Source organism: Jiangella anatolica, assembly GCF_003236295.1.
Classification (GTDB): Bacteria; Actinomycetota; Actinomycetes; order Jiangellales; family Jiangellaceae; genus Jiangella; species Jiangella anatolica.
The window spans coordinates 57,672-109,791 of the sequence record NZ_POTW01000012.1; the positions used below are offsets into that span (position 1 = coordinate 57,672).

The following is a 52,120-nucleotide window of genomic DNA, read 5'->3' on the forward strand; positions in this document are numbered from 1 at the left end:
CGTGCTGGACGCCGTCGGCGGGCATCCGCGGTTCCTCGGCGCCGACATCGCCAACGAGCCGAACGTGCTGGTCGACGTCGCCGGCAACGCGGGCACCACGACCGCCCAGGGCGACGCCTGGGTGACGCAGCTGCTCGCGCTGTGCGAGGAGCGGGCGCCGGGGAAGCTGCACGTCGCCGGGTTCGACCACCAGCCGTGGCTGGCGGACTCACCGTTCAGCCGCGAGGTGCTGGCGACCACCGGCGCCGCCACCGCGATCCACGCGTGGACGTACTTCACCGGCGCGCTGGAGCGGTACGGCGCGGCGGGCACCGGCACCACGCACCTCGCCGAGTACATGATCGAGCTGGCCAAGGCCTACCACGCCGATCCGCGCCGCCCGGTGTGGCTGCAGGAGTACGGGGCCTCGGCGGACTGGTTGCCGGAGCCGGCGCTGCCGGCCCACGCCGCCGCGTTCACCGAGGCGGCGCTGTCGTGCGCGAACCTCTGGGGCGTCACCTGGTGGGCCTCGCACGACATCGACCGCCGGTTCCGCGGCTTCGCCGAGCTCGAGTACGGTCTCGGGCTGCTGACCACCGCCAACAGCGTCAAGCCGGCGGGCGCGCGGCTGCGCGAGCTGATCGCGGACCATCGGGCGGCGCCCGTGGCCGCGCCGGCCCGCCCGGTCGCGCTGGTCCTCGGTCGCGGCCGCCGGCCCGGCCTGGACTTCGCCGATCGCTTCTTCCAGCTGGTCGACGACGGCGTGCGGCCGGCGATCGTGCGCGCGGAGCGACGCCATGACGAGGGTTACCTCGCCGAGCGCGGCATCACGCAGCTCGTCGAGGAGGCGCCGGCCCGCCCGGTTCACCCGGCGCCTTAGCGGCCGGGCGAGGCGAAATGTGTGGCAATGATCAGCAGCATGACTATGGGGCCTCTTCTGCTGCTTCCGTGGGGTGGCCGGGCCGGGCAGCGCGACGCCCGTGGCGGCAACGGTGTGAGGCCACTGCAGCGACGGTGTGAGATCGCTGTGGCCCCCACGACAGCGATGCCGCAGTGTTCTTGCAGTGATCCCACATCGTTGCCGGGCGTCGCGCTCTTGCGCGACGTGCTCACCGGCGAGTGCGAAGGGCGGGCGACGGCGAGACGGGCGCCAGTGTGGTGAACAGCGTCGGTGATAGGCGATCTGGCTCGGCGCCGGTCCTGATCACCGGGTGGCGCCGGCGGTGGGGCTGGGCACCCTCGCGCGTCCGATCGGCGCGACGGCAGGGGTGCCGGTCACGGGGTCGGGGTACACGACGCAGGGCAGGCCGAAGACCTCCTCGACGAGGTCGGCGGTGACGACGGCGGCGGGCTCGCCCTGCGCGACGATGTGCCCGTCCTTCATGGCGACGAGGTGGGTGGCGTAGCGGCTGGCCTGGTTGAGGTCGTGCAGGACGGCGACGATGGTGGTGCCGGTCCGGTGCAGGTCGGTGAACAGCTCCATGAGGTCGATCTGGTGCGCGATGTCGAGGAAGGTCGTCGGCTCGTCGAGCAGCAGGATCGACGCCTGCTGGGCCAGCGCCATCGCCACCCAGACGCGCTGGCGCTGGCCGCCGGAGAGCGCGTCGACGCGGCGGCCGGACAGGTCGGTGATCTCGGTCGCGGCCATGGCGGCGGCGACGGCGGCCTCGTCCTCGGGGCTCCAGCGGCGCAGGACGCCCTGGTGCGGGTAGCGGCCCCGGGCCACGAGGTCGGCGACGGTGATGGCGTCGGGCGCGATCGAGCTCTGCGGCAGCAGGCCGAGCTCGCGGGCGATCTCCTTCGGCCGGTACGACGCGATCGCGCGGCCGTCGAGCAGCACGTGGCCGTCCGTCGCCGGCAGCAGCCGGGTGAGCGCCCGCAGCAGGGTCGACTTGCCGCACGCGTTCGGGCCGACGATCACGGTGAAGGACCCGTCGAGGACGTCGATCGAGAGGCCGTCCAGGATCGTCGCGTTGTCGTAGCCGGCGCTGATCGCGTCGGCGCGCAGGCGTGCGGGGGAGGGGGTCATGCGGTTCTCCGTGCTTCGCGGACGAGGAGCCAGACGAGGTAGCAGCCGCCGATGACGACCGTCACGACGCCGACGGGGAAGGGGACGGGGAGGGCGTGCTGCGCGACGGTGTCCGACACGGTCAGCAGCAGGGCGCCGACGAGGCCGGCGGCGGCGAGCGAGATGCCGGCGCCGCCGGTCAGCCGCCGCGCGATCTGGGGCGCCGCGAGCGAGACGAACGCGATGGGCCCGGCCGCGGCGGTCACGACGGCGGTCAGCGCGACGGCACAGACGAGCAGCGCCAGCCGCGATCGCTCGACCGCGACGCCGAGCGCGTGGGAGGCGTCGTCGCCGAGCTCCAGCTGATGCAGTGGCCGCGACAGCACGACGAGGAGGATCAGCGCCGCGGCGATGACGGCCGCCGCCGGGAGCAGTTGCGGCCACCCGACCGGCGTCAACGAGCCGGCGCCCCACGCGGTGGCGGTCATGGCCACCTCGACCCGGGCTCGCAGCAGCAGGTAGGTGGACAGCGCCGAGAGCATGGCGCCCAGGCCGATGCCGACGATGATCAGCCGGAAGCCTTGGACGCCCCGGCGGTAGGCCAGCAGGTACACGGCGATCGCCGTCGCCAGGCCGCCGATCAGGGACCCCATCGCCGTCGCCGTGAACCCGCCGCCCAGCAGGACGATCACGACCAGGCCGCCGGCGTACGAGCCACTGGAGATGCCGACCACGTCCGGGCTCGCGAGCGGGTTGGCCGTCAGCGTCTGCAGCACCGCGCCGGACACGCCGAGCGCGAGCCCGAACAGCACCGCCGCCGTCGTCCTCGGCAGCCGCCACTCGCGCACGACGGTGCCGGCGAACCCGTCGTCGGCGCCGAACAGCGCGGTGACCACCTCGGCGGGGGAGAGCGGCAGGTCGCCGAGGCTGAGCGCGACGATCGCGGCGGCGGCGAGTGCGGCCGTCAGCGCGAGGCAGGCCACGAGCGTGCGCAGGTGCAGGCGCGCGGACAGGCCGCCGCGGCGCACGACGACGTGCGCGGCGCCGAAGTCGACGCTCACAGCGCGCTCGCCCTGGCCCGGCGTGCGAGCGCGATCAGCACGGGGGCGCCGACGAACGCCGTCACGATCCCGACCGGCAGCTCGCCGGGCGCAAGCACGAGCCGGCCCACGACGTCGGACGCCAGCACCAGGGTCGGGGCCAGCAGCATCGAGAGCAGCAGGATCCGCCGCTGGTCGGGCCCGATCAGCCAGCGGGCCACGTGCGGCACCATCAGCCCGACGAACGCGATCGGGCCGGCGATCGCGGTCGCGCCGCCTGCGAGCACGGTGATGGCCACGACGCTCAGCAGCCGGGTGCGCGCGACGTTCACGCCGAGCGCGGTCGCGGCGTCCTCCCCGAGGCCGACGGAGTTGAGCGCGCGGGCGAGCGCGAGTGCCAGCAGGGCGCTCGCGGCGAGGAACGGGACGACGGGCAGCACGACGTCCCAGCCGCGTTCGACGAACGTGCCCGCCTTCCAGCCCTGCAGCCGGTGGAACGAGTCCGGGTTGAGCAGCATGAGCGCGGTCGTGATGCCGGTGAGGACGGCGGCGACGGCGATGCCGGCGAGGGTCAGCCGGATCGGGTCGGCGACGCCGCGCACGGACCCGATGCCGGCGACCGCCGCCGTCACCACCAGCGCGCCGGCCACCGCGAACGCGAGGTCCTGCAGCGGCGTCACCGTGCCGAACACGACGACGCCGACGGTGACGAACACCGCCGCGCCGGCGTCGACGCCCAGCAGTCCCGGGTCGCCGAGGGGATTGCGCGTCAACGCCTGGATGACGGCGCCGGCGAGGCCGAGCGCGACGCCCACGACGATCCCGGTGACGGTGCGCGGAAGCCGCAGGTCCAGCACGATCCGCACGTTCTCGCCGCCGGCGCCGGGATCGGTGAACGCGTCGACGACCTCGGCGAGCGGGATCGGCTTGGACCCCAGCACGATGCTGGCGAGGCAGACGCACAGCAGCGCGCCGGCGGCGAGCGCGATCCCGATCGCCCGGCGACGTGCCGCCGGCCCGCCCGGGCGCTGACGGCCGGGGCGGCGCCCCGCGGCAGGCGCGGGCGAGGCGTCGGCCACTGCCGTCATGGTCAGCCCTCGACGCTCTGCGGCGCCTCGCCGGCCACCGCGTCCTCCAGCCGCGGCACGAGCTCGTCGATCACGTACTTCTGGCTCAGCGGCGTCATGAAGTAGATCGCGCCGGCCAGGGTCGCGTCGGTGTAGACGGCGCGGTTGCCCTTCACCGCGTCGAGGTCGGCCAGCGTGCCGAACTCCAGCAGCGGCCCGATCGCGTCGGCCGACTCCGTCGCGAACACGATGACGTCGGTGTTCAGCATGCCGACGTTCTCCGCCGACACCAGGGCTTGGGAGCCCTCGTCCTCACCCCCGTCGGGGACGAGCGCCTCCAGCCCGGGCGTCATCGTGAAGCCGAGCTCGGTGAGGAAGTCGGTGTTCAACCCGTCCGGGTAGACGTACAGATTCCCCTCCGACGACCCGCCCTGGGAGAACGTGGCGGTGAGACCCTCGAACTCCGGGTGCGCCGCCCGTGCCTCGGCATAGGCCTCCTCGACGCCGGCGATCAGCTCCTCGCCCGCGTCGGAGCGCCCGAGCGCGGCGGCGACCTGCCGGGTCTGGTCCTGCCAGCTGGAGAACCACTGCGTCGACCCGTCGACGCTGGCGATCGTCGGCGCGATCTCGGACAGCCGGTCGTACTCCTCCTGGAGCAGCCCGGCGTTCGTCCCGATGATGAGGTCCGGCTCCAGCGAGGCGATCTTCTCGTACTCGAACCCGTCGGCCGTGCTCAGCACCGTGGGCTCCGCGTCGCCGAGCAGCTCGCTCGCCCAGGGCCAGGTCGCGTAGGGCTGCTCGCCGTACCACTCGGTGGTCGCGATCGGCGTCACGCCCAGCTCCAGCACGATGTCCTGCTCGGTCAGGCCGACGACGACCACCCGCTGCGGCTCGGCCGGCACCGTCGTCTCGCCGAACTTGTGCGTCACCGTCACGGGGAACGAGTCCGTCGCCTCCGACCGCGCGGTGTTCTCCGCCGGCGCCGACGTGGGCTCCGACGACGAGCCGCAGGCGCCGAGCACGGCCGCGGCGAGCACCGCGGCGGCGATGGCCGCGCGGCGCCTGCGAAGGACGGGGGACTTTCGCATGCTGAACCTCTCCGGAGGGCGATGGCCCTCGTCAGAGGGCGTGGGCAAAGGTGAGGCTAGCCTTATTTGTTGGGATATGCGATGCTGCGGACCGGACGGCGATAGCGCTGAGAGGACGACCTCATGGCCGGTGGACGACACAATCGCGCGGTAGCGGCCGAACAGCGGGCGGCGGCTGTCGTCGAGCGGACATCGGACAATCTCGAGGTCGAGGCGCTGGTGCTCGACGCGGGGACGGGCTACGCCTTGCACTACCACTCGAAGGACCAGCTCGCCTGGATGGGCTCCGGCGCGATGTCGTTGTCGATCGGCGGATCGACGTGGCACCTGCGGCGCGAGCACTTCGCCTGGATCCCCGCCGGCATGCTGCACGAGATGGCGATCCTGGCGCCGCGTGAGCTCATCAACGTCTACACCGACACCCGGCTCCGGCCCGCCGGCGCGCGGTGGTCGCGCCCGTGCGCCCTGGTGGTGGACCGGCTCGCGCCCGCCCTGCTGTGGCACCTGGCCGAGGAGCCGCGCAGCCTGTCCCGTCGCGACCTGTGCCACCGCCTGCTCGTCGACGTGCTCGAGAGCGCCGAGACCCGCGACGACGTCATCGCGCTGCCCACGCACGACCGCGCCCGGGCGGTCGCGAAGGCGATCCTCGCCGACCCGGCCGATCCCCGCGACCTCGCCGCCTTCGCCGCCGAGCTCGGCGTCAGCGAGAAGACCCTCTCGCGCGCGTTCGTCGCGCAGACCGGGTCCACGTTCCGGCGCTGGCGGGTCGCGGTGCGGCTCAACGCCGCCGCCGGGATGCTCGTCGACGGACAGCCGGTCGCCGCCGTGGCCGACGCGGTCGGCTACGCGGCCACCAGCGCGTTCATCGCCGCCTTCGCCGAGCGGTTCGGGTGCACCCCCGGCCGGTACGCACAGGTCGCGGCTGGTCAGCCCCCGGAGGTGAGGGCAGACGTGTAGTGCCAGCCCTCCCGCCAGTCGAACGGCGCGTCGACCAGGTCCTCGAGCGAGGCGCCGGACAGCAGGCAGTCCAGCGCCCACTTGGTGGCCGAGTGGCCGATCACGAGCACCCACTCGCCGTCCCGCTCGGCGGCCAGGTCGTGCAGGAAGCTCCTGGTGGCGTCGACGACCTGGCGATAGCTCTGGCCGCCGGGGAAGGGCCGGTCGATGTGGTGCGCTCGCCGGCTCGCCAGGACCGCGACGGGACGGCCGTTGAGCTCGCCGTAGTCGCACTCGCGCAGCCGCGGGTCGTGGTGGATGGCGACCGGCGTGCCGGCGAACGCGATCCGGGCGGTCTCCACCGCCCGGTGCAGGTCCGAGGTGAACACGGCCGACAGGCCGGCGTTCCGGCGGCGAGCGCCGAGCTCGGCGGCGAGGCGGCGTCCCCGCGCGGAGAGCCGGCCCGGCCGCCAGCCGGTCGCGACGCCGTTCTCGTTGTCCTCGGTGAGCGAGTGGGTCTCGAAGACGATCTCGACTGCCATGCCGGTGCTAGCTCGTGGCCCGGTCGAGGTGGCGCAGCTTGTCGGGGTTGGCGATGGAGTGGATCGTCTGGACCTGGCCCTCGGCGATGCCCAGGCCCATCACTCCGAGCAGCTGCTGCTGGGCGTCGGTCACCATGATGCCGGGCTGGCCGTTGACCTCGGTGAGGTGGAGGTGCGCGCCGCGGTGGGTGACCTTCGCCATCCCGGCCAGCACGATCTTCGCGACGCGCTCCCGGCCGTTGACCGGCCGGGTCAGCGCCTGCACCTTGCCGCCGCCGTCGCCATGCAGGGCCACGTCCTGGGCCAGCAGTTCCTCCAACGCCCGCGCGTCGCCCTCCTGGGCGGCGGCAAGGAAACGCTGGGCCAGCTCCTGCCGCTGCCGCCGGCTGGCGTAGTAGCGCGGCCGGCGCTCCTGCACCTGCCGGCGGGCCCGTGCGACGAGGTGCCGTGCGCTGTCGACGTCGGTGCCGACGATCTCGGCGACCAGCGGGTACGGATACTCGAACACCTCGCGCAGCAGGAACGCGGCCCGCTGCTGCGGCGTCAGGCTCTCCAGCAGGACGAGGAACGCCAGCGACAGCGAGTCGGCGGTCTCGGCCCGGTCGGCCGGTGACGGGTCGGCGACCAGCGGCTCGGGCAGCCATTCGCCGACGTATCGCTCCCGCCGGGCCCGCGCGGAGCGGAGCTGGTCGATGGCGATCCGGGTCACCAGCGTCGCGACGTACGCGCGCGGCGAGACGACCGGCTCGCCCCGCTGGTCGGCCTGGTGCAGGCGCAGGAACGCCTCCTGCACCACGTCCTCGGCCTCACTGACGCTGCCCAGCATCCGGTAGGCGATCGCGAAGGCCCGCGGCCGCAGCTCGGCGTAGAGCTCCGACGTCGACACCTCAGGTGGTCTCCAGGTCGCGGCGGCGGAAGGCGACCAGCCCCGCCGCCGCGAGCGCGGCGGCGATCAGCAGGAGGGTCACCGTCGCCGGCCAGGAGACGTCGTCCAGGGGCGGCTGGCCGGCGTGTTCGACGGGCGACAGGTTGCGGGCCCACCCCGGCAGATCCATGATCTCGCCGAAGAACCCGACGAACAGGCTGTAGCCGAGCACGGCCCAGGTCACGCCGATCGCCCTGGGCAGCACGCCGAACAACAGCGCCGCGAGCCCGAGCATGACCAGGATGCCCGGTGCGTGGGCCAGGTGCGCCGCGGTGAGGTCCCAGACGTAGGAGCCGTCGCTCTCCGCGACGGCCGCGGCGATCCCGGTCGCGAGGCCGACGATCAGCAGCATCGCGACCAGACCGAGCGCGAGCACCGTCAGGTAGCCGCCGAACCAGGCCCAGCGGCTGGTCGCGGTGGCCAGCACCGGCTCGGCCCGGCCCTTGGTCTCCTCGGTGCGCGCCGACTGGACGCCGAGGACGACCATGATGCCGGCCAGGACGGCGGTGAACATCGTGATCACGCCGAGGTAGCCGTCGAGCAGCGTGTCGACGGAGCCGCCGAACATGTCGATGCGGTCCTCGCTCATGTTCGCCGGGTCGGCCACCTGCTCGCCGAGCCCGCCGAAGAGGAAGCCGGACGCCGTCAGCGCCACCGTCCACCCGATCAGGCCGGTCCGCTGCAGCCGGAACGCGGCCGTGAGCGGCGAGCGCAGCCAGGGCGCGGCGTCCGTCCGGCCGGCGCGGGCGGCGACCAGTCCGGCCCCGACGTCGCGGCGGCCCGACAGTGCGTAGCCGGCCGTCGCGGTCACCGCGGCGAGCCCGAGCGACAGCAGCAGCGGCCACCACCGTCCGTCGACGTACGGACGGGTCTGGTTCGACCACGCCAGCGGCGAGAACCACGACAGCGGGCTGCCGTAGTCCTCGATCATGTCGCCGGCCGCCCGGACCGCCCAGGCCGCGCCGAGTACCGTGCCCGCCATCGCGGTGGCCGCCCGCGAGTACTCGGTGACCTGGACGGTGAGCGCTGTCACGCCGGCGAAGACCAGCCCCACCGCGCCGACGCTCGCGCCGAACAGCAGCCCGTCGGCGCCGCCGTAGCCGTTGGCGGCCATGACGCCGCCGAGCAGCAGCGCCAGGGCGACGTTCGCGCCCGCCGCGACGACCAGCGCCGCGGTGAGGTGCGCGTTCCGCCCCACGACGGCGGAGCGGACGAGCTCGGCCCGGCCGTTCTGCTCCTCCGCGCGGGTGTGCCGGGCGACGAGCAGCAGGCTCATCAGGGCGGCGAGCACGAAGAAGAACAGCCCGTAGACGCCGACGACGTACCGTTCCGTGGTGATGTCGTCGCGGCCGTAGCCGGGGCCGAAGATGGCGCCGGTCGCGCCCTCCATGATCCGGAGCAGGTCCTGCCGCTGCTCCTCGGTCTTGGTGAGCTCGGCGACGCCGTTGAGGAACATGGACAGCAGCAGGGCCATGCCCAGCAGCCAGGCCGGCAGCTTGATCCGGTCGCGGCGCAGGATGAACCGGACCAGCGCGCCGGTGCCGGCCAGCGCGTCGCCCGGTCGGGTGGCCGAGGCGCCGGCACCGGACGCCGGCGCCTCGGCAGTCAAGGTGGTGGTCATCGCACGTCCCCGGCCGGCTCGCCGGCGGCTGCGAGCTCGTCGCCGTAGTGGCGCAGCATCAGCTCCTCCAACGTCGGCGGATGGCTGGTCAACGCGCGGACCCCGAACTGCGACAGTGCCCGGACCGCCTCCTCGAGGTGCTCGCCGTCGACCGCGAACCGCACCGGGCCGTCGCCGGCCTCCAGGTCGTGGATCCCAGGAAGCCGCTCCATGCCCGTGACCGGCTGCCTGGTCAGCGCCTCGATGGTGGTGCGGGTGAGCTGACGCATCTCGGCCAGCGTCCCGGTCTGCACGATCTCGCCCTGCCGGATGATGCTGATCCGGTCGGCGAGCTTCTCCACCTGGGCCAGGATGTGGCTGGACAGCAGTACCGTCCGGCCCTGAGCCTTGAGCTGGTCGATCACGTCCTGGAAGACCACTTCCATCAACGGGTCCAGCCCCGCGGTCGGCTCGTCGAGCAGCAGCAGCTCGGCGTCGGAGGCGAGCGCCGCCACGATCGCGACCTTCTGCCGGTTCCCCTTCGAGTAGGTGCGACCCTTCTTCGTCGGGTCGAGGTCGAACCGCTCGATCAGCTCGTCGCGGCGGGCCTTGTCCAGCCCGCCCCGCAGCCGGCCGAGCAGGTCGATCGCCTCGCCGCCGGTGAGGTTCGGCCACAACTCGACGTCGCCCGGCACGTACGCGATCCGCCGGTGCAGGGCGACCGCCTCGCGCCACGGATCGGCGCCGAGCACCTCCGCCCGGCCGGAGTCGGCTCGCAGCAGGCCGAGCAGCACCCTGATGGTGGTGGACTTGCCGGCGCCGTTCGGCCCGAGGAACCCGTGCACCTCGCCGGTCTTCACGCTGAGCTGGAGACCGTTCAGAGCGCGGACCCGCCCGAAGGCCTTGACCAGCTCGGACGTCACGATGGCGGTGGTCATGGGGTCGCCTTCCCAGTTGTGTTCACCACCATCAAGACGAGACAGCGCGACGCCCCATGACATGGTGTGACGCAGGTCACATTCTGAGCCCGGTGCCGCTCGCTCGGCGGCCGGCCGGTGACTTTCGGACGTAGTTTTCTTCCGTATTGACAGCTTGGTCGGTAAGTCAATAACGTCAGTGCCGGCACCTACGGCGAGGGCCCAGCCGCAGGGCAACCAGGTGCCGACGGTCATCGGGGTGCCGACTTCCCAACTCCGGATAGAAAGCCGCCCACCTGCCCTGACCTCGGCTTGTTCACCTACTCAAGCAGGAGGTAATCCATGTCTGCGAGAACCACCATCGGACGGCGAATAGCCGGCCGGCTCGCCCGGTTCGGGATGGCGTTGGCGCTCGCCGCCGGACTCTTCGCGGGTGTCAACCTCGGCGCGGCGCAACCCGCGTCCGCCCTGCAGCAGTGTCCCATTCCCGGCCAGCAGCCGCCCGTGGCTGGGATCGAGTACTGGATCGAGCAGTACTACGACCGGGGGGTGACGGTCTGCTGGGGCATGGACACGGCCAGTGGCCTGCCCGAGCTGGCGGCCGTCATGCAGATCGTCGACCTCGCCGACGGCGCCAGAGTGTTGCTACGTGCCGATCCGGAATGCCCGTGCGGAATTGGGAGCGCCGATCAGACCTTCCGCAAGCACACAGCGGAGGAATGGTGGAACACGTGGGGCTACTTCAGCGCGACCAACGCCAGCTTCTTCACAGACGCGACAAATCCGACGACAAAACTCAGCCTTCCTGAAGTCACTAGTGGCAAGATTCATTCCTATGGCACCGCCCTCAACGGCGGGCCCGACGCGACGTTCCCGAAGGTAAGCTTGAGGATTGGGGGTCTGGATCAAGCGTTCCAGAGTGTGAGGTTGACTAACGTCCCGGCGGCTTACACGACGGCGAACATCGATTCACATTTCGGATGCGGCAACACGTCGGGCACCAATTGCTCCACTATCTTCGGGCTCGTGGGCTTCGCTCCGGATGCCAACGTCACGGGTCCTGGCCCCAAGCGGCGGACGATGCTCGGCACCAACGCCGGGTCGGGCGTGCAGGCGTCGAGGGTTTACATCCTCGCCACCGTGCAGTCCTACGAGCTCTCCGAGGCGCGGGCGATCATGGACTACTTCGGGTCGCAGATGGAGATGCAGCTTGACGGTGGTGGGAGCACGCAGTCGATCTCGAACTACCACCAGATCGACTCCTACATCTTCCGCCCGGTTCCTAACGCGCTCTTCGTCTCCTCCGGTCCCTGAGGGCCCCGCCGCAGGGTCACCAGGTGCCGGCGGTCATCGGGGCCGACTCTCAACTCCGGATAGAAAGCCGCCGGCACCTGGCCTCGGCTTGTTCTTTCACTCAAGTGGGAGGTAACAATGTCAGCGAGAAGCACGATCGGCCGGCGATTAGCCGGCCGGATCACCCGGATCGGGATGGCCTTCGCGCTCGCCGCCGGCCTCATCACGGCCGTCAGTTTCGGCGCGGCGCAACCCGCGTCCGCCCTGCAGTCGTGTCCCGCTCCCACCCAGCCGCCCGTCGCGGGGATCGAGTACTGGATCCAGCAGTACTCCGGCAATGGGGTGACGGTCTGCTGGGGCATGGACAATGCCGGTGGCATCGCCCAGCTGGCCGCCGTCATGCAAATCGTCGACCTCGCCGACGGCGCCCAGGTGCGGCTCAGATCGGACTACGTCTGTCCGCCAGGAGGGTGCCCAGGCGTGTTTGCACCCGACACGCAGTTCGAGAAGCACACGGCGGAGGAGTGGCACGATCTCTGGGGCGGCGGGTCCGGCGGCCCCGGCACCCTCTTCAGCACGACCAACGCGGGCTTCTTCAAAGACGATAGGAACCCGACGACGGCGCTCACCTTCCCCCAGCTCACGACGGGATCGGTCACCTCCTACGGATACGCCTTCTATGGCGGGCCCGACTTCACGAACGCGAAGGCGAGCCTGACTCTGGGGCCCCCCGGCCTCGGCCAGGCGGTGAAGATGCGCAACTTCGGGCCGGAGTACGCGATTCTCAACGTGAACCAGCACTGGGGGTGCAACACTTCGGGGCACGGCTGCACTGCCGGCTATGACGGGACCGTTGGCTTTCACCCCGCCGTCAACCTCACCGGCAATCCCGATGACGTCGCGCGGCGGACGATGGTTGGCGTCAACGCTTCGGTGAACGTGAACGCGTCCCGGGTCTACATCCTCACGACGGTGCGGTCCTACAAGCTCGCCGACGCCCGGCAGATGCTGAAGTACTTCGGCTCGCAGTCCGAGGTGCAGCTCGACGGCGGCGGCAGCACGTCGTCGATCTCCGAGTACCACCAGATCGACAGCACCATCTTCCGCCCGGTCCCCCAGGTGCTCATGGTCTACTCCGCCCCCTGACCACCCATCACCGCGGCACCGGTTCCATCGATCACTCGGCTTCAGTGGCAGCGCGGTCGCGATCGGCAGGCCGGCCGGAGGAACCGGTGCACCTCGCGGGTCGTCACGGCGCAACGCCCATGACATGGTTCGACGCAGGTCACATCTGTGCTTGGCCTGCGTCAGAAGACGATCTCCGTCGCCCGAATCTCACCGGGATAGATCAATCTTTCCAAATTATGGAAGGGGAGTCGAATGAGGCTCACAAGAACGACTGTCGTCCTGACCGTATTGGCAACACTGGCGGGAATATTGGGACTCGCCACTCCAAGCTCCGCAGTCGCCTCTCCTCAGTCAACCCTGCGGACCCTTTGTGATGCATGGATAGGAAGTGAGCGGGGCGTCGGGGCGGTTTGCCTCTACGGCGGTTCCCTCAGGTATAGGGTAAGGGGAATATGTGAGGAGAACTCGGGAGCAACATACCCGGTCTCCGGCCCATGGATGACAGGTGGACTGACGTCAGTGGCCTATTGCGCTGAGGGTTCCTGGGCAGTGGAGGCCTATGTCCAACTTGACGGATAGCACGATGTATCGACGACATCCCGGATCGCCGTTATGGGCGATCGCTGGCGGAGGTGCGACGCGCAGGGTTAAGTAGCAGCGGCTCGATCAGATTCGAGCCAACCGCCGAAGGCCGCCGAGGCCAAGCACGGCCTTGGCGGCGGGCAGCTACCCCTGACCCGTGGTTGCAGCTGGCGCGTTTCCCGATCCAGGGCGTCGCCTGCGCAAGGCGCGGCCGGGGCGATGCCCGCGGATCCGGCGGATGCCACCCGTTCCGGGCCGGCATCTGCCGGTTTGACGGGCGTCTGCCGGCGCCCGTCCTCGCCCCGGCGAAGAGCACGTCACCCGCCGAAGGGCAGTATCCGGGGCCGGCCGAACCCCGGTACGGCCCCGTGGCGGGTGCGGTGCACGCCCGGTGGGCGCAGGGCCCTGCCGGGTGGGCGTCCAGAACTCGGCGCTGGCGGAAGTGAGAATGGTTATCTATATTGTTCTCACCTCTCGCCAGTCGCTGACAGGAGCCATCGCGTCATGCACCGTTCCCTGGTTCGGAAGATCGTGGGCGTCGCCGGCAGCGCCGCGCTGCTCGCAGCCCTGCCCGCCGCGGTACCGCTGGCCGGCGCCGAGCCGGGCACCCCGCCGCCCGCCGACGAGCGAAGGGTGCTCACGACCGAGCACGTCGACGCGGTCAACGTCGGGTTCGACGGGGAGCGGCTCACGGTGAACGCGAAGATCGGCCCGCCGGTCGAGCACGTCGCGGTCGACGACCTGGTGTTCCAGGTCTCCGACCTGGCGCTGATCGAGGGCCTGCCGGAGCAGTACGCCGAGTTCCTCGGCACCGACGCGGCCTGGGTGATCCAGCAGACCCAGAACCCGGACGTCCTCTGGGCCGGCTGGAGCACCGAGGAGCTGGGCGCGGGTGTGGTCGACGGCGACGCGGTCGACATCACGCTCACCGACGTGCGCGGGCCGGGTGAGGTCGAGGTCTTCCAGACCAGCCCGTTCGGCGAGCCCATCCGGATCTTCAGCTCCGACGAGGACCACACCACGCTGCGGCAGGGCATCGGCGCGCACGTCCACGCGAACTGGGCGTTCACCGAGCCGGGCGTGTACACGGTGACGTTCACGGTCTCGGCGACGGTTGCCGGGCAGCCGGTGTCGTCGGGCCCGGTCGACTACACGTGGGTGATCGGCGGCGAGAACGGCGCGCTGCCCACAGCCGCCCCGTCCGTCACCGCCGTCCAGGCGCCGGGAACCGCCGTCGTCGGCGAGGAGGTCGTGCTCGAGGCGGGGGTGACGACCGATCCCGGGTCCGGCGCACCGCCGGCGGCGGGCGGGCACGTCCAGTTCCACGACGGCGAGACGGCGCTGGGCTGGGCCTCGCTCACCGACGGCCGGGCGACGCTGCCGGTGACGTTCGACGAGCCGGGCGAGCACTCGGTCACCGCCACGTACAGCTCGCAGGAGCCGCAGTTCTACGCGCCGTCGACCAGCGAGCCGGTCACCGTCACCGTCGAGGAGGGCGACGTCGACCCGCCGGCGACGACCCTGACGATCGCTGGACCCGGTGCCGCCGTCCCCGCCGGCGAGCCGGTGACGCTGACCGTGTCGCAGGACCCGCCGACCGGCCTGACGGCGTACCAGTGGTCGACGCGCGCGCCGGGCGCGCTGACGTTCGAGACCGTCGACGGCGCCACGACCGACACGCTGACCGTCACGCCGTCCGCCGCCGACGACGGGCGGCAGTACCGGGCCGCGCTCTCCACCGACGACGGCGCGCACGTGGCGTACTCCGCCCCGTACACGTTGACCGTCGAGGACGACGACCCACCGCCGCAGTGCGAGGACCCGCGGGTCGTCCTCGACCACGAGCACGTCGACCTGATCTCGCCGCGGCTCACCGGCGGTGAGCTGGTGCTCGAGGCGAAGGTGGGGGAGGCGAACGACCATGTCTTCTACGCGCCCGACGACGTGCTCGTGCACCTCAAGGACCCCGAGGCCCGGGTCGCCGTGCCCGACCTGGAGGAGTACGCCTTCCTGGGCGAACCGGGTGCCCCGCTGTGGCTGATCCCGCAGACCCAGGACCCGGAGGTCGTCTGGGCCGGCTGGTCCACCGAGGAGCTGGCGCTCGGCGCGTTCCGCGACGACATCGTCCACCTCACACTGCGCGGCGTCGAAGGGCCCGGCGGGCTGGAGGTCTTCAGCTATGACGAGGGCGGCATGCCGCGGCGGATCTTCAGCTCCACCGCGGCGCTGGACCCGTGGCCCCAGCCCGTCCCGATGCACTCGCACGCCAACTGGGCGTTCACCGCGCTCGGCGAGTACACGGTGACGTTCGAGGTGAGCGGCACGCTGGCCGACGGCACCGAGGTGACGACCGGCCCGGTCGACTACGCCTTCGTGGTCGGGGACGTCGAATGCGATCCCGGCGAGCCGGGCGACGAGACCGGCGGCGATGAGTCCGGTGGTGACGAGTCCGGCGGGGACGAGTCCGGCGGGGACGAGTCCGGCGGGGACGAGTCGGGCGGCGATGAGTCCGGGGGCGATGAGTCCGGGGGCGATGAGTCCGGCGGTGACGAGTCCGGCGGTGACGAGTCCGGCGCCGACGGCGGAACGACGACGCCGACCCCGGACCCCACGACCACCTCCACCACCACGCCGACGACCAAGCCGACGACCAAGGTCTGCGTGCCGCGGCCGAGCAGCACCGGCACCGGCGGCTCGAGCGCCCCGTCCGACCCGGGCGGCGGCACCTCGGGCGACCCCGTGGTGCTCACGACCGAGCACGTCGACCTGCTCGCACCGTCCTACGAGTCCGGCCGGATGAGCCTGCGGGCCAAGGTGGGCTCGGCGGCCGACCACACGTACTACGACCCGGCCGACGTGCTGGTCAACGTGGTTCCGGCTGCGGCGAGCACGGTGCCGAGCGGCGACAACTACGCCTTCCTCGGCACTGCCGGCGCGCCGTTGTGGCTGATCCCGGAGACGCAGAACCCCGAGGTCGTGTGGGCCGGCTGGTCGACGGAGGACCTCGCGGCCGGCACGTTCGCCGGCGACGCCGTCGACATGAGGCTGGTGAGCGCGGAGGGGCCGGGCACGGTCGAGGTGTTCCAGACGACCGGGTTCGGCGACATCGCGCGGATCTTCAGCTCCGAGGAGTCGCTGCCGGCCCGTCACCAGAGCGTCGGCCAGCACGTGCACGCCAACTGGGCGTTCTCCGCCGAGGGCAGTTACACGCTGACGTTCGAGGTGTCCGGGACGGCCGGCGGCGAGGCGGTCACGACCGGCCCGGTGGAGTACACGTTCGTGGTGGGCGAGCTGTCCGGAGCGCGCAACGCGTTGGCGTCCGGCGCCGGCGCCGCGGCGCCGGCGGTGTACCGGACCCAGCCGACGGTGACCCAGGTCGACTCCACGCCGACGCCGAGTCCCACGCCGACGCCCACACCCAGCGCGTCGCCGTCGCCCACAGCGGCCGACTGCGACCTGGCCAGCACCGGCACGTCGTCGACGCCGGCCCTGACCGTCCTCGGCGGGCTGCTGGTCGCCGGTGGAGCGGTCGCGATGGCGGCCTACTGGCGCGACCGTCGTGCCGCACGTGTCTAGGAGGTTGAGCGGGCTGGTCGTCGCCGCGCTCGCACTCAGCGCCGGGTGCGCGGCGCCGGAGGTGCTGAGCGCGAGCGACGACCGGGTGCAGGTCGTCACGACCACCGGGCTGCTGGCCGACCTCGTCCGCAACGTCGGCGGCGACCGGGTGAACGTCGGCTCGCTGGTGCCGGACCAGGCCGATCCGCACGCGTACGAGCCGAGCCTGCGCGACATCCGCAACGTGGTCTACGCCGACGTCGCGTTCAGCAACTACCTGCTGCTGGAGCAGCAGGCGATCATCAAGGCGCTGGGCGCGAACCTCGACCCGGGCGTGCCGAACATCTCCCTCGCCGAGGGGGCGGTGAAGTACGCGGCGGAGATCATCCCGCTGGTCGAGAACGTCGCGCTGGACACCGTCTGGCTCGGCATGCGTGTGCGCGGGACCGGCGAGCAGTACGGCGCGAACCGGGCCTCGGACGTCTACCTCAGCGGCACCGCCGTCGACGGGCCGGGCGAGCTGGTCGCCTACCTGACGGAGTCGTTCGGCAACCCGGAGTTCTACGTCGACTCCACCGACGGCTTCGACGCCTCCGACGGCTACCGGGACGACACCGCGACGCTTCCACCCGACGCGCACACGCACATGAGCTGGGCGTTCACCGAGCCCGGCGTGTACCGGCTGACGATGCGGGCAGCACTTGCCGTGTCGCCGGACGAGCGGCCGGTGGACCTGGGAGAGCAGACGTTCACCTTCGCCGTCGGCGTCGATCCGCACTCCGTGCCGGGCATGGACGGCGCCGACGTGCTCGGCGCGGGGCACGCCGACGTGACGGTCGACATCGACACCGGTGAGCTGTATCTGCTGGTCGACCCGCACGGTGGCGACGGTCATGCGCACGCCGAAGTCGTCGACCCGGCCACGACGGTGATCGAGGTGCCGAACAAGGCGCTGCACGAGATCCCGGCCGACGAGGGCTTCCGGTTCCTCGGCCGGCCCGGCGACCCGATCTTCCAGTTGCCGCAGGCGGTGCTGGGCCGGCACGTGCACGGCGAGATCGACCCGCACCTGTGGCAGGAGGTCGGCAACGCGATCTCCTACGTCGAGCTGATGCGCGACACGCTGATCGGCGTCGACCCGGACGGCGCCCGCGAGTACCGCGACAACGCCACGCGCTACATCGGCGAGCTGGAGCGGCTCGATGCCTACGTCCGCGACACCATCGCGGCCATCCCGGAGTCGCGTCGCCACCTGGTGACGACACACGACGCGTTCGGCTACCTGGGCGCGGCCTACGACGTGCGGATCTCCGGCTTCGTCAGCCCCAACCCGGCGACGGAGCCGAGCCTGGCAGACCGCCGCAGGCTGGCCGAGACCATCCGCAACCTGGACATCCCGGCGGTCTTCCTCGAGCCGAACCTCGTGACCAGGTCGTCGACGCTCACCGAGGTCGCCGACGAGCTCGGCGTCGCCGTGTGCGAGATCTACGGCGACACCTTCGACGACGAGGTCACCAGCTACGTGGAGATGATGCGATTCAACGCCGAGTCGCTGCGCACCTGCCTGTCCGAACCAGCGGAGAGTGACCGATGACGCGACGATTCCGGCCGGCGTCCCTGCTGGGCGCGGCCCTGCTGACGGTGACGGCGACGGCGGGCGCGGCCGCCGACCCGAACCTCGACCAGGAGATCGACGCCGACCAGCCCATCGCCACCGACCAGGCGGTGCTGAGCGACGGCCATGTCGACCTCGGCCCGCGCTACGTCGACGGGACGTGGACGCTGCTGGTGCACGACGGCAGCACGGCCACGCCGGTGTGGCGGACCGCGCCGAACACCGTGTTCCAGGTCGGCGACGCGTCCCTGACGACGGTGCCGGACAACCCCGACTACGCGTTCCTGCCCGCCACGCCAGGGACCGACGTCCACGTCGTGCCGCAGGCGCAGGAGCCGGGCGTGGTCTGGCTCGGCTGGAACACGCAGGACCCCACCGTCATGGACAGCATCGACCGCGGCGCCACGCTCACCCTGCGCGGCGTGCAGGGACCGGGCGACGTCGTCATGTTCCTGCAGAGCGGCACGCTGGGCGAGCCCGAGGTGCTGTGGGACAGCCGCGAGCCGTACCCGCAGGACCTCTGGGTCGAGGTGAACACCCACACGCACGCCAACTGGGTCTTCTCCGAGCCCGGCGTCTACCTGGTCGAGGTCGAGGTGTCGGCGGACCTGATCTCCGGCGCGGCCGAGTCCGACACCCAGGTCATCAGGTTCGCCGTCGGCGACGCCACCAGCACGGACGAGGCGCTCGCCGCGCAGTATGCCGGCGCCGCGCCGGCGCAGGACGCCACTCCGGCCGCCGCGGACGAGGCGAGCGACGACGGCGACGACGGGGGATCGGCTCCGGTCCTGCTCGGCGTCGTCGGCGCCGCCGCCGTCCTCGTCGTGGTCCTGGCGATCGTCGTCCTGCGCGGCCGCGCCGCACGCCGTCGCGCGCAGGCCGGGCCGTGAGCGTCCTCGAGGTCCGCGGGGTGACCGTGGGCCTGGGCGGCCGGACGGTCCTGCGCGACATCGACCTCGCGGTCGACCTCGGTGAGCTGACCGGGCTGATCGGGCCCAACGGTGCGGGGAAGACGACGCTGCTGCGCTCGATCCTCGGCCTGGTGCGGGTGGCGGCCGGTCAGGTGCTCGTCGACGGCCGGCCGATCCGCCCGCGCCGCTCGCCGGTCGGCTACGTGCCGCAGCGGCACGAGTTCGCCTGGGACTTCCCGATCTCGGTCGAGAACGCCGTGATGACCGGCCGCAGCGGCCTCCTCGGCCTGTTCCGCCGTCCGGGCGTGGCCGACTGGCGGGCCGTCGGCGAGTCCATCGAGCGCGTGGGCATGGGCGAGCTGGCGCGCCGGCCCGTGGGCGAGCTCTCCGGCGGGCAGCGGCAGCGGGTGCTCGTGGCGCGGGCGCTCGCGCTGCAGCCGCGGGTGCTGCTGCTGGACGAGCCGTTCACCGGCCTGGACCTGCCCACCCAGGAGCTGCTGACCGGGCTGTTCCTGGAGCTCGCGCGGGAGGGCCGGGCCGTGCTGATGACGACCCACGACCTCGTCGGCGCGCTGGACACCTGCACGCGCATCGCGCTGCTGAACCGGACCATCGTCGCCGACGCGCCGCCGAGCGAGCTGCTCGACCCCGAGCCCTGGATGCGCGCGTTCGGCGTCAGCGAGACCAGTCCGCTGCTGAAGATCCTGAAGGTGATGTGAGCCGTGTCGATCGCCGAGTTCCTCGCCGACCTCACCAACCCCGACCTCGCGTTCCTGCCGAAGGCGCTGCTCATCGCCGTGATGTCGAGCGTCGTCTGCGGCGTGGTCGGCTGCTACGTCGTGCTGCGCGGGATGGCGTTCATCGGTGACGCCGTCGCCCACGCCGTCTTCCCCGGCCTGGCCGTCGCGTTCGTCCTGCAGGGCAGCCTGGTCGTCGGGGGAGCCGTGGCCGGTGTCCTCACCGCGGTCCTGGTGGCCGTGTTCGCGCAGAACCGACGGCTCAAGGAGGACTCCGTCATCGGGGTCTTCTACGTCGCGTCGTTCGCGCTCGGCATCGTGATCATCTCGCAGGCGCCCGGGTACGCGGGCTCGCTGCAGCAGTTCCTGTTCGGCTCCATCACCGGCATCCCCGACGAGGACCTCTACACCGCCGCGATCACCGGCGTGCTGCTGCTGGGCGCGGTGCTGCTGCTGCACCAGCAGTTCGTCACCGTCAGCCTGGACCGCGAGCTCGCCCGGGCGGTCGGCCTGCGGGTGTTCTGGCTCGACATCGCGCTCTACGTGCTCGTGACGGTCGCGATCGTCATCTCGGTCCAGACCATCGGCAACATCCTGGTCCTTGCGCTCCTGGTCACGCCGGCCGCGGCGGCCCGGCTGCTCACCGACCGCCTCGGCGCGATGATGCTGCTCGCGCCCGCGATCGGCGGCTCCGGCGCCGTTGTCGGCCTGTACCTGTCGTGGAGCTACGACCTGCCCGTCGGCGGCACCATCGTGCTCGTGCTGGCGACGGTGTTCCTGCTGGCCTGGCTGTTCGCGCCCTGCCACGGCCTGGTCACGAAGCATTGGCGCCGCCCGGGGATCGAGGCGCCGGCGACCGGCTGACGCCTGCCGACGCGGCGGATGCCCGCGAAACCGGCGGATGCCGGTCGAAATCGCGTGCCATCCGCCGGTCTGGCGGGCATCCGCCGAGACCTACCCCGCGGCGCTGGCGGGCCGCGGGGTGGACGTGCCAGCCGGCGTGGCGCCGCGCCGGCGGCGGCGACGACGTCGCCACACCAGGGCGAGGGCGAGGGCGGCGAGGAGGGCGAGAGGGACCCACGGCACCACCCAGAGCCGGGTGGCAAACGTGCCGGGCGGCGGGGCCGGATCGAGAACCTGGCTGCCGGAGGTCTCTGGCCGGATCTCGACCTCGACGTCGAGGCGGCCGAGCTGCCAGACGCCGTCGACGACCGCGGAACCGGAGATCGAGTCGCCCGGCAGCAGTTCCGGCAGCGGGTCCCCGGTCCAGGTGCGCTCGCCGAGGCCGAACGGGCCGGCGACGCGGAGGGCGGGCCGGCCCGCGAGCCGCAGGTTGCCCTCGTTGCGGACGGTGTAGTCGACGCGGACGGCGCCGGGCTGACCGAGCGGGAGGCCGTCGAACGCGACGTGGACGTCGTCGACGGTGAGCGACGGCTCCAGCGTGCCGGTGACCCGCAGGTAGATGCGGGCGCCCACCCGGCGGTCGACGGCGACCTGCCCGCCCGCGCCGCCGGTGGCCTGGGTCGTCAGACCGGCCACGATGCCGCCGGCGTGGTCGCCCGGCGTCGCGTCGGCGGGGACGGTGATGCGGAACGGCACGTCGACGCGGGACCGGGCCGGGATGGTGACGGCCGGCTCGCCGAGGTCCACCCACGAGCCGACGTCGACCGGCTCGTCGGCCGCCGGCAGCAGGTCGAATCCGCCCTGGGTGTTGCGCACCGCGTCGCTGGCGTAGAGGTCGAGGGTGAGCGGCGCCTCGGTGTAATTGCTGACGGCGACGACGTCGCTGATCGTCGTCCCCGGGTCGAGGGTGTACTCGAAGGCGGCCCGGTCGCCCGGTCCGTCAGGCCCGGAGGGGACGATGCCCCAGGTCGTGGGCGCCTCCGGCGTTTCGGCCGGGGCCGCGGTCGCCGGCAGGGCGAGGCAGCCGCCGATGGTCACGATGAGGGCCGCGAGCCGGCCGAGGGTTCTCACGGTCGAGGTGCTCCGATGGTGTGCGCAGGGACCGGCGCAACCGGCCATGGGCGTGGCCGGCTGCGCCGGGGATCGGTGGTGGGAACGTGGTCAGATCGCGGTGAACGTGATCGTGGCCTCGTAGACGCCGGGGACCAGGGTCGTCGGCGCCTCGATGAGCAGGCCGGCGCCGAGGCGGCTGGTCCCGGTGCCGTCACCCGCGGCGGCCGTCGCCAGCGGCCGGCTGACGGACAGCCCGTCACCGGAGGTCAGGCCCGGCGCCACGGCCGCGCCCGCGGTCACGCCGCCGTCACCGGGCTGCTCGGCCACCAGCGGCGTCCAGCCCAGGTGACGGCCGGGGAGCACCTCGCCGCCGGCGGTGAAGTCGCTGACCTGGCCCGAGACCACCCAGCCCGGAGCGGCGGCGCGGGTGTCGGTCACGGTGACCGGCCGCAGGTCGCCGGCCGACGTCCACCGGTCGGCGGCAGGGCTGAGCTCGAAGTCGCTCATCACGACCTCGTTGTCCTCGGGGTCGACGCTGGCCACCAGCGCGCCCTCGTCCTCCGGCAGGGTGGCGACGATGCGCTGGGACAGCTCGGGCTCCGGCTCCTGCCCGTCGTCCTCGACGGCGATCGTCACCGGCGCCGACTCGGCCACGACGGCATGGCCCTCGCCGTAGAGCCGCGCGATCACCTGGACGCCGTCGTGCTCGGCCGTCGCGGTGAAGCTGTAGACGTCCGTGCCGGCGTCGGGGACGACGACCCACTCCTGCGTGCCCGGCGCCCGGGTGAACCAGTGGTAGTGGTCCAGGCCGGTCGGCGGGTCCTGGACCGCGGTCAGCGTCACCGCGTCGCCCGGGTCGTACTGGCCGGCCAGCCCGGAGATGCTGAGCGTGGTGGACGGCGCCGGATCGGCGTCCCCGACCTGGAACGTGTAGGTGGCGGGCGCGCTGGTGACGGTGCCGCCGGCCGCCAGCGTGCCGCTGGCCTGGACGGTGAGCGTGTAGCGGCCGGTCTCCGTGAACGCCCAGTTGGCGTGGGCGTGGACGTTGGCGTTCGGTGAGATGGTGCCGGGCAGCTGGAACCCGCCGCCGAGGACCGAGATCGACTCGCCGAACGAGCCGGTCTGCCACAGGAACACGTCGCCGGGTCCCTGGACGTCGGTGATCTCGATCCGCAGCGGGTTCGTGAACACGCCGGCGGGGATCTGCTCGGTGCTCCAGCCCGGCCAGATCAGCGCCGGGTCCTGGGTCTGCGGCAGGTAGTAGACGGTGTCGCCGGGCGCGCCGAGGAACGACAGGCTCGGCGGCACCGGGTCCGGCAGCACGAGCGCCGACTCCGGCTTGACCTGCAACAGGACGTCCTCGGGCTCGTGCAGGACGTGGTGGCCGGTGACGTCCTCCTGCAGGTCGACCTCGAGGTTCTGGTCGACCCAGCGCAGCGTGAACGCGTCGATGTGCCCGGTGTCCAGCGTCAGTTCGAACTCACCGGCCGCCGCGGTGGCCGTGGCGCCGGACGCCAGGAGCGCACCCGCGACCACGGGGACGGCCAGCTGCCTGGCACGTCGTGTGAGCAGGGACCTCATCGTGATCCTTTCCAGTGGACTGCGGTGGACAGGATCTTAATGAGAACCGTTACTATTCACAATAGTCCGGTCACTCCACTCGAAAGCGAGTCCGATGACACGTCTGACCACGCATCGCCACGTCCGCGGGCCCTTGGCGGTGGCGATCGCCGCGACCCTGGTCACCTCACTGGCCGCGGCCGCGGCGCTGCTGCCCTCCGGCGCGGCGACCGCCGCCCCCGGTCCGGCGCCCGGGAGCAGCACCCGGACGGTGCTGACGGACACCCACGTCGACGTGCTGTCCGTGGGCGTCGCGGCCGGGCGGCTGACCCTCCACACCAAGGCCGACCTCGAGCGGGCCGGCACCCGCCTCTACCCGGGCGACGTCATCGTCAACGTCGAGGACGCCGCGCGGACGACAGTGCCGGACGATCCCGCCTACGCGTTCCTGGGCGCGGCCGGGACCGAGGCCTGGATCGCGCCCGAGACCCGGCGCGAGGGCGTCGTGTGGCCGGGCCTGGACACCGAGGGGCTGGCGGCCGGCGCCGTCGACGGCGATGCCGTGGAGATCGCGCTCACGGAGGCGACCGGACCCGGCCGCGTCGAGGTCTGGTCCGAGTCCGGGTCGGGTCCGGAGCGGCTGTTCTCCGGCGATGCCGGCCCGAGCAACGTCCTGGAGTTCCCGGCCGGCGCGCACCGGCACGCCAACTGGGGCTTCACGGCGCCGGGCCGGTACCTGCTGACGTTCGAGGTCCGGGCGGCGATCGGCGGCGTGCGGCAGACGGCCTCGGCCAGCGTCCGGTTCCACGTGGGCCTGGTGCCGCCCGCCGTCGCCACGACCACCACGCTGACCGCTCAGCCGGCCGAGGCGACAGCGGACGAGACCGTCACACTCGCCGCGGCGGTCACCCCGGCCGACGCGAGCGGCGCGGTCGAGTTCGCGGCCGGCGACCTCGTGCTCGGTCACGCCGAGGTCGACGACGGCGCCGCCACGCTCGAGACCGCCGGCATCCCGCTCGGGCGCCGGACCGTGACCGCCCGGTTCGTGCCCGCGTGGACCGACGAGTACGGCCCGTCCGCCGCCACGCCGGTGACGGTGAACGTCCGCCAGCCCGGCGCCACCGACGACTTCGAGCTCACCGGGCTGCGGGAGAGCTACGCGGCCGGCGACACGCTGCGGCTGAGCGTCGCGGGCTACGTTCTCGGCCCGAACCAGAGCGTCCGGTGGGTCGCGACCTCGCCGGACCCGCGGCAGGAGCCGGTCACCCTCGCCGATGTCAGCCGGCCCGACCCGCTCGGCCTGGAGCGGGTCCTCACCACGGCCTACGACGGCTGGCTGCTGCGCGCGGAGATCCGCACCGGCTCGGCCATCGACGCGACGACGGCGCCGGTCCGGCTCAGCGTCGGCGGAACCGACGCCGGCAGCGGCGAGCCGATCACCGTCGCGCCGATCGAGGCGAACTACTACTGGGGTGTCGAGGTCCCGCTCGTCGCGTCGCACCGGGAGCCGACCGGCGGCGAGACGCTGCGCTGGGTCGAGCGGACCGCTGTGGGCGAGGTCGCCTGGCGGGACACGCATGCGACCTACGGTCCCGTCGGCGCCGGCCCGTGGACCGTCGTCTCGAACTTCATGCAGTACAAGGAGTTCGCGCTGCAGCTGCGCGCCGCCGACGGCACCGTGCTCGGCCAGTCGGCGCCGCTGCGGTACGGCCTCACCATGCGCTCGATCGAGCTCGACGGGCTGCGGGAGCTCTACCGGGTGGGCGAGCGGGCCAGCCTGAGCGCGTCCGTGTCGCCGGACCTCGGGGACGGGCTGGACTACATCTGGGAGCTGTGGCGGGGCGGCGGCGACCGGCTGCTGCTCGACGGCGGCGCCGCGCTGCCCGCCGCCGAGTTCGAGATCACCGAGGCCATGCAGGACCGCACGCTGTACCTGCGGGTCACCTCCCAGGCCACCGGCCAGCTGGTCGGCTACGTGACCAGGCCGTTCAACGTCACGACCGCCGGCGAGGGCGACCAGGTGCTCACCATGGCCGCGATCGACGGGCACTACCACACCGGCACCCCGGTCTCGATGGACCTGACCGCCGATCCGGCGCCGGCCTCGTCCGACGTCGCCCGGTTCTGGTGGAAGCGCAGCGACTGGCCCGAGTTCCGTCAGATCCCCGGCACCGCCGGCCTGTCCCACGCGGTGATCGCCGAGCAGGCCCTCGACGGCACGCAGATCAAGGCCGACCTGGTGAACGCCGACGGCGAGGTGCTCGCGACGACCACGACACAGACGATCCACGTCGACGACCACGGTGCCCCGCCGCCGCAGGGCGTGGTCGTCGAGGGCGTCGCGCCGTCCTACGCCGCCGGCGACACGGCCGTCCTCACCGCGCGGGTGTCCCCGCCGTCGGTGCTGACCCGCTACGTCTGGCGGATCCAGCGGCCCGGCGACGCCGAGCCGGTCGTGGTCGACGGGGTGAGCGGCCCGCGGCTGGAGCTGCCGGTGACGCCGGACCTCGACGGCGCCGCGGTGAGCGCGCAGCTCACCTTCGACGACGGCCGGGTGTACGTGACGTCGCTGCCGGCCACGCTGACCGTCGACGACACCGGCCTGGGCGGCCTCGCCCAGCGGGTCGTCGCGTCGCTGCCGGAGGGACAGGGCGCGCTGGTGGTCAGCATCGACCCGGACGACGACGTCGTCAGCATGAGCGACTTCGAGCTGGGCGTCGCCGGAGATCGCTGGTCGTCGGCCGGTGAGCTGCGTCCGGTGACGGTCACCGACACGAGGGCGAGCGCTCCGGGCTGGGTGGTGTCCGGCCAGGTCGGCGACTTCACCACCGGCGCCGCCGTCCTGACGGGGGCGCACCTGGGCTGGACCCCGCTCGTGGCCGGACAGGCCGGCGACGGAGAGGTCCGGCCGGGTGACGCGGTGCCGCCGGGCCTGGGCGCCGGCGCCGGCCTGTCGGTGAGCAGCCCACTCGCCGTGGCCGCGGCCGGCGCCGGGTTCGGCACCAGCCGGCTGGGCGCGGACCTGTTGATCGAGGCGCCGACCACCCTCGTGCCGGGCAGCTACGCGGCCACGATCACGTTCACCGCCATCTGAGTCGCGCGGTGGGCGGGACGGCCGGCCGCGGCCGTCCCGCCCACCGGCCTCGATGCCCGACATGGTGTGCCGAACGGCTGGGTACGGAATCCTCCATGCGGCTCGGTGTGCTCGACATCGGCTCGAACTCGGCTCAGCTCCAGGTGGTCGAGGCGACCTCTGGAGCGCCCCCGCTGCCTGCGCACGGGGTCAAGCTCCCCACGTCGCTGCACGACGCGATCGACGACAACGGAGCCATCCGTGACGAAGCCGTGGAGCGGGTCGCCGCGGCCGTCGCGGCGGCGGCCCGCGAGGCCGCCGAACTGCACGTCGACTACCTGTACCCGTACGTGACCTCGGTCATCCGCGACGCCACGAACCGCGACCAGGTGATCGACCGCATCGAGGCGCTGGCGGGCATCCGGCCGCAGTTCCTCACCGGCGAGCAGGAGGCCCGGCTGACCTACCTGGCGGTGCACCGCTGGTACGGGTGGTCGGTCGGGCGGCTGCTGCTGCTCGACATCGGCGGCGGCACGATGGAGATCGCGCTCGGCCGTGACGCGGAGCCGGATCTGGCGATCTCGCTGCCGCTGGGCACCCGCAGGCTGACCCGGCACCTGCTCCCGGACGACCCACCCAGCCGTGATCAGCTGCGCGAGTTGCGCCGCCACGTCCGCGACACCATCGGCGAGGTCGCCGACCGGCTGCGCTGGGAGGGCCAGCCGCGCCGGGTCATCGCCACCTCGAAGACGTTCAAGCAGCTGGCCCGGCTGGCCGGCGCCCCGCGCCAGCGCAAGGGCCCGTTCGTACGGCGCGAGCTGGCCCGCCGCGACGTCCGCCGCTGGCTGCCGCGACTGGCCGCGCTCACCGCCGCGGAGCGCGCCCAGCTGCGCGGCGTCTCGGCGACCCGGGCCGGTCCGCTGATCGCCGGCGCCGTCGTCGCCGACACCACCATGGCCGCACTCAACGTCACGCGCGCCGAGATCTGCCCGTGGGCGTTGCGCGAGGGGATCGTGCTGAGCCACCTCGAGGCGATCACCGGCCGCACCTCCGAGGTCCCGCTCCAGCCGGTCCGCCACGTGGGCGAGCACCGTCCGGCGCCGGACTCGACGGTGACGCCACTGCACCCGGCCGGCTGAGATGAACGGCCATCGCCCACCGTCGAGCGACACCGTGGCGCTCGTCCGCGCGCAGGGTGCGTACAACCTGGTCACCGGCGTGTGGCCGCTGGTGAGCATGCGGTCCTTCGAGGCGGTGCTCGGGCCGAAGCGGGACCGCTGGCTCGTGCGGACGGTCGGCGGCCTGCTCGTCGTCGTCGGGCTCACCCAACTGTCCACCCCGCGTGACGACGCAGCTCTGCGTCAGGCGCGCCGGCTCGGCATGGGCGCGGCGGCGACGTTCCTCGCCGTCGACGTCGTCTATGTCGCCGCGGGCCGGCTGCGCTGGACCTACCTGCTCGACGCGGCCGCCGAGGCGGGCTGGCTCATCGCGTGGCGGCGGTCGCGGGGTCGAGCAGCACCTTGACGGCGCCGTCGGTCTTGCGCTGGAACATCTCGTAGGCCGCGGGGGCGTCGTCCAGCGGCAGCCGATGCGTGTGGAAGCGCTCGACGCCGAGGGGGTCGCCGTCGGCGAGCAGCGGCATGATGGCGTCGCTCCAGCGCCGGACGTTCGCCTGTCCCATCCGCAGCTGGACCTGCTTGTCGAACAGCGTCTGCATCGGCACCGGGTCGGCCGGTCCGGCGTAGACGCCGGCCAGCGAGATGGTGCCGCCGCGGCGGACCGCGTCGATCGCGGTGTAGAGCGCGGCGAGACGGTCGACGCCGGCCTTCTGCATCATCGGCTCGGCGATCGCGTCGGGCAGCAGCCCGACCAGCTTGTGGGCGAAGTGGGCGACCGGTGAACCGTGCGCCTCCATCCCGACGGCGTCGATCACCGCGTCGGGGCCGCGGCCGCCGGTCAGGTCGCGGATCGCTCCGGCCAGGTCGTCGGTGTCGAGGTCGAGCACGACGGCGCCCCGCTCGGCCGGGCGGGCGCGCCGCTCGGGCACCGGGTCCACGGCGATCACCTGGTGGCCGCGGTGCAGCGCGATGCGGCAGGCCATGTCGCCGATCGGCCCGAGGCCCAGGACGAGGACGCTGCCGCCGGACGGGATCGCAGCGTACTCCACGGCCTGCCAGGCGGTCGGCAGCACGTCGGACAGGTAGACGTAGCGCTCGTCCGGGCCGTCGGGCGGCAGCGCGATCGGCGCGTACTGCGCCTGCCGCACCCGCAGGTACTCGGCCTGCCCGCCGGGCACCTGGCCGTAGAGCTTGGTGTAGCCGTAGAGCGCCGCGCCCATGCCGTGCTCGTGCACCTGGGTGGTCTCGCACTGCGTGTGCAGGCCCTGCCGGCACATGAAGCAGTAGCCGCAGCAGATCTGGAACGGGACGACGACACGGTCGCCGGGCGCGAGCCGAGTGACCTCGCCGCCGACCTCCACGACCACGCCCATCGCCTCGTGGCCCATGATGTCGCCGGGCTCCATGAACGCCGCCATCGGCTCGTACAGATGCAGGTCGGAACCGCAGATCGCGGTCGTCGTCACCCGCACGATCGCGTCGGTCGGCTGCTCCAGCCTGGGGTCGTCGACCTCGTCCACCTGGACGGTGCGCCTGCCCTGCCACGTCACGGCTCTCATGCCGATTCGCGTACCCCGGCGTGGCCGGGTCACACCAGCCCGGCGAGCGCCCGCGCTGTGGGCAGGATGCCGCCGTCCATCGGCAGCACCTGGACGGCGACGTGGTCCGCGCCGGCGTCGAGGTGGGCGCGGAGCCCGGCGGCGACCGCAGTCGCGTCGCCGTGCACCGCGAGGGCGTCGACGAGCCGGTCGCTACCGGGGTGTGTCACGTCGCCGGGGTCGAAGCCGATCCGGCGCAGGCTGGCGGCGTAGTTCGACAACCGCAGGTAGGGGGCGACGCGAGCGCGGCCGATGCCGCGGGCCCGGTCCGGATCCTCGTCGAGCACGACCTTCTGCTCGGCCACCAGCAGCGCCTGCGCGCCGAGCCGCTCCCGCGCGCCGCGGGTGTGGTCCGGCGTGGTGAGGTAGGGCAGCGCGCCGGCCGAGCGCAGCCGGGCGAGCTCGAGCATGCGTGGTCCGAGCGCCGCCAGCGCCCGCCGCTCCGCCGGCACGCCGGCCCGGTCCAGGTCGTCGAGATAGTCCGCGACCGCCTCGTAGGGCTTGCGGTAGTCCGCGTTGCTCTCCCGGTGCCCGGCGCCGATGCCGAGGAGGAACCGTCCCGGATACGCCGCCTCCAGCCGGTGGAACGACTCGGCGACCGGCGCTGCGGGCGCCGACCACACGTTGACGATGCTGGTGCCGACGACCAGCCGGTCGGTGGCGGCCAGCAGCGGGTCGACGACCCGCAGGTCGGCGGCGGGTGAGGCGCCCAGCCAGATCGCCGAGTACCCGAGGCCCTCCAGTTCCTGCGCGGTCTCCGGATCGATGCTCGAGTGCCGTACCCAGATCCCGGTCCTGCCCAACGCGATCGCCATGCCCCTGCGAACCCCAGCGCCGCCGACACTGTTCCCGCCCGCGGCTCCGGTCAGCGCCGAGGGTCGACGATGAACTTCACGACGTCGGCGTCGCCGTTGCGGCGCATCGCCTCGTCGAGCCCGTCCAGGCCGACGCTGCCGGTCACCAGGGCGTCCAGGTCGGCGGGGTCGGACTCCGCGAGCGCGATCGCCGTCGGCCAGGTGTCGACGTAGCGGAACAGGCCCTCGAGGCGCAGCTCGCGGCTCTGCACGAGGAACAGGTCGAGGTCGACGCGGGGCGAGCCCATGCCGACCAGGACGGCCGTGCCGCCGGCCCGCAGCGCGCGCAGACCCGCGTCGATGGCCGCCGGTGCGCCGGAGGCGTCGACGAACGCGTCGACGGACTCCTCCTCCAGCCGCTGCTCGAGCGGGTCGATCACCCGGGTGGCGCCGTGCACTGCGGCGACGGCGCGACGCGCCGCCAGCGGATCCGACGCGACGACGACGCTGGCGCCGTGCGCCCGGGCCGCGGCCGCGGTGAGTACGCCGATCGGGCCGGCGCCGGCGACGAGGACGGCCGAGCCCGGCCGCACCCGGGCCTTGCGCACGGCCGCGATCCCGACGCTGAGCGGTTCGAGCAGGGCGGCGGCCGCGTCGGACATCGTGCCCGGCACCGGATACGCGAAGTCGGCCGGCACGACGAGGTACTCGGCGAACGCGCCGTCGACCGGGGGAGCGGAGCAGAACTCCATGCTCCGGCACAGGTTGTAGGCGCCGGTCAGGCAGTACCGGCAGCGACGGCACGGACGCTGCGGCTCGACGGCCACCCGCTCGCCGATCCGCGACTCGTCGACGGCGGAGCCGACGGCGACGATCTCGCCCGCCGCCTCGTGCCCCAGCACGAGCGGCTCGTCGACCACCAGGTCCCCGACGCGGCCGTGCTCGTAGAAGTGGACATCCGAGCCGCAGAGCCCGACGGCGATGAGCCGCACCAGCACGTCGTACGGCCCCGGCCGCGGCGTCGGGCGCTCCCGCACGACGAGCCGCCGCGGCCCCAGGAGGACGGCGGCCCGCATCGTCGCCGGCGTCGTCACCGTCCGCCGCCGGCCCGGGCGCCGGAGGCCAGCCCCAGGCTGTCGATGTACTCGGCCAGGTCGACCAGCGGCCGGCCCTCGTGGTCGCCGATGTCGCTGGGCCGCCACCGGCTGACCGGGCGGATCCGCAGCCGCGAGCTGTGCGCGAGCAGGTACTTCGCCGACGCCGGGTAGCGGCTGTTGATGGAGTGCTCGGCGACGGTGAGCAGCCGCTGCACGGCGAGCACGTCGTCCTCGGGCGCGTCGTCGACGTGGTCGCACAGCCAGGCGACCAGCTCGGGGTAGATGCTGGCCGCGTAGCCGCTGAGCCCGGCCGCGCCGAGCCGCAGCGACGCCGTCAGCGACGAGATCTGGGCGTTGTACAGACCCAGCCGGGTGCCGGCCATGACCTCGAGCCGCTCGCGGATGACGTCGGTCGAATGGCTGGTGTCCTTGAAGAACACGAACCGGCCGGTCCGGGCCAGCCACTCCACGGTGGGCAGCGGGCACAGCCGCTTGTACGGGAGCGGGCACTCGTAGAGGCCGAAGTCGACATCGGGGTTGGCGTCGAGGATCGCCGCGACGGTGTCGCGCCACCGTTCCTCGGTGTCGGCCGGCCCGGCGACCAGCGAGGCGATGAGCACGACGGCGTCGACGCCGGTGCCGGCCATCGCCTTCACCGAGTCGATCTGCGCCTGGACCGGCCCACCGGCGACGGCGGACGCCACCACCGGGACCCGGCCCGCGGCCCGGTCGACGACCCGGCGGGCCAGTGTGCGCCGCTCGTCCTCGGTGAGGTCGTACATCTCGCCGGAGAGCGCGACGGTGAAGATCCCCGCGGCGCCGCCGTCGACCAGCCAGTCCGTCATCTCGTCGACCTGCTCCCAGTCGACGGAGCGGTCGTCGTGGAAGGGGGTCAGCATCACCGGCCAGGCGCCGCGGGGAAGCGGCGCCGAAGCTGCGTCGTGCATGGAACTCCTCGTCGTCGGGAGGGAGGCGGCGGCTCAGCCCTTGAGCGCGCCGGTGACCAGGTCCAGCCGCCAGTAGCGCTGGAGGGAGAGGAAGAGCGCGAGCAGCGGGAGCACCGAGACCAGGCAGCCGGTGATCACCACGTTGTAGACGTTGACCTGGTCGTTGCCCTGGCTCATCAGCGAGTAGAAGCCGACGGTCAGCGGGAACATCTCGGTGCGCGAGAGCATGATGAACGGCAGCAGGAAGTTGTTCCAGATGCCGACGAACTGCAGCAGGAACACGGTGATCAGGCCAGGCACCATCGGCGCCAGCGCCACTGAGCGGAAGATCCGCCACTCGCCGGCGCCGTCCAGGCGGCCGGCCTCGAGCATCTCGTCGGGCACCACCGCGGTGGCGTAGATGCGGCACAGGTAGATGCTGAACGGGCTGATGACGCTGGGCAGCAGCACCGACCAGTAGGTGCCGGCCAGGCCGATCTCCGACAGCAACAGGTACTGCGGGATGGCGAGGATGACGCCGGGGATCAGCACGCCGACCAGCAGGAAGTGGAACACCAACTGCCGGCCGCGGAACCGGTACTTCGCCAGGCCGTAGCCGGCCAGCGCCGACACCGCCGTCGCCAGCAGGGCGCCGCCTCCGGCGAAGATCAGGCTGTTCAGGCACCAGGTCCAGAACGCGCCGCCGCGGATCGAGCCCAGCTGTTCCAGGTTCTCCGTCAGGCCGCCGGAGAAGCTCGGCCAGAGCGAGAACGTCGTGAACAGCTCGCCGGCGTTCTTCGTCGAGGCCGTCACCAGCCACACCACCGGCAGCAGGCAGTAGGCGGCGCCGAGCAGCAGCACGGCCGTCGGCCAGAAGGCGCCCCGCTTCGCGGTCATCTCAGTCCTCCCCGAACGCGCGGCGCTGCAGCACCCGGAGCAGGCCGAGGGAGGCGACCAGCGTGATGCCGGTGATCACCATCGACGACGCCGCGGCCGAGAACAGGTCGTTGGTGACGAAGGCGTCGCGGTACACCTGCATCATCGGGACCCAGTCGGTGCTGATGGACGTGGTCAGCGTGAGCAGCGTGTTCGGCTCGTTGAACACCTGCAGCGCGCCGATGATCGTGAACAGGCCGGTCATCACCAGGCCGGGCACGATGAGCGGCACCTTGACCCGCAGCGCCAGCTGCACCTCCGAGCAGCCGTCGATCCGCGCGGCGTCGTAGATCTCCTGGGGCAGCCCGCGCAGCGACGTGTAGAGGATGATCATGTTGAAGCCGACCGCTCCCCAGACCGACACGTTGGCGACCGAGAAGTAGACCGAGACCGGCCCGAGGAACGACGGCTCGGGCAGCCCGAGCGCGCCGGCCGCGTCGGTGAACGGGCTCACCCCCGGCAGGTACATGAACCCCCACATCAGCGCCGCGATGACGCCGGGCACGGCGTAGGGCACGAAGATCGCGATGCGGGAGAACCGCTTGAGCCGCGTGGTGGTGTTGTCCAGGAGCAGCGCGAACACCAGCGCGAGAGCCATCGTGACCGGCACCGTGATCAGCGTGTAGGCCAGCATCCGGCCCAGGCCGGCCAGCAGGGCCGGATCGCTCAGCACGTGGGCGTAGTTGTCCAGGCCGACGAAGACCTCCCGGCGCACGCCGAGCCCGGAGCCGCTGACCTGGGTGCCGCGCAGGCTCAGCCACAGGGTGTAGACGAGCGGCAGCGCGATCAGCCCGGCGGCCAGCAGCACGGCCGGCGCGACGAAGAGCCAGGGTGCCGTCCTCGGCGCGAGCGACGCCGAGGACCGGCGGGACGTCGTGGCGGGCACGGCTACTCGGACACCTCGTAGCCGGCCCGCTCGAGGTCGGCGACGGTGTCGGCCTGCACCTGCGCGAGCGCGTCGGCGAAGCCGGACCGGGCCGAGACCGCGGCGCTGAAGTGGTTGGTGAAGGAGTCGAAGGCCGCCGGTACGTTCGGGCCCCAGGTGACCGGGACGGTGACCTCGTCGATCTGCGCCGCCGTCCGGTAGAAGTCGGCCTGCTCGGGCATGAGCGCGGTCGCGCCCTGCAGCTCCGGCAGCTCGCGGCCGGACAGCGCGGCCGGCCAGATGCTCGCGTGCTCGATGTAGGCGTTCAGGGCCTCGTCGGACGTGTTCAGCCAGAGCGCGAACTCGCGGGCCTCCTCCGGGTGGTCGGTCCCGGTGGTCACGATGGTCGCGCTGCCGCCGAGGACGCCGGACGCGGGGTCGGCCGGATCCCACTGCGGGAGCGGGACGGCCGCCCAGGAGCCGACGGTGTCCGGCGCGTTGTTCGCCAGGATCGGCGGCGTCCACACGGCGCCGATCATGCTCGCCAGCGTGCCGTCGGCCAGCGCGGCCTGCCACTCCGGCGTGTAGGTCTTCATGGTCGCGACGACGTCCTCGGCGACCAGCCCCTCCCAGAAGTCCGCGACCTGCCGGCTGGCGTCGTCGTTCATGTCGACCGACCAGCCACCCTCGCCGTCGACGGACCACCAGGACGCGCCGGCCTGCTGCGCGAGACCGGCGAACAGCTGGGCGTCGTTGGCCGGGAACGTCGACAGGTACACCGAGGGGTCCGCGGCGTGCAGGTCACGGGCGACCTGGGCGTACTGCTCCCACGTCGTGGGGACCGGCAGGCCGTGCTCGGCGAAGACGTCGGTCCGGTAGAAGAGGAACATCGGCGACGTGCCCTGCGGTACCGCGTAGTTGACGCCGTCGAGAGTGGTCATGGTCCAGGCCGGCGCCGCGGTCTCGTCCTCGCGGTCGCCCATGATGTCGGTGACGTCGGCGGCGATCTCGGAGATGATCAGCGCGGGCAGGTCCTGGTACGTGGTGTTCGACAGGTCGGGCAGGTCGCCGGCCTGGTCGGCCGCGGTGAGCTTGGCGACGATCTCGTCGCCACCGGTGGAGGTGTTGACCCGCACCTGGATGTCCGGGTGCGACTCGTTCCAGACCTCGACGATCTTCTCGATGTTGGGCGCCCACGACCAGTACGTCAGCGTGACCGGCTCACCGGCCGACTCGGCGCCGCCGTCGTCGGACGAGCAGGCCACCACCAGCATCGAGGCCGCGAGCAGCCCGGACACCAGCCGGACGGCCGCGAGGCCACGGGATCGCGTCATCTTTGACACCAGCTCTCTGTTGGGCACCGCCGGGAGGCGGCGTCGAGACGGTCAAATCGTTACCGGTAACGATTGGGGATGGCCGCGATGCTAGGCGAGCGCGGCGGCGCGGCGCAAGGTTTCCGGCAAAATTCGTTACCGCTCACGTTTCGCCCAGCGCCCCATGATCATCAACCTTCCGTGTCGTCATGGCAGCACAGAAGGTTGATGATCATGGGAGCTCAGGGGCGGGGCCGCTGGAGGCGCGTGGCACCAGCTCGGGGACGGGGAAACGCGGCCTGGCATCGACGTCGGGCTGCTCGATCATGGTGATCAGCGAGCGCATCGCCGCCGCGCCGATGGCCTGGAAGTCCAGGTGGACGGTGGTGAGCGGCGGGTGGAAGAAGGCGGCCTCGGGAACGTCGTCGTAGCCGACGACGCTCACCTCGCCGGGGATCGCGATGCCCTGCTCGTGCAGCCAGAGCATGAGCCCCAGGGCGAGGCGGTCATTCGCGGCGACCACCGCGGTGACGCCGCCGGGCGCGAGCACCTCCGGCGCCGCGGCGTAGCCGGACCGCGACGACCAGTCGCCGGCGGCGACCGCCAGCGGCTCGAGCCCGGCCGCGCGCATGGCGTGCGCGTACGCGTCGGCGCGCTGACGTGCGGCGACCCAGGCCGGCGGGCCGCCCAGGTGGGCGATGCGCCGGTGCCCCAGGTCGGTCAGGTGCCGCATCAGGGCGTGCACGCCGACCGGGTCGACGCCGTCGGCCTCCGGGCGTTCGGGCAGATCGGCGTCGCGCACGACGACCACCGGCGCGTCCGTGCGCAGGCCCTCGAGCGCGTGGTCCAGCGCCTCCGTCGGCGCCGTCGCGAGGATGCCCTCGATGTCGCGGTTGCCCAGCAGGTCCAGCGCGTCGGTCAGGTCGCCGTCGTCGACCGGGTCGAGGCTGACGATGTCCAGCGAGTAGCCGGCGGCACGGGCCACCTGGCTCGCGCCCTGCATCATCTTCCCCGGTCCGGTGCCGGACAGCTCGTAGCCGAGGGCGGCCAGCCGGTACGTGCGGCTGGTGGCCAGCGACCGCGCGGTCTGGCTGCGGCGGTAGTTCAGCTCCTTGAGCGCGGCCTCGACCCGCTCGCGGTTGCGCGGTCGCAGCCCGCCCTTGCCGGCCAGGAAACGCGACACGGTCTGGTGCGAGACGCCCGCCATCCGGGCGACGTCGTAGATGGTCGCGCCGCGTTTGTCGGACGCGCCGTTGCCGCCGCTCATCGGACCTCTCCTTCCGCAGGCGTCCGCCCATGATAGAACGTGACCGGTAACGAAACCGACTCGCCGTGCCTCGACGGGAAGTAGAAGCCCATGATCCATGTCCCGGACCCCGGCCGCTACGACCGGATGACCTATCGGCGCGCCGGACGCAGCGGCCTGCGGCTGCCCGCGCTGTCGCTCGGGCTCTGGCACAACTTCGGCGACGCCCACGCGCCGGCGACGCAGCGGGCGATCGTCCGCCGCGCGCTCGACCTGGGCATCACCCACTTCGACCTGGCCAACAACTACGGGCCGCCGTACGGCTCGGCCGAGCGGACGTTCGGCCGGATCTTCGCCGCGGACCTGCGCCCGTACCGCGACGAGATCGTCGTGTCGACCAAGGCCGGGTACGACATGTGGCCGGGGCCGTACGGCGACGGCGGCTCGCGCAAGTACCTGCTGGCCTCGCTCGACCAGAGCCTGGCCCGCATGGGCCTGGATCACGTCGACGTGTTCTACTCGCACCGGTTCGACCCGGACACCCCGCTGGAGGAGACGATGGGCGCGCTGGCCAGCGCCGTCCAGCGGGGCAAGGCGTTGTACGTGGGCGTGTCCAACTACTCGCCGGAGCAGACGTCACGGGCGGCGGCGATCCTGGGCGAGCTCGGCGTGCCGCTCCTGCTCCACCAGCCGCGGTACTCGATGCTCGACCGGCGGCTGGAGGACGGCCTGGCGGACCAGCTGGACGAGCTGGGCGTCGGCGCTGTCGTCTACAGCCCGCTGGCGCAGGGCCTGCTCACCGACCGCTATCTCGACGGGTCGGTGCCGGCCGACTCCCGCGCCGCGACCAGCCGGTTCCTCGACGCGAGCGCGATCGGCGGCGACTACCTCGACCGCGCCCGCGGCCTGAACGACCTCGCCGCCGCCCGCGGGCAGTCGCTGGCCCAGCTCGCTCTCGCCTGGGTGCTGCGCCGCCCGACCGTCGCCTCGGCCATCATCGGCGCCAGTTCGGTGACCCAGCTGGAGCAGAACCACGCGGCCCTGCGCCGGCTCGACTTCGCGCCGGACGAGCTCGCCGCCATCGACCGGCTCACGGGCTGACGCCGGTCAGGCCGATTCGCGCCACAGCGGCCGCGGCGTCACCGTCCGGACGATCGACGGGTGCGGCGGGGGCTCGCCGCCGTCGAGCAGTGTGCCGACGATGCCGGCGGCCTCCTCCGCGAGCGCGCGCCGGTCGATCGACAACGTCGACAGCGGAGGAGTCATGACGGCGCCGAGGGAGAGGCCGTCGACGCCGACGACGCGCAGGTCGCCCGGCACGGCGACGCCGTCGAGCTGGGCCTGCTGCATCGCGCCCATCGCCATGAGGTCGTTGAACACCAGGACCGTGTCGACGTCGGGATGCGCGGCGCGGAGCCGGGCGAGGCCGTCGGCGCCGCCCCTGATCGACTCGTCGGCGACGACGACCGCGGCCGCGGAGTCCGGCCCGGCGTGCCGCTCGTACGCCTGCCGCCGGAACGTCGGCCGATAGCGGCCCGCGCCGTCCCCGGCGGCCGGCGCGGCGAGCTCGACCAGGCCGAACCGCCGCGCCCCGCGGGCCCTGAGCTCGTCCAGCAGCGCCTCGATCGCGGTGTCGAAGTCGAGGACCACCGCGTGCATGCCGGGCACGGTGGCGGGCCGTTCCATCTGGACCAGCGGCACGCCGCGCGCGGCGGCCACCAGCGCGGCCTCGTCGCCCGGGAAGTAGCCGACGATCGCGTCGGCCTGGCCGCTGAGCGCGGCGACCAGCTCGACGGCGTCGCCCTGCTCGTGCGAGGCCATCAGCACGTGCCACCCGCGCGGCGCGACCACGTCGAGCAGCTCGGCCGCGAGCTCGGTGTAGTAGGGGTTGCGCAGCGAGCCGAGGACCAGCCCGACGGCGCGCGTCTTCCGGCGGGCGGCCAGGTTGCTGGCGAACCGGCTGGGCCGGTACCCGAGCTCGGCCGCGGTGCGCAGGACCAGCTCGCGGGTCCGCCGGCTGATCTCGGGCAGGCCGTTCATCGCCCGGGTGACGGTCTGCCGGGAGACGCCGGCGGCCGCCGCGACGTCCTCGATGGTGATGCGGCCGCTGCCCATGCCGTCCCTCCCTTGACCCACCTTCCGGGGCCAGCGTAGCGTCGCCGTGAACGTTCACGGAACGCGACGGAAGGGCTGCGATGACTCTCTGGTTCGGCGGCGACTACAACCCGGAGCAGTGGCCGCGGGAGGTCTGGGACGAGGACGTGCGGCTCATGCGCCGCGCGGGCGTCACCGTCGCCACCGTCGGCGTGTTCTCGTGGGCCCAGCTGGAGCCGGAGGACGGGCGGTTCGAGTTCGAGTGGCTCGACGACGTGCTCGGCCGGCTGCACGCCGCCGGCATCGGCGTCGACCTCGCGACGGCGACGGGGTCGCCGCCGCCGTGGGTGCTGCGCGGCTACCCGGACGTCGCGCCGGTGACGGCCGACGGCGTGCGGCTCGGCGGTGGCAGCCGGCAGCACTACAGCCCGCACTCGCCCAGCTACCGGCGGCTGTCCGCGCGGCTGGTCCGGGCCCTGGCCGAGCGGTACGGGTCGCACCCGGCGCTGGTCGCCTGGCACGTGAACAACGAGTTCGGCTGCCACGTCAGCCGCTGTTACAGCGAGCAGGCCGGGGTGGCGTTCCGGGCCTGGCTGCGCGCGCGGTACGGGAGTGTCGAGGCGCTCAACGACGCCTGGGGGACGGCCTTCTGGTCGCAGCGCTACGCGACGTTCGACGAGGTGGAGCCGCCGCGCGCCGCGCCCACGTTCCTGAACCCGACGCAGCTGCTGGACTTCGACCGGTTCAGCTCCGACGCCCTGCTGGAGCTGTACCGGGCGGAGGCCGCGATCCTGCGGGAGCTGAGCCCGGGCGTGCCGATCACCACCAACTTCATGGGACCGTTCCGGCCCTTGGACTACTGGCGGTGGGCGGAGGAGGTCGACTTCGTCTCCGACGACAGCTACCCCGACCCCGCCGACCCGGACTCGCCGGTGACCGCCGCGCTCGGCCGGGACCTCATGCGCTCACTGGCGGGTGACCGGCCGTGGGTGCTGATGGAGCAGGCGCCGAGCGCGGTGAACTGGCGGACCCGCAACGCGCCGAAGCCGCCGGGCGGCAACCGGGTGCTGTCCATGCAGGCGCTGGCGCGCGGCGCGGACGGGATCATGTACTTCCAGTGGCGGCAGGCTGCCAGCGGTTCGGAGACCTTCCACTCCGCGATGGTTCCGCACGCCGGGCCCGACACCCGGATCTTCCGCGAGGTCGAGGCGCTCGGCGCCGAGCTCGGCGGCATGGGCTGGGTCGAGCGGCAGCCCGTGCCCGCCCGGGTCGCGATCGTCTTCGACTGGGAGGCGCGCTGGGCGCTGGAGCAGCCGTCGCGGCCGACGCAACTGAACTACCTGGACATCGTCACCGACTGGTACCGCGCCTTCTGGGACCGGTCGGTCACGGTCGACTTCGTCCGTACCGGCGCCGACCTCTCCGGCTACCGGCTCGTGGTCGCCCCGGTCCTCTTCGCCGCCGGCGCCGCCGCCCTCGACGGTCTGCACGACTTCGTCGCATCCGGCGGGACGCTGGCGGTCACCTTCCAGTCAGGGATCCTCGACGAGTCGCTGCACGTCGACTCGGCGGGCTACCTCGGCCGCCTGAGCGCCACGCTGGGCGTGCGCATCGAGGAGTTCGCGCCGCCGGCCGGCCCGGGCGACGCCGAGCCGCCGGTCATCGCCGTCGAGGGCGAGCTCGGCCCGCTCACCGGCCGGCTGTGGAGCGAGTTCGCCCACGCCGACGGCGCCGACGTGGTGGCCACCTTCGCCGGCGGCGACGTCGCCGGCTGGCCCGCGCTCACCCGGAACGACCTCGGCAGCGGCGCCGCGTGGTACGTCGGCACGCACTTCGACGCCGCCGGCCTCGCGCGAGTGGTCGACACCCTGCTCGCCGGCGCCGGGGTGGACGGCGTCCTCGACCGTTCCGCCGACGGCGTCGAGGCGATCGTGCGCGGCGACGCGACCTTCGTGCTCAACCACCGGGGCGAGGAGCGCCGGGTCGTCCTCGCCGGTGAGGAGCTCGTGCTCGCGCCGCGCGAGGTCCACGTCAAGCGGACGTCTCGCGACTGAGCGCGGTCCAGCGGGCCGGATCGACGAGCGTGGGCGAGCCGGCCGGAAGGCGGCCGGTGACGTGGTCGCACTCGTCGGCGGTCAGCGGCGGGGCGGCGCACTCGCGGGCGACGTCGGCGAGCTGGGCCGCCGAGCGGATGCCGACCACGACCGCGTCGACCCGGGGCTGGCCGAGCACGTAGCCGAGGCACAGGCCGGCGATGGTCCGTCCCCACTCGCCGGCCAGCGCCGTCAGCGACGTGCGCACGACGTCCGCGTCGGGGCCGGCCCCGACGGGCCAGGTCGACGGGTCCGGACGCAGCAGGATCCCCTGGAGGAACGCCGATCGCGCCACGACGGTGACGTCGGGGCGGGCGGCGAGCGCGGCCCGCACCGGGCCGGCCAGCCAGCGCCGGTCCAGCAGGTTGAACGGCAGCTGGACGTAGCCGAGATCGGGCACCGCCAGCGCCGCGAGCAGCTCGTCGGGCGCGCCGACGGACACGCCCCACCGAGTGAGCAGGCCGCGATCGCGGGCCGAGCGCAGCGCCTCGATCGCCGCGCCACCGGCTCGGGACAGGTCCGCGCCGCGGTGGAGGAGAACCGTGTCGACGCGGTCCGCGTGCAGCGCGGTGAGCGAGGCGGCGAGGCTCTCCTTCACGGCCGCCCGCAGGCCGGCCGCGCCGTCGTGATCGGTCAGCGGCCTGATCTTCGTCACCACCGGCAGCTCGGCGCCCGCGCCGCCGGAGCGGGCCCGGCCGAGCGTGCCCTCGCTGTCGCCGTAGGCCCGCGCGGTGTCGATCGCCGCGCAGCCGGACGCGGCCGCGAGCCGCAGCAGCTCGCGCACCTCCTGCTCGGACGGCGCCGGCCGGCCGCTGCGTCCGTACGGTTGCCCGATCTGTGCCGCGCCGAGCACCAGCCGGGGCGCCTGCGGGCTCACCAGTCGTGGACGGTGCCGTCGGCGAGGCGGTTGTAGGGGAGGTAGGCCTGTTCGTAGGGGTACTTCCCGGCCTCGTCGGTGTCGAGGTCGACGCCGAGTCCGGGTCGGTCGCCGGGGTGGAGGTGGCCGTCCTTCCAGGTGAAGGACTGCTGGAACACGGCGTCGGTGCGGGTGCCGTGCTTCATGTACTCCTGGATGCCGAAGTTGTGGATCGCGAGTCCGAGGTGCAGGGCGGCGGCCATGCCGACGGGGGAGATGTCGGTGGGGCCGTGCATGCCGGACTTGATCTGGTACTGCGCCGCGTAGTCCAGGACGCGGCGCAGGTGGGTGATGCCGCCGGTGTGGGTGACCGCGGAGCGGACGTAGTCGATGAGCTGCTCGCGGATGATCTGCTGGTAGTCCCAGACGGTGTTGAAGATCTCCCCGATGGCCAGCGGCGTGGTGGTGTGCTGGCGGACCAGGCGCAGGGCTTCCTGGTTCTCCGCCGGGGTGGCGTCCTCGAGCCAGAACAGGTCGTAGGGCTCGAGTGACTTGCCCAGTTGCGCGGCCTGGATGGGGGTGAGGCGGTGGTGGGCGTCGTGCAGCAGCGGCAGCTCGGGCCCGAACTCGCCCCGCACCGCCTCGAACACGCTGGGGACGTGGCGCAGGTAGGCGCGGGTGTCCCAGTCCTCCTCGTGCGGGCGGGCGCCACGCTGGGCGGGCTCGTGGTCGTAACGCACCCCGGCCTGATGGGTGGCGTTGGAGGCGATGCCGTAGATGGACTTCAGCCCGGGCACGCCGGTCTGCACCCGGACGGCGCGGTAGCCCTGTTCGAGGTGGGCGCGGATGCTGTCGAACAGCTCCGGCAGGTCGCGGCCCGACGCGTGGCCGTAGGCGAGCAGCCCGGTGCGTGAGGCGCCGCCGAGGAGCTGGTAGACGGGCATTCCGGCGGCCTTGCCCTTGAGGTCCCACAACGCCATGTCGACGGCGGCGATGGCGGCCATCGTCACCGGGCCGCGGCGCCAGTACGCCGAGCGGTACAGGAACTGCCAGGTGTCCTCGATGCGGTGCGCGTCGCGCCCGAGCAGTAGCGGCACGACGTGCTCGCGCAGGTAGGCGACGACGGCCAGCTCGCGCCCGTTCAGCGTCGCATCGCCCAGCCCGCTCAGCCCGTCGTCGGTCGTCAGGCGAAGCGTGACGAAGTTGCGGTCCGGGCTGGTGACGATGACCTCAGCCTGCTCGATGATCAAGGACGTATCCCTTTCTCCGGTTCGACCGGAGTCAGCGTACGAGACGCGTGGGATCGCCCTGACCGCTGCGGCGCACCAGCCACGCCTCGGTGATGTGGGTGAACATGGCGTCCGCCGCGCCGTCGGGGTCGTGGGCGGCGATGCGCTCGTAGATGCGCCGGTGGCCCCGGTTCGACGCGATGCACAGCTCACGGTCGGTCTGGCCCATGTAGCGCGCGGTGTTGACCACCTGGCTCTCCAGCGACCGCACGACACCGCGGGCGATGCGGTTGCCGGAGGCCCGCATGACGGTGTCGTGGAAGGCGCGGTCGTGCTCGTGGTACGACTCGTGGTCGTCGACGAGCTCGTCCATGCGGTCCACCTGTGCGCCCAGCTGTTCGACGGTCTCGGGGGTGGCCAGGCGGGCGGCGACGTTGGCCATGTCGGACTCCAGCAGGCGCCGGGTGACGACGAGGTCGTCCAGTATGGCGAGGCTGTCGTCGTCGGCGATGGTGGCGGCGAGGACCAGCTCGTCGAGCATGTTCCACGCCGTAGGCGGCCGCACCATGGTGCCGGAGCCCTGGCGGACCTGCACCAGGCCCTTCTCCTGCAGGATCTTCACGGCCTCGCGCACGACGGTCCGGCTGACGGAGAAGGTCTCGCACAGGACGGGCTCCGGCGGCAGCGGCGTGCCGGGCTGGTGCTGGCCGCGCACGATGCGCTGGACCAGCTCAGCCGTGATCGCCTTGGCCAGGTTCGTCGGTCGCTGAGCCCAGGCCGGGGGCGCCTGGGCGCCCACGGTCGTGTCCTGCGGTGCGGTCATGTCCCCTCCGTGGCCCTCGTCCAGGCGGCGCCGTCGGCGATGAGTATACGTCACTCGATTGACGTCAGACGTCATACGAGTTACGTTTGCCGACATCCTGGACATGCCGGTACATGGCCACTTTCTGGAGGGTGAGCAGCAATGAAGCAGCGAGCACTGTGGTCGGCGATACTTCTCGCGGGGCTGGTGACAGCCGGCTGCGGCAGCGCCTCGGAGTCCGATGATGACCCGTCGTCCAGCGGCGAGTCCGACCGGCTGGTCGTCTGGGACTGGAAGTCCGGCGAGGAGAACACCGCCGCGTACTTCGAGCAGGCGAAGGCCGACTTCGCCGAGCAGCACCCCGACGTCACCGTCGAGTTCGTGGCGCAGCCGTTCGAGCAGTACTACGCCCTGCTGGGCACCGCGATCCAGGCCGGCGAGGGACCCGACGTCGTGCTCTTCAACGGCGGCGGCCAGCTCCGTGACCGGGTGGACGCGCTGCTCCCGCTCGACGACTACGTGGCCGACGACCGCGAGCGTCTCGCCGGGTGGGAGGCGTTCAGCCAGGACGGCGCCGTGTACGCGGCGCCGCTGACGCTGCAGGGCCACCCGATCTACTACAACAAGGCGCTCTACGAGCAGGCCGGCCTCGACCCGGAGAGCCCGCCGGCGACGTGGGACGACTTCGTCGCCGACTGCGGCACGGTCAAGTCGGCGACCGGCGCCGCCTGCATCGCCCTCGGCAACAAGGAGGGCTACGGCATCGAGTTCTTCCTGTCCGCCATGGGCTCGGCCGTGCTCACGCCGGAGGAGTACGACGCCTGGATCGCCGGCGACCGGGACTGGTCGTCCCCGCACGTGAAGCAGATCTTCGAGCTGTGGCAGGCCGCCGGCGACACCGGGCTGAACAACGAGGGCGCGAACTCGACGGCGATGTTCAACGACTCGTTCGCGATCTTCCAGGCCGGTGACGCGGCGAACATGATCGGCCTGATGTCGGACATCGGGCACTGGAAGGACTTCAACGAGTTCCTCGGCGAGGAGAACGTCGGCGTGATGGTGGCTCCCCAGGTGAACCCGGAGGCGACGCCGAGCCTGCCGTACGACGGCGGCATCGGGTACGCGGTGACGAACTGGACGTCCGACCCGGACCTGGCGGCCGACCTCGTCCGCTCACTGACCTCCACGGACGCGTTGGCGGCCTTCCACGCCGACGCCGGCGCGATCGTCTCCGACACCACGATCGACGTGTCCGGCGCCGGCCCGGCCGTGTCGACGATCGTGTCGGAGCTCGAGACCGGCAAGCAGGCGCTGCACGTGGCGCTGTCGTCGCAGACGCTGGAGCTCATCCACATCCTCTCCCAGCAGTTGCTGAGCGGATCGGTGACGGTGGACGACGCGGTCGCGCAGCTGGCCGCCTCGGACCAGGCGGGCTGATCGAGTGCCGGCAGGAGGATCGCTGCTGGCCGGCGGGACGGACGGCCGGACCATGGACGATCGGTCCGGTCCGAGCCGCCGCCCACCGGCCCGCCCCAGGGGCCGGTTCTGGGAGCGCCGGGCGCCGTACGTCCTGGTCGCCCCCGCCGTCCTGATCATCGTGGGGCTGCGGCTGTACCCGCTCCTGCTGGGGGTGAACTTCTCGTTCACCGGCGACGGCGATCGCAACGGTGAGCAGGTGGGCCTGGACAACTACACGGCCCTGTTCGACGACCCGCTGTTCCAGCAGGCGCTGCGCAACGTCGGCCTGCTGGTGCTGCTGCTGCCGGTGGCGGTCGCGATCCCCGGCCTGCTCGCGACGTTCATCTACCTGCGCGTTCCGGGTCATCGCTTCTACCGGAGCGTGTACTTCTTCCCGGCGGTGCTGTCGCCCGTGATCGTCGGCGCGATCTTCAACCTGGTGCTGGCGTTCGACGGCCCGCTCAACCGCCTGCTCGGCGGCGTCGGCGCCGGCCCCGTGGACTGGCTCGGCGATCCCGACGTCGCCATCTTCGCCGTCGTCGGCGTGTACATCTGGTCGACGTTCGGGATGGCCCTGGTCGTCTTCCTCGCCGGGTTCGCCACGCTGGATCCGGCGCTGCTGGACGCCGCGCGCGTCGACGGCGCCGCACTGCGGCAGGTGATCCGGCACGTGATCGTCCCGGGGCTGTCCCGCACCATCCAGTTCGTCTTCGTCACCACGATGATCGGGATGCTCACCTCGATGTTCGGCCTGCTCTACATCATGACCAGCGGCGGGCCCGAGGGATCCACGTACCTGCCGGAGCTCTACATCTGGACCCAGCAGGGACAGCTGAACCGGCCGGCGCTGGCCTCGGCCGCCTCCACGGTCCTCTTCCTGATCATGCTCGTCGTCGGGCTCGCGCAGATCGCGATCCTGCGGCGGTCGGGGAGGGAGGACTGATGGGCGGCGGCGTGCGCGCGGGGAAGTGGTTCGCCGCCGTCCCCATGGCCGTGCTCGCGCTGGCCACGATCTACCCGCTGGTCTTCACCGTCAACGTCGCGATGAAGACGCGGCGCGAGTACGTCCTCGACCGCTTCGCCCTGACCGAGTCGCTGCGCTGGGACAACGTCGACGCCGCGTGGAACAGCGTCGGGATGGCCCGCTACTTCGTCAACTCCGTCGTCGTGGTGGGCTGCTCGGTGGCGCTCCTGCTGCTGCTCGGATCCATGGCCGGCTTCGCCCTGGGACAGCTGCGCTTCAGGGGCTCGCGGGCGCTGTTCCTGGGCTGCCTGTCCGCGCTGTTCATCCCGTTCCAGGTGATCATGGTCCCGCTCGCCCGGACGATGGCCGACACCGGTCTGCTCGACACCTACCCGGGCCTGATCCTGGCCTACGTCGCGCAGTTCCTGCCGTTCACGATCTTCCTGATGACCAGCTACTACGCCGGCATCCCGGCCGAGATCATCGACGCGGCCCGGATCGACGGCAACACCGTGTACGGCGTCTACCGGCGGATCATGCTGCCCATCGGCCGGCCGGCGCTGCTGTCCGTCGGCATCCTCGACGCGTTGTTCTGCTGGAACGACGTGCTCATCGCCCTGCTGCTGATGCCGTCGGCCGAGCATCGCACCCTCATGGTCGGGATCACGGCGCTGCGCGGGCAGTACTCCGACAACATCCCGACGTTCGCCGCCGGAGTGCTCATCGCCGCGCTCCCCGTCCTGCTGCTCTACCTCTTCTTCCAGCGCCAGATCGCCGACGGTGTGACCGCCGGCTCCACGAAGGGCTGACATGCGGATCACCGGGTTTCGCACCCTCATGACGGTCCAGGAATGGGGCCGTCCCGTCGGGGACGCCAACGGGGTCTTCGCCGACGGCGTCACCTCGGTTCCGCTCGTCCTGGTCGACACGGACGAGGGGATCACCGGCGTCGGCATCGGGCCGCGCGTCGACGCCGAGGCGATCTTCGCCGCTCTGGAGGGCGAGGACCCGCGCGGTGTGACCGCGCTCTACGACCGCATGCTGCGCCAGACCTTCAAGACCGGCCATGCCGGCGCCGTCTTCGGCACCATCGGCGCGTTCGACACCGCACTCTGGGACATCAAGGCCCAGGTGGCCGGCGAGCCACTCTGGCGGCTGCTGGGCGGCCGGGACCGCCGGGTCCCCGCGTACGCGTCCGGCCTGGACATCGGGCTGACCGACGACGAGCTGGTCGCCGCGTACGAGCTCTACGCGGCGCACGGCCTGCGGGCGGCCAAGCTCAAGGGCGGTCTGGACATCGAACAGGACCGGCACCGGCTCGCCCTGGTCCGGGACGTCCTGACCGAGGCGGGCCACGGGCTGCGGCCCAGCCTGATGCTCGACGTGAACGAGTCGTGGACGCGCAAGCAGGCGGTCCGCCACATCTGTGAGCTCGAGCAGACGCTTGACCTCGCCTGGGTCGAGGAACCGGTGCGCCGCTGGGACGCCGAGGGCCACGCCGTGGTCGGACGCGGGATCCGTGCCTCGGTCGCCACCGGCGAGAACCTCACCGGCCTCGAGCAGTTCCGGCCGCTGCTCGCCGCCGCCGCGGTCGACATCGTGCAGACCAGCGCGGTGTGGGGGATCAGCCACTTCCTCCGCACCGCGATGGTGGCCCACGCGCACGACCTGCCCGTGAGTCCCATCGGCAACACGCCCATCGGGCTGCTGCACGCCGCGACCTGCGTGCCGAACCACATCGTGAGCGAGCTGCAGGACCTGCGGCCACCGCGTGGCATCGCCCTCGACCTGGTCATCGAGGACGGCGCGTTCACGCTCGGTGACTCACCCGGACTCGGCATCAAGGTCGACGAGGACGCGATCGCGTCGAGCGTCAGCGGCGGCCCGTCCGCGCCCAGCGGGCCACACGTGCGGCCCGCCGCCGCGGGCCGGCGGCTGGCCGCCACCACCGTGCGGTACAGCGCTCAGCTCTGAGAACGACGCCCCATCCCACCGTGAAGGAAGGACGGACACCGCCGTGCGTCTCTTACGCGACCGCAACATCCGAACGACGGCTGCGGGGGCAGTCGCAGCACTCACGCTCGCCGGGCTGCTGGCCGCCGTGCCACCGGCCGCCGCGCAGGACGGTCAGGTGATCGTCGTGGCGCCGACCGGCGCGGCCAACGCCGACGACGCCGGTCCGGGCACCCGGACCCGGCCGCTGGCCACGCTGGAGGAGGCCCAGCGGCGCGTCCGCGAGCTGGCCGGCGACGGCGACGTCACCGTGCAGTTGCTCGACGGCGCCTACCGCCTCGACGAACCATTGCGCTTCGACGCGGCCGACTCCGGCGGTGACGGCCACACCGTGACCTGGCGGGCCGCACCCGGCGCGACGCCCGTCCTCAGCGGCGCGCAGCCGGTCACCGGCTGGGAGGTGGACGACGCGGCGGCCGGCGTCTACCGGGCCGACGTCGGCACCGGCTTCGACAGCCGTCAGCTGTACGTGGACGGAGTCATGGCGCAGAAGGCGCGCATCAGCGTGCCCCGGCCGGCGATCACCCTGAACCCGAGCGGCTTCACGCTCAACGACCCGGGCCTGGCCTACCTCACGGACCTTCCCCAGCAGGAGCGGATCGAGTTCCAGGCGCTGCAGTCGTTCACGAACCGGTTCGCGCCCGTGCAGAGCATCACCGGCACGACGGTCGTCATGCAGCAGCCGGCCTGGGACAACAACACCTACGGCTACGACTCCATCACCTCGCCGTTCCGGACGCCGAGGTACTTCCTGCTCAACTCCAGGAGCTTCCTGGACGAGCCAGGGGAGTGGTACCTCGACACCGCGGCCGGGGTCCTCTACTACAAGCCGCTCGAGGGACAGGACCTGAGCAGCGCGACGGTCGAGCTGCCCCGGCTGGAGACGCTGGTCGAGGTGGGCGGCACGTACGACGAGCCGGTCCGCAACCTCCGCTTCGAGGGCCTCACGTTCACCGGGACGACGTGGCTGCACCCCAGCTCTCCCAACGGCTACGCCAACCAGCAGACGGGCGCGTTCATCAACGGCGTGCAGCCCGACCGCCCCGCCGACGCGTTCACGTCGTGCGCCGTCGGGTGCCGCGGCTTCGAGGGAGCGCGCAACCACTGGTGGCAGACCCCGGCGGCGGTGCAGGTGTCGGCGGCCGAGAACATCAGAGTCGTCGACGGCACGTTCGTCAACCTGGGCTCGGTCGGCCTGGGCATCGGTAACGACGCCAACGCCCACGCGTCGGGCGTCGGCCTGGGCGCCAGTGACGTCTCCGTCGTCGGGAACACGTTCACGGCCAGCGCGGGCGGCGGTGTCGTCGTCGGCGGCGTCCAGCCGGACGCGCATCACCCCTCCGACCCGCGCATGGTGAACGAGGACATCCTGATCAGCGACAACCGCGTGTACTCCACCGCCCTGGAGTACCTGGACCAGGACGCCATCCTCGCCACGTACGTCGACGGGCTGGCCATCGAGCACAACTACGTGTCCGACATGCCCTACAGCGGGATCGGCGTCGGCTACGGCTGGGGCGCCAACGACCCGGGCGGCGCACCGGACTACATCAACCGCGGCCTCTACGACTTCCAGCCGATCTACCAGACGCCGACGACCCTCCGCGACGTCCGGCTCGTGGGCAACCACGTGCGCAACGTGGTCGAGACGATGTTCGACGCCGGCTGCATCTACATGCTGTCGGCCATGCCCGGCAGCACGATCGAGGAGAACCTGTGCGAGAGCAGCGGGCAGCTCGGCCTGTACTTCGACGAGGGCACCCGCTACGTGTCGGCCAGCCGCAACGTGTTCCTGAACACGGCCGGGCAGTGGGCGCACGCCAACATCCAGAACGGCCACCGCACGGGTGACCTCACCCTGATCGGGAACTACTCCACCAACCCCGCCATCAGCTTCATCGTCGACGGGCAGCGCGGCAACGTGGTGCGCGACAACGTCACGATCACCGGCGGCAACGTCCCGATCGAGGCCAGCCGGGTGATCTACGCGGCCGGGCCCCAGGGGAGGTACCGCGGGCCGGCGGATCCGCAGCGCCCGCCGGTCGGCGCCTTCCTGACGGCCGACCCGGCCAGCCTGGAGGCCGGCGGCTCGGCCACCGTCACTGCCACGGTCGCGAACCTGACCGACGAGCGGGTGTCCGGGCTGACCGCCGGACTCGGCGTACCCGAGGGCTGGACGGCCGTCCGTCAGGGCAAGCCGCTGAGCCCGGCGCTCGATCCGGGCGCGTCGGCCACGGTGTCGTGGACGGTCACCGCGCCGGCGTCGTTCTCCACCCCGGTCAGCCGGGCCACCGTGCAGGCGGCGCTGAGCCTGCGGGCCGACGGCCTGCAGTACGCGGTGAACAGGTCGCTGACGCTGACCGCGCTGAACCCGCTGACGTCCCTGGCGGGCTACGGATCCGTGCCGAGCCGGTTCGCCGAGGCCGAGGGCCGGTTCGCGATCCTCACCTCGGGCACGGACATCTGGCAGGACGGCGGCGGGGCGTTCGACGAGTACGGCGCCATCTACCGCGACGACGCCGTCGCCGCGACGGCGACCGTCACCGCCAGGGTCACGCAAATGGACAACACCAACGCGTGGGCCAAGGCCGGCGTGGTGATCCGCAATGACGTCACCGCCGCGGGATCGTCCGCCGGCTACGCCGTCATGGTGGTCACGCCCGGCAACGGCGTCGCGTTCCAGTGGGACGCCAACGGCAACGGGTACCTCGACTCGTTCAGCGGGGTCAGCGGCGTCCGGGCGCCGGCCTGGGTCCGCCTCGTCCGCGAGGGGACGCAGGTCAGCGGCTACTACTCGACGAACGGCAGCACGTGGATCAAGGTCGGCCCGACCGTGACCCTCGCCGGCGTCGCGGCGGTCCAGGACGCCGGGCTGATCGCCACCTCCCATGCCGCCGGCACGGTCGGCCAGTTCAGCTTCTCCGACTTCACCGTCGGCTGAGGCGTCCGGTCGTGGGCGCGCCGGCCGCAGCGGCGCGCCCACGACCGGCGGGACAGGAGGAACGATGAACGGCGCCCCGCGGCGACGACTCCGCCCCGCCCGGCCGCCGATGGGCCGGCGGCAACTGCCCCGCCGGCCCGGCCTGGGGCTGACCGGCCTGGGCATCGGCGCCGCCCAGGGCGGCAACCTGTACCGGGCCACGTCCGACGCGACGTTCATCCGCGCCGTCGACGCGGCGTGGGAGGCCGGCATCCGGTACTTCGACACCGCCCCGCACTACGGACTCGGGCTGTCCGAGCGCCGGCTGGGCGCGGCGCTGCGGCGGTACCCGCGCGACGACTACGTGATCTCGACGAAGGTCGGCAGGTTGCTGGTGCCGTCGCCGGAGACCGCACACCTGCGCGACTCCGGCGGGTTCGCGGTGCCCGCGGACCACCGTCGGGTCTGGGACTTCAGCCGCGACGGCGTCCGCAGGTCGCTCGAGGCGAGCCTGCGCCGCCTCGGACTGGACCGCGTGGACATCGTCTACCTGCACGACCCGGACGACCACTGGCGCCAGGCCGCGACGGAGGCGATGCCCGCGCTGGCCGCGCTGCGCGACGAGGGCGTCGTCGGGGCCGTCGGCGCCGGCATGAACCAGTCGGCCATGCTGGCGCGGTTCGTCCAGGAGACCGACGTCGACGTCGTGATGTGCGCCGGACGGTACACGCTGCTGGAGCAGGGAGCGCTGTACGACCTGCTGCCGGCCGCCCAGGCCGAACGCGTGGCCGTCGTGATCGCCGGCGTGTACAACTCGGGCCTGCTCGCGAGCGACCGGCCGCCGGCCACGGCCACCTACGACTACGAGCAGGCGCCGCCGACGGTGATCGAACGGGCCCGCCGGATCGCCGCCGTGTGCGAGGAGTGGGGCGTGACGCTGCCCGAGGCCGCGCTCGCCTTCGCCCGCGCGCACCCCGCCGTGATCTCCACGGTCGTCGGGGTCCGGGACGCGGCGCAGGTCACCGCCACGTTGCGGCGCTCGGCGGCCGATGTGCCACCCGAGCTGTGGGCGGACCTGCGCGCGCGAGGCCTCCTCCACGTCGCACTGTGACGCGGCTGACGCGCCGCCCATCCCTGGGCAGCCTTGGCACGCCGGAGCGCTCCACAAACGCCACATTTCGGGCGCGCTGGGTCGCCTGCGGCGTGCCAAGCGCGACGCCGGAGCGTGCCAAGGGTCGGGGCCGCGGCCGGGGGTCGCGGCCGGGGTCGGGGTCGGCCGGAGCATC

At 72.5% G+C, this 52,120-nt stretch carries 42 protein-coding genes (1 of these 42 running past the window's edge); 20 read left to right on the forward strand and 22 right to left on the reverse strand.

Annotation, left to right across the window (positions count from 1 at the left end):
- Positions 1–859: the 3' portion of a glycoside hydrolase 5 family protein gene (locus C1I92_RS33690; RefSeq protein WP_158564031.1), read on the forward strand. Its footprint begins 407 nt before the window's first position; the window shows 859 of its 1,266 coding nt (coding positions 408–1,266); the start codon falls outside the window, past its left edge; the stop codon is at positions 857–859.
- Between the two features lie 324 nt (positions 860–1,183).
- Here the strand turns inward: C1I92_RS33690 and C1I92_RS07180 are convergent, their stop codons facing one another.
- From C1I92_RS07180 to C1I92_RS07195, 4 genes are read right to left on the reverse strand one after another with little or no spacing between them, the layout of a single operon-like run.
- The gene (locus tag C1I92_RS07180) at positions 1,184–2,008 is read right to left on the reverse strand and encodes an ABC transporter ATP-binding protein (protein WP_111253975.1); all 825 of its coding nucleotides are present in this window, start codon (positions 2,006–2,008) and stop codon (positions 1,184–1,186) included.
- Entirely contained in the window at positions 2,005–3,048 is a 1,044-nt protein-coding gene (locus C1I92_RS07185) for a FecCD family ABC transporter permease (RefSeq protein ID WP_111253976.1), read from the reverse strand. The genes C1I92_RS07180 and C1I92_RS07185 overlap by 4 nt, the downstream gene beginning before the upstream one ends.
- Complete coding sequence (locus C1I92_RS07190; RefSeq protein ID WP_199521026.1) at positions 3,045–4,115, reverse strand: FecCD family ABC transporter permease; 1,071 nt, start codon at positions 4,113–4,115, stop codon at positions 3,045–3,047. The genes C1I92_RS07185 and C1I92_RS07190 overlap by 4 nt, the downstream gene beginning before the upstream one ends.
- A gap of 2 nt (positions 4,116–4,117) precedes the next feature.
- The gene (locus tag C1I92_RS07195; protein WP_111253977.1) at positions 4,118–5,182 is read right to left on the reverse strand and encodes an ABC transporter substrate-binding protein; all 1,065 of its coding nucleotides are present in this window, start codon (positions 5,180–5,182) and stop codon (positions 4,118–4,120) included.
- A gap of 123 nt (positions 5,183–5,305) precedes the next feature.
- Here C1I92_RS07195 and C1I92_RS07200 point away from each other — a divergent pair, with 123 nt between their 5' ends.
- A complete protein-coding gene (locus C1I92_RS07200; RefSeq protein WP_111253978.1) occupies positions 5,306–6,139 on the forward strand; it encodes a helix-turn-helix domain-containing protein in 834 nt (277 codons plus the stop codon).
- Here the strand turns inward: C1I92_RS07200 and C1I92_RS07205 are convergent.
- Genes C1I92_RS07205 through C1I92_RS07220 form a run of 4 tightly spaced genes read right to left on the reverse strand, consistent with a single transcriptional unit; the run spans position 6,109 to position 10,123 of the window.
- Complete coding sequence (locus tag C1I92_RS07205) at positions 6,109–6,660, reverse strand: histidine phosphatase family protein (RefSeq protein ID WP_111253979.1); 552 nt, start codon at positions 6,658–6,660, stop codon at positions 6,109–6,111. The genes C1I92_RS07200 and C1I92_RS07205 overlap by 31 nt on opposite strands.
- Before the next feature lie 7 nt (positions 6,661–6,667).
- Complete coding sequence (locus C1I92_RS07210; protein WP_111253980.1) at positions 6,668–7,546, reverse strand: RNA polymerase sigma-70 factor; 879 nt, start codon at positions 7,544–7,546, stop codon at positions 6,668–6,670.
- Between the two features lies 1 nt (position 7,547).
- Positions 7,548–9,206: an ABC transporter permease gene (locus C1I92_RS07215; protein WP_199521027.1), complete on the reverse strand. Its 1,659-nt coding sequence runs from the start codon at positions 9,204–9,206 to the stop codon at positions 7,548–7,550.
- Entirely contained in the window at positions 9,203–10,123 is a 921-nt protein-coding gene (locus C1I92_RS07220; protein ID WP_111253981.1) for an ABC transporter ATP-binding protein, read from the reverse strand. Before C1I92_RS07220 ends, C1I92_RS07215 begins: the two co-directional genes overlap by 4 nt.
- Positions 10,124–10,444: 321 nt before the next feature.
- Here C1I92_RS07220 and C1I92_RS07225 point away from each other — a divergent pair, with 321 nt between their 5' ends.
- The 7 genes from C1I92_RS07225 (at position 10,445) to C1I92_RS07255 (ending at position 20,787) form a co-directional block, all read left to right on the forward strand.
- A complete protein-coding gene (locus C1I92_RS07225) occupies positions 10,445–11,416 on the forward strand; it encodes a hypothetical protein (RefSeq protein WP_146605051.1) in 972 nt (323 codons plus the stop codon).
- Positions 11,417–11,590: 174 nt separating this feature from the next.
- Complete coding sequence (locus tag C1I92_RS07230; protein ID WP_111253983.1) at positions 11,591–12,541, forward strand: hypothetical protein; 951 nt, start codon at positions 11,591–11,593, stop codon at positions 12,539–12,541.
- 1,068 nt (positions 12,542–13,609) lie between these two features.
- Positions 13,610–16,681, forward strand: a complete 3,072-nt coding sequence (locus tag C1I92_RS07235) for a TIGR03773 family transporter-associated surface protein (RefSeq protein ID WP_158564032.1) — start codon at positions 13,610–13,612, stop codon at positions 16,679–16,681.
- A 4-nt stretch (positions 16,682–16,685) separates the two neighbouring features.
- Positions 16,686–18,254: an anchored repeat ABC transporter, substrate-binding protein gene (locus C1I92_RS07240; protein WP_369124085.1), complete on the forward strand. Its 1,569-nt coding sequence runs from the start codon at positions 16,686–16,688 to the stop codon at positions 18,252–18,254.
- Positions 18,251–19,165: a choice-of-anchor M domain-containing protein gene (locus tag C1I92_RS07245; RefSeq protein WP_199521029.1), complete on the forward strand. Its 915-nt coding sequence runs from the start codon at positions 18,251–18,253 to the stop codon at positions 19,163–19,165. Before C1I92_RS07240 ends, C1I92_RS07245 begins: the two co-directional genes overlap by 4 nt.
- Positions 19,162–19,905 (forward strand): anchored repeat-type ABC transporter ATP-binding subunit, encoded by a 744-nt coding sequence (locus tag C1I92_RS07250; protein ID WP_111253986.1) that lies wholly within the window; start codon positions 19,162–19,164, stop codon positions 19,903–19,905. Before C1I92_RS07245 ends, C1I92_RS07250 begins: the two co-directional genes overlap by 4 nt.
- Positions 19,906–19,908: 3 nt before the next feature.
- Complete coding sequence (locus C1I92_RS07255) at positions 19,909–20,787, forward strand: anchored repeat-type ABC transporter permease subunit (RefSeq protein ID WP_111253987.1); 879 nt, start codon at positions 19,909–19,911, stop codon at positions 20,785–20,787.
- Between the two features lie 90 nt (positions 20,788–20,877).
- Here the strand turns inward: C1I92_RS07255 and C1I92_RS07260 are convergent, their stop codons facing one another.
- Together C1I92_RS07260 and C1I92_RS07265 are read right to left on the reverse strand one after the other, a co-directional pair.
- Entirely contained in the window at positions 20,878–21,897 is a 1,020-nt protein-coding gene (locus C1I92_RS07260; protein ID WP_158564033.1) for a WxL protein peptidoglycan domain-containing protein, read from the reverse strand.
- 90 nt (positions 21,898–21,987) lie between these two features.
- Positions 21,988–23,460: a choice-of-anchor M domain-containing protein gene (locus tag C1I92_RS07265; RefSeq protein WP_111253989.1), complete on the reverse strand. Its 1,473-nt coding sequence runs from the start codon at positions 23,458–23,460 to the stop codon at positions 21,988–21,990.
- Positions 23,461–23,554: 94 nt separating this feature from the next.
- On the opposite strand from C1I92_RS07265, the gene C1I92_RS07270 reads away from it, so the two are divergent.
- From C1I92_RS07270 to C1I92_RS07280, 3 genes are all read left to right on the forward strand, one after another.
- Positions 23,555–26,533, forward strand: a complete 2,979-nt coding sequence (locus C1I92_RS07270; protein ID WP_146605052.1) for a choice-of-anchor M domain-containing protein — start codon at positions 23,555–23,557, stop codon at positions 26,531–26,533.
- A gap of 95 nt (positions 26,534–26,628) precedes the next feature.
- Positions 26,629–27,651 (forward strand): Ppx/GppA family phosphatase, encoded by a 1,023-nt coding sequence (locus C1I92_RS07275; protein ID WP_111253991.1) that lies wholly within the window; start codon positions 26,629–26,631, stop codon positions 27,649–27,651.
- A 34-nt stretch (positions 27,652–27,685) separates the two neighbouring features.
- A complete protein-coding gene (locus tag C1I92_RS07280) occupies positions 27,686–28,036 on the forward strand; it encodes a hypothetical protein (RefSeq protein ID WP_199521030.1) in 351 nt (116 codons plus the stop codon).
- On the opposite strand, the gene C1I92_RS07285 is transcribed toward C1I92_RS07280, so the two are convergent.
- The 8 genes from C1I92_RS07285 to C1I92_RS07320 form a co-directional block, all read right to left on the reverse strand.
- Positions 27,996–29,189, reverse strand: a complete 1,194-nt coding sequence (locus C1I92_RS07285; protein ID WP_111253993.1) for an alcohol dehydrogenase catalytic domain-containing protein — start codon at positions 29,187–29,189, stop codon at positions 27,996–27,998. The genes C1I92_RS07280 and C1I92_RS07285 overlap by 41 nt on opposite strands.
- 29 nt (positions 29,190–29,218) lie before the next feature.
- Positions 29,219–30,043 (reverse strand): LLM class F420-dependent oxidoreductase, encoded by an 825-nt coding sequence (locus C1I92_RS07290; RefSeq protein WP_111253994.1) that lies wholly within the window; start codon positions 30,041–30,043, stop codon positions 29,219–29,221.
- Between the two features lie 50 nt (positions 30,044–30,093).
- A complete protein-coding gene (locus C1I92_RS07295) occupies positions 30,094–31,098 on the reverse strand; it encodes an NAD(P)-dependent alcohol dehydrogenase (RefSeq protein WP_111254017.1) in 1,005 nt (334 codons plus the stop codon).
- 14 nt (positions 31,099–31,112) lie between these two features.
- Complete coding sequence (locus C1I92_RS07300; RefSeq protein WP_111253995.1) at positions 31,113–32,066, reverse strand: dihydrodipicolinate synthase family protein; 954 nt, start codon at positions 32,064–32,066, stop codon at positions 31,113–31,115.
- A 33-nt stretch (positions 32,067–32,099) separates the two neighbouring features.
- A complete protein-coding gene (locus C1I92_RS07305) occupies positions 32,100–32,942 on the reverse strand; it encodes a carbohydrate ABC transporter permease (protein WP_111253996.1) in 843 nt (280 codons plus the stop codon).
- 1 nt (position 32,943) lies between these two features.
- Entirely contained in the window at positions 32,944–33,867 is a 924-nt protein-coding gene (locus tag C1I92_RS07310) for a carbohydrate ABC transporter permease (RefSeq protein WP_111253997.1), read from the reverse strand.
- A 2-nt stretch (positions 33,868–33,869) separates the two neighbouring features.
- Positions 33,870–35,180, reverse strand: coding sequence for an ABC transporter substrate-binding protein (locus tag C1I92_RS07315; protein ID WP_111253998.1), 1,311 nt, complete (start codon positions 35,178–35,180; stop codon positions 33,870–33,872).
- A gap of 211 nt (positions 35,181–35,391) precedes the next feature.
- Positions 35,392–36,426, reverse strand: a complete 1,035-nt coding sequence (locus tag C1I92_RS07320) for a LacI family DNA-binding transcriptional regulator (RefSeq protein ID WP_158564034.1) — start codon at positions 36,424–36,426, stop codon at positions 35,392–35,394.
- A 90-nt stretch (positions 36,427–36,516) separates the two neighbouring features.
- On the opposite strand from C1I92_RS07320, the gene C1I92_RS07325 reads away from it, so the two are divergent.
- Positions 36,517–37,506 (forward strand): aldo/keto reductase, encoded by a 990-nt coding sequence (locus C1I92_RS07325; protein ID WP_199521032.1) that lies wholly within the window; start codon positions 36,517–36,519, stop codon positions 37,504–37,506.
- A 6-nt stretch (positions 37,507–37,512) separates the two neighbouring features.
- Here the strand turns inward: C1I92_RS07325 and C1I92_RS07330 are convergent, their stop codons facing one another.
- Positions 37,513–38,520, reverse strand: a complete 1,008-nt coding sequence (locus C1I92_RS07330; RefSeq protein ID WP_111254000.1) for a LacI family DNA-binding transcriptional regulator — start codon at positions 38,518–38,520, stop codon at positions 37,513–37,515.
- Positions 38,521–38,600: 80 nt separating this feature from the next.
- Between C1I92_RS07330 and C1I92_RS07335 the strand changes: the two genes are divergently transcribed.
- Positions 38,601–40,553 carry a beta-galactosidase gene (locus C1I92_RS07335; protein ID WP_111254001.1) on the forward strand — a complete coding sequence of 651 codons (1,953 nt, stop codon included), beginning with the start codon at positions 38,601–38,603 and terminating at the stop codon, positions 40,551–40,553.
- Here C1I92_RS07335 and C1I92_RS07340 read toward each other — a convergent pair.
- Genes C1I92_RS07340 through C1I92_RS07350 form a run of 3 tightly spaced genes read right to left on the reverse strand, consistent with a single transcriptional unit; the run spans position 40,531 to position 43,500 of the window.
- Entirely contained in the window at positions 40,531–41,469 is a 939-nt protein-coding gene (locus C1I92_RS07340; protein ID WP_158564035.1) for an aldo/keto reductase, read from the reverse strand. The two genes, C1I92_RS07335 and C1I92_RS07340, sit on opposite strands and share 23 nt — an antisense overlap.
- Positions 41,466–42,698 carry a D-mannonate dehydratase ManD gene (manD, locus tag C1I92_RS07345; protein ID WP_111254002.1) on the reverse strand — a complete coding sequence of 411 codons (1,233 nt, stop codon included), beginning with the start codon at positions 42,696–42,698 and terminating at the stop codon, positions 41,466–41,468. The genes C1I92_RS07340 and manD overlap by 4 nt, the downstream gene beginning before the upstream one ends.
- 31 nt (positions 42,699–42,729) lie before the next feature.
- Entirely contained in the window at positions 42,730–43,500 is a 771-nt protein-coding gene (locus C1I92_RS07350; RefSeq protein WP_111254003.1) for a FadR/GntR family transcriptional regulator, read from the reverse strand.
- Between the two features lie 141 nt (positions 43,501–43,641).
- Between C1I92_RS07350 and C1I92_RS07355 the strand changes: the two genes are divergently transcribed.
- The 6 genes from C1I92_RS07355 (at position 43,642) to C1I92_RS07380 (ending at position 51,945) form a co-directional block, all read left to right on the forward strand.
- Positions 43,642–44,916, forward strand: coding sequence for an ABC transporter substrate-binding protein (locus tag C1I92_RS07355; RefSeq protein ID WP_111254004.1), 1,275 nt, complete (start codon positions 43,642–43,644; stop codon positions 44,914–44,916).
- A 52-nt stretch (positions 44,917–44,968) separates the two neighbouring features.
- Complete coding sequence (locus tag C1I92_RS07360) at positions 44,969–45,880, forward strand: carbohydrate ABC transporter permease (protein WP_111254020.1); 912 nt, start codon at positions 44,969–44,971, stop codon at positions 45,878–45,880.
- Positions 45,880–46,710 (forward strand): carbohydrate ABC transporter permease, encoded by an 831-nt coding sequence (locus C1I92_RS07365; protein ID WP_111254005.1) that lies wholly within the window; start codon positions 45,880–45,882, stop codon positions 46,708–46,710. The genes C1I92_RS07360 and C1I92_RS07365 overlap by 1 nt, the downstream gene beginning before the upstream one ends.
- A 1-nt stretch (position 46,711) precedes the next feature.
- The gene (locus tag C1I92_RS07370) at positions 46,712–47,875 is read left to right on the forward strand and encodes a mandelate racemase/muconate lactonizing enzyme family protein (protein ID WP_111254006.1); all 1,164 of its coding nucleotides are present in this window, start codon (positions 46,712–46,714) and stop codon (positions 47,873–47,875) included.
- A 43-nt stretch (positions 47,876–47,918) separates the two neighbouring features.
- Positions 47,919–50,855 (forward strand): NEW3 domain-containing protein, encoded by a 2,937-nt coding sequence (locus C1I92_RS07375; RefSeq protein ID WP_146605053.1) that lies wholly within the window; start codon positions 47,919–47,921, stop codon positions 50,853–50,855.
- 109 nt (positions 50,856–50,964) lie between these two features.
- Complete coding sequence (locus C1I92_RS07380) at positions 50,965–51,945, forward strand: aldo/keto reductase (RefSeq protein ID WP_111254008.1); 981 nt, start codon at positions 50,965–50,967, stop codon at positions 51,943–51,945.
- The last annotated feature ends 175 nt before the right edge of the window (positions 51,946–52,120 follow it).

Excerpts from the sequence above, each read along its gene's own strand:
- C1I92_RS07180 (WP_111253975.1), bottom strand. The coding sequence starts at position 2,008 with ATGACCCCCTCCCCCGCACGCCTGCGCGCCGACGCGATCAGCGCCGGC.
- C1I92_RS07190 (WP_199521026.1), bottom strand. The coding sequence starts at position 4,115 with ATGACGGCAGTGGCCGACGCCTCGCCCGCGCCTGCCGCGGGGCGCCGC.
- C1I92_RS07195 (WP_111253977.1), bottom strand. The coding sequence starts at position 5,182 with ATGCGAAAGTCCCCCGTCCTTCGCAGGCGCCGCGCGGCCATCGCCGCC.
- C1I92_RS07200 (WP_111253978.1), top strand. The coding sequence starts at position 5,306 with ATGGCCGGTGGACGACACAATCGCGCGGTAGCGGCCGAACAGCGGGCG.
- C1I92_RS07205 (WP_111253979.1), bottom strand. The coding sequence starts at position 6,660 with ATGGCAGTCGAGATCGTCTTCGAGACCCACTCGCTCACCGAGGACAAC.
- C1I92_RS07215 (WP_199521027.1), bottom strand. The coding sequence starts at position 9,206 with ATGACCACCACCTTGACTGCCGAGGCGCCGGCGTCCGGTGCCGGCGCC.
- C1I92_RS07220 (WP_111253981.1), bottom strand. The coding sequence starts at position 10,123 with ATGACCACCGCCATCGTGACGTCCGAGCTGGTCAAGGCCTTCGGGCGG.
- C1I92_RS07225 (WP_146605051.1), top strand. The coding sequence starts at position 10,445 with ATGTCTGCGAGAACCACCATCGGACGGCGAATAGCCGGCCGGCTCGCC.
- C1I92_RS07230 (WP_111253983.1), top strand. The coding sequence starts at position 11,591 with ATGGCCTTCGCGCTCGCCGCCGGCCTCATCACGGCCGTCAGTTTCGGC.
- C1I92_RS07235 (WP_158564032.1), top strand. The coding sequence starts at position 13,610 with ATGCACCGTTCCCTGGTTCGGAAGATCGTGGGCGTCGCCGGCAGCGCC.
- C1I92_RS07245 (WP_199521029.1), top strand. The coding sequence starts at position 18,251 with ATGACGCGACGATTCCGGCCGGCGTCCCTGCTGGGCGCGGCCCTGCTG.
- C1I92_RS07265 (WP_111253989.1), bottom strand. The coding sequence starts at position 23,460 with ATGAGGTCCCTGCTCACACGACGTGCCAGGCAGCTGGCCGTCCCCGTG.
- C1I92_RS07270 (WP_146605052.1), top strand. The coding sequence starts at position 23,555 with ATGACACGTCTGACCACGCATCGCCACGTCCGCGGGCCCTTGGCGGTG.
- C1I92_RS07275 (WP_111253991.1), top strand. The coding sequence starts at position 26,629 with ATGCGGCTCGGTGTGCTCGACATCGGCTCGAACTCGGCTCAGCTCCAG.
- C1I92_RS07285 (WP_111253993.1), bottom strand. The coding sequence starts at position 29,189 with ATGAGAGCCGTGACGTGGCAGGGCAGGCGCACCGTCCAGGTGGACGAG.
- C1I92_RS07290 (WP_111253994.1), bottom strand. The coding sequence starts at position 30,043 with ATGGCGATCGCGTTGGGCAGGACCGGGATCTGGGTACGGCACTCGAGC.
- C1I92_RS07295 (WP_111254017.1), bottom strand. The coding sequence starts at position 31,098 with ATGCGGGCCGCCGTCCTCCTGGGGCCGCGGCGGCTCGTCGTGCGGGAG.
- C1I92_RS07300 (WP_111253995.1), bottom strand. The coding sequence starts at position 32,066 with ATGCACGACGCAGCTTCGGCGCCGCTTCCCCGCGGCGCCTGGCCGGTG.
- C1I92_RS07305 (WP_111253996.1), bottom strand. The coding sequence starts at position 32,942 with ATGACCGCGAAGCGGGGCGCCTTCTGGCCGACGGCCGTGCTGCTGCTC.
- C1I92_RS07315 (WP_111253998.1), bottom strand. The coding sequence starts at position 35,180 with ATGACGCGATCCCGTGGCCTCGCGGCCGTCCGGCTGGTGTCCGGGCTG.
- C1I92_RS07320 (WP_158564034.1), bottom strand. The coding sequence starts at position 36,426 with ATGAGCGGCGGCAACGGCGCGTCCGACAAACGCGGCGCGACCATCTAC.
- C1I92_RS07325 (WP_199521032.1), top strand. The coding sequence starts at position 36,517 with ATGATCCATGTCCCGGACCCCGGCCGCTACGACCGGATGACCTATCGG.
- C1I92_RS07330 (WP_111254000.1), bottom strand. The coding sequence starts at position 38,520 with ATGGGCAGCGGCCGCATCACCATCGAGGACGTCGCGGCGGCCGCCGGC.
- C1I92_RS07335 (WP_111254001.1), top strand. The coding sequence starts at position 38,601 with ATGACTCTCTGGTTCGGCGGCGACTACAACCCGGAGCAGTGGCCGCGG.
- C1I92_RS07350 (WP_111254003.1), bottom strand. The coding sequence starts at position 43,500 with ATGACCGCACCGCAGGACACGACCGTGGGCGCCCAGGCGCCCCCGGCC.
- C1I92_RS07355 (WP_111254004.1), top strand. The coding sequence starts at position 43,642 with ATGAAGCAGCGAGCACTGTGGTCGGCGATACTTCTCGCGGGGCTGGTG.
- C1I92_RS07360 (WP_111254020.1), top strand. The coding sequence starts at position 44,969 with ATGGACGATCGGTCCGGTCCGAGCCGCCGCCCACCGGCCCGCCCCAGG.
- C1I92_RS07365 (WP_111254005.1), top strand. The coding sequence starts at position 45,880 with ATGGGCGGCGGCGTGCGCGCGGGGAAGTGGTTCGCCGCCGTCCCCATG.
- C1I92_RS07370 (WP_111254006.1), top strand. The coding sequence starts at position 46,712 with ATGCGGATCACCGGGTTTCGCACCCTCATGACGGTCCAGGAATGGGGC.
- C1I92_RS07380 (WP_111254008.1), top strand. The coding sequence starts at position 50,965 with ATGGGCCGGCGGCAACTGCCCCGCCGGCCCGGCCTGGGGCTGACCGGC.